This is a genomic window from Actinomadura sp. NPDC049382, from assembly GCF_040677125.1.
Taxonomy (GTDB): domain Bacteria; phylum Actinomycetota; class Actinomycetes; order Streptosporangiales; family Streptosporangiaceae; genus Spirillospora; species Spirillospora geliboluensis.
This window is the reverse complement of record NZ_JBFARO010000021.1, coordinates 1-56,415: the sequence shown is the minus strand read 5'-3', so window position 1 is coordinate 56,415 and position 56,415 is coordinate 1. Positions and strand designations below refer to the sequence as shown.

Annotated in this window: 52 protein-coding genes and 1 tRNA gene (1 of these 53 only partly in view); 19 read left to right on the top strand and 34 right to left on the bottom strand. The window is 73.3% G+C overall.

The window, feature by feature from the left end; all coding sequences use genetic code 11:
• Both pruA and AB0K34_RS15865 read right to left on the bottom strand, forming a co-directional pair.
• Window positions 1–1,247 carry the 5' portion of an L-glutamate gamma-semialdehyde dehydrogenase gene (gene pruA / locus AB0K34_RS15870; protein WP_364549171.1) on the bottom strand. 385 nt of this gene lie to the left of the window's left edge, so the window shows 1,247 of its 1,632 coding nt (coding positions 1–1,247); the start codon lies at window positions 1,245–1,247; its stop codon lies beyond the left edge, outside the window.
• A gap of 12 nt (window positions 1,248–1,259) precedes the next feature.
• On the bottom strand, window positions 1,260–2,168 hold the full coding sequence (locus AB0K34_RS15865) for a proline dehydrogenase family protein (RefSeq protein WP_364549168.1): 909 nt from the start codon (window positions 2,166–2,168) through the stop codon (window positions 1,260–1,262).
• A 116-nt stretch (window positions 2,169–2,284) separates the two neighbouring features.
• Between AB0K34_RS15865 and AB0K34_RS15860 the strand changes: the two genes are divergently transcribed.
• Entirely contained in the window at window positions 2,285–3,385 is a 1,101-nt protein-coding gene (locus AB0K34_RS15860; protein ID WP_364549166.1) for a helix-turn-helix domain-containing protein, read from the top strand.
• Here the strand turns inward: AB0K34_RS15860 and AB0K34_RS15855 are convergent.
• The 6 genes from AB0K34_RS15855 to AB0K34_RS15830 all read right to left on the bottom strand — a co-directional run bounded on the left by AB0K34_RS15855 (window position 3,382) and on the right by AB0K34_RS15830 (window position 7,908).
• The gene (locus AB0K34_RS15855) at window positions 3,382–4,956 is read right to left on the bottom strand and encodes an acyl-CoA synthetase (RefSeq protein WP_364549163.1); all 1,575 of its coding nucleotides are present in this window, start codon (window positions 4,954–4,956) and stop codon (window positions 3,382–3,384) included. The genes AB0K34_RS15860 and AB0K34_RS15855 overlap by 4 nt on opposite strands.
• A 102-nt stretch (window positions 4,957–5,058) precedes the next feature.
• Window positions 5,059–5,382 carry a cupin domain-containing protein gene (locus tag AB0K34_RS15850; protein WP_138642221.1) on the bottom strand — a complete coding sequence of 108 codons (324 nt, stop codon included), beginning with the start codon at window positions 5,380–5,382 and terminating at the stop codon, window positions 5,059–5,061.
• Between the two features lie 345 nt (window positions 5,383–5,727).
• Window positions 5,728–5,801, bottom strand: a tRNA-Met gene (locus AB0K34_RS15845).
• Between the two features lie 50 nt (window positions 5,802–5,851).
• Window positions 5,852–6,898 carry a PDZ domain-containing protein gene (locus AB0K34_RS15840; RefSeq protein ID WP_138635803.1) on the bottom strand — a complete coding sequence of 349 codons (1,047 nt, stop codon included), beginning with the start codon at window positions 6,896–6,898 and terminating at the stop codon, window positions 5,852–5,854.
• A 27-nt stretch (window positions 6,899–6,925) separates the two neighbouring features.
• Window positions 6,926–7,369, bottom strand: a complete 444-nt coding sequence (locus AB0K34_RS15835) for a molybdenum cofactor biosynthesis protein MoaE (RefSeq protein ID WP_205719169.1) — start codon at window positions 7,367–7,369, stop codon at window positions 6,926–6,928.
• A 29-nt stretch (window positions 7,370–7,398) separates the two neighbouring features.
• Entirely contained in the window at window positions 7,399–7,908 is a 510-nt protein-coding gene (locus tag AB0K34_RS15830) for a PPA1309 family protein (RefSeq protein WP_240807402.1), read from the bottom strand.
• Window positions 7,909–8,108: 200 nt separating this feature from the next.
• On the opposite strand from AB0K34_RS15830, the gene AB0K34_RS15825 reads away from it, so the two are divergent.
• On the top strand, window positions 8,109–10,982 hold the full coding sequence (locus tag AB0K34_RS15825; RefSeq protein ID WP_364549159.1) for a UPF0182 family protein: 2,874 nt from the start codon (window positions 8,109–8,111) through the stop codon (window positions 10,980–10,982).
• Between the two features lie 28 nt (window positions 10,983–11,010).
• Here the strand turns inward: AB0K34_RS15825 and AB0K34_RS15820 are convergent, their stop codons facing one another.
• Window positions 11,011–12,093, bottom strand: coding sequence for an NAD-dependent epimerase/dehydratase family protein (locus AB0K34_RS15820; protein ID WP_301176276.1), 1,083 nt, complete (start codon window positions 12,091–12,093; stop codon window positions 11,011–11,013).
• A gap of 89 nt (window positions 12,094–12,182) precedes the next feature.
• Here AB0K34_RS15820 and AB0K34_RS15815 point away from each other — a divergent pair, with 89 nt between their 5' ends.
• The 6 genes from AB0K34_RS15815 to AB0K34_RS15790 all read left to right on the top strand — a co-directional run bounded on the left by AB0K34_RS15815 (window position 12,183) and on the right by AB0K34_RS15790 (window position 16,875).
• On the top strand, window positions 12,183–13,613 hold the full coding sequence (locus AB0K34_RS15815; RefSeq protein ID WP_364549156.1) for a zinc-dependent metalloprotease: 1,431 nt from the start codon (window positions 12,183–12,185) through the stop codon (window positions 13,611–13,613).
• Window positions 13,610–13,786: a hypothetical protein gene (locus tag AB0K34_RS15810; protein ID WP_171068930.1), complete on the top strand. Its 177-nt coding sequence runs from the start codon at window positions 13,610–13,612 to the stop codon at window positions 13,784–13,786. The genes AB0K34_RS15815 and AB0K34_RS15810 overlap by 4 nt, the downstream gene beginning before the upstream one ends.
• 155 nt (window positions 13,787–13,941) lie before the next feature.
• Window positions 13,942–14,652 (top strand): hypothetical protein, encoded by a 711-nt coding sequence (locus tag AB0K34_RS15805; RefSeq protein WP_364549153.1) that lies wholly within the window; start codon window positions 13,942–13,944, stop codon window positions 14,650–14,652.
• The gene (locus tag AB0K34_RS15800; protein ID WP_364549150.1) at window positions 14,649–15,644 is read left to right on the top strand and encodes a radical SAM/SPASM domain-containing protein; all 996 of its coding nucleotides are present in this window, start codon (window positions 14,649–14,651) and stop codon (window positions 15,642–15,644) included. Before AB0K34_RS15805 ends, AB0K34_RS15800 begins: the two co-directional genes overlap by 4 nt.
• Complete coding sequence (locus AB0K34_RS15795) at window positions 15,641–16,300, top strand: HD domain-containing protein (RefSeq protein WP_138635795.1); 660 nt, start codon at window positions 15,641–15,643, stop codon at window positions 16,298–16,300. The genes AB0K34_RS15800 and AB0K34_RS15795 overlap by 4 nt, the downstream gene beginning before the upstream one ends.
• Window positions 16,297–16,875: an NUDIX domain-containing protein gene (locus AB0K34_RS15790; RefSeq protein ID WP_364549146.1), complete on the top strand. Its 579-nt coding sequence runs from the start codon at window positions 16,297–16,299 to the stop codon at window positions 16,873–16,875. The genes AB0K34_RS15795 and AB0K34_RS15790 overlap by 4 nt, the downstream gene beginning before the upstream one ends.
• A gap of 5 nt (window positions 16,876–16,880) precedes the next feature.
• Here the strand turns inward: AB0K34_RS15790 and AB0K34_RS15785 are convergent, their stop codons facing one another.
• From AB0K34_RS15785 to AB0K34_RS15775, 3 genes are all read right to left on the bottom strand, one after another.
• Window positions 16,881–17,531, bottom strand: a complete 651-nt coding sequence (locus AB0K34_RS15785; protein ID WP_364549144.1) for a hypothetical protein — start codon at window positions 17,529–17,531, stop codon at window positions 16,881–16,883.
• Window positions 17,528–18,073 (bottom strand): M48 family metallopeptidase, encoded by a 546-nt coding sequence (locus tag AB0K34_RS15780; RefSeq protein ID WP_171068929.1) that lies wholly within the window; start codon window positions 18,071–18,073, stop codon window positions 17,528–17,530. The genes AB0K34_RS15785 and AB0K34_RS15780 overlap by 4 nt, the downstream gene beginning before the upstream one ends.
• A 172-nt stretch (window positions 18,074–18,245) precedes the next feature.
• Entirely contained in the window at window positions 18,246–19,046 is an 801-nt protein-coding gene (locus tag AB0K34_RS15775) for an enoyl-CoA hydratase-related protein (protein WP_364549142.1), read from the bottom strand.
• Between the two features lie 165 nt (window positions 19,047–19,211).
• Between AB0K34_RS15775 and AB0K34_RS15770 the strand changes: the two genes are divergently transcribed.
• Window positions 19,212–20,543 (top strand): AarF/ABC1/UbiB kinase family protein, encoded by a 1,332-nt coding sequence (locus tag AB0K34_RS15770; RefSeq protein WP_364549140.1) that lies wholly within the window; start codon window positions 19,212–19,214, stop codon window positions 20,541–20,543.
• Between the two features lie 251 nt (window positions 20,544–20,794).
• Here AB0K34_RS15770 and AB0K34_RS15765 read toward each other — a convergent pair whose 3' ends face one another.
• The 4 genes from AB0K34_RS15765 to AB0K34_RS15750 form a co-directional block, all read right to left on the bottom strand.
• Window positions 20,795–20,995, bottom strand: a complete 201-nt coding sequence (locus tag AB0K34_RS15765; RefSeq protein ID WP_138635791.1) for a hypothetical protein — start codon at window positions 20,993–20,995, stop codon at window positions 20,795–20,797.
• 91 nt (window positions 20,996–21,086) lie between these two features.
• The gene (locus AB0K34_RS15760; protein WP_117400278.1) at window positions 21,087–21,365 is read right to left on the bottom strand and encodes a WhiB family transcriptional regulator; all 279 of its coding nucleotides are present in this window, start codon (window positions 21,363–21,365) and stop codon (window positions 21,087–21,089) included.
• 118 nt (window positions 21,366–21,483) lie between these two features.
• On the bottom strand, window positions 21,484–21,804 hold the full coding sequence (locus AB0K34_RS15755; RefSeq protein ID WP_364549137.1) for a hypothetical protein: 321 nt from the start codon (window positions 21,802–21,804) through the stop codon (window positions 21,484–21,486).
• A gap of 288 nt (window positions 21,805–22,092) precedes the next feature.
• On the bottom strand, window positions 22,093–23,256 hold the full coding sequence (locus AB0K34_RS15750; RefSeq protein WP_138635789.1) for an epoxide hydrolase family protein: 1,164 nt from the start codon (window positions 23,254–23,256) through the stop codon (window positions 22,093–22,095).
• A gap of 121 nt (window positions 23,257–23,377) precedes the next feature.
• Here AB0K34_RS15750 and AB0K34_RS15745 point away from each other — a divergent pair, with 121 nt between their 5' ends.
• Window positions 23,378–25,573, top strand: coding sequence for a histidine kinase (locus AB0K34_RS15745; RefSeq protein WP_364549134.1), 2,196 nt, complete (start codon window positions 23,378–23,380; stop codon window positions 25,571–25,573).
• Here the strand turns inward: AB0K34_RS15745 and AB0K34_RS15740 are convergent.
• From AB0K34_RS15740 to AB0K34_RS15730, 3 genes are all read right to left on the bottom strand, one after another.
• On the bottom strand, window positions 25,499–26,104 hold the full coding sequence (locus AB0K34_RS15740; protein WP_138635787.1) for a response regulator transcription factor: 606 nt from the start codon (window positions 26,102–26,104) through the stop codon (window positions 25,499–25,501). The two genes, AB0K34_RS15745 and AB0K34_RS15740, sit on opposite strands and share 75 nt — an antisense overlap.
• A gap of 20 nt (window positions 26,105–26,124) precedes the next feature.
• Entirely contained in the window at window positions 26,125–27,000 is an 876-nt protein-coding gene (gene tesB / locus AB0K34_RS15735; protein WP_364549131.1) for an acyl-CoA thioesterase II, read from the bottom strand.
• A 197-nt stretch (window positions 27,001–27,197) separates the two neighbouring features.
• Window positions 27,198–29,264, bottom strand: coding sequence for an ATP-dependent DNA helicase UvrD2 (locus tag AB0K34_RS15730; RefSeq protein ID WP_364549128.1), 2,067 nt, complete (start codon window positions 29,262–29,264; stop codon window positions 27,198–27,200).
• A 133-nt stretch (window positions 29,265–29,397) separates the two neighbouring features.
• On the opposite strand from AB0K34_RS15730, the gene AB0K34_RS15725 reads away from it, so the two are divergent.
• Window positions 29,398–29,667, top strand: a complete 270-nt coding sequence (locus tag AB0K34_RS15725; RefSeq protein WP_138635784.1) for a mycoredoxin — start codon at window positions 29,398–29,400, stop codon at window positions 29,665–29,667.
• Between the two features lie 66 nt (window positions 29,668–29,733).
• On the opposite strand, the gene nudC is transcribed toward AB0K34_RS15725, so the two are convergent.
• Together nudC and AB0K34_RS15715 are read right to left on the bottom strand one after the other, a co-directional pair.
• A complete protein-coding gene (gene nudC / locus AB0K34_RS15720; protein WP_364549124.1) occupies window positions 29,734–30,645 on the bottom strand; it encodes an NAD(+) diphosphatase in 912 nt (303 codons plus the stop codon).
• Between the two features lie 22 nt (window positions 30,646–30,667).
• On the bottom strand, window positions 30,668–32,053 hold the full coding sequence (locus tag AB0K34_RS15715) for a dipeptidase (RefSeq protein ID WP_364549121.1): 1,386 nt from the start codon (window positions 32,051–32,053) through the stop codon (window positions 30,668–30,670).
• Window positions 32,054–32,204: 151 nt separating this feature from the next.
• On the opposite strand from AB0K34_RS15715, the gene AB0K34_RS15710 reads away from it, so the two are divergent.
• Window positions 32,205–32,480 (top strand): DUF4031 domain-containing protein, encoded by a 276-nt coding sequence (locus AB0K34_RS15710; RefSeq protein ID WP_171068928.1) that lies wholly within the window; start codon window positions 32,205–32,207, stop codon window positions 32,478–32,480.
• Between the two features lie 15 nt (window positions 32,481–32,495).
• Here the strand turns inward: AB0K34_RS15710 and AB0K34_RS15705 are convergent, their stop codons facing one another.
• Window positions 32,496–33,104, bottom strand: coding sequence for an HD domain-containing protein (locus AB0K34_RS15705; RefSeq protein WP_364549118.1), 609 nt, complete (start codon window positions 33,102–33,104; stop codon window positions 32,496–32,498).
• A gap of 181 nt (window positions 33,105–33,285) precedes the next feature.
• Here AB0K34_RS15705 and AB0K34_RS15700 point away from each other — a divergent pair, with 181 nt between their 5' ends.
• From AB0K34_RS15700 to AB0K34_RS15680, 5 genes are all read left to right on the top strand, one after another.
• Entirely contained in the window at window positions 33,286–34,455 is a 1,170-nt protein-coding gene (locus AB0K34_RS15700; protein ID WP_364549115.1) for a siderophore biosynthesis protein, read from the top strand.
• The gene (locus AB0K34_RS15695; RefSeq protein WP_364549112.1) at window positions 34,452–36,077 is read left to right on the top strand and encodes an IucA/IucC family protein; all 1,626 of its coding nucleotides are present in this window, start codon (window positions 34,452–34,454) and stop codon (window positions 36,075–36,077) included. Before AB0K34_RS15700 ends, AB0K34_RS15695 begins: the two co-directional genes overlap by 4 nt.
• Window positions 36,068–37,687, top strand: coding sequence for an IucA/IucC family protein (locus AB0K34_RS15690; protein WP_364549109.1), 1,620 nt, complete (start codon window positions 36,068–36,070; stop codon window positions 37,685–37,687). The genes AB0K34_RS15695 and AB0K34_RS15690 overlap by 10 nt, the downstream gene beginning before the upstream one ends.
• Window positions 37,684–38,769 carry an alanine racemase gene (locus AB0K34_RS15685; RefSeq protein WP_364549107.1) on the top strand — a complete coding sequence of 362 codons (1,086 nt, stop codon included), beginning with the start codon at window positions 37,684–37,686 and terminating at the stop codon, window positions 38,767–38,769. Before AB0K34_RS15690 ends, AB0K34_RS15685 begins: the two co-directional genes overlap by 4 nt.
• An 85-nt stretch (window positions 38,770–38,854) precedes the next feature.
• Window positions 38,855–39,202, top strand: a complete 348-nt coding sequence (locus AB0K34_RS15680; protein ID WP_364549104.1) for a VOC family protein — start codon at window positions 38,855–38,857, stop codon at window positions 39,200–39,202.
• Between the two features lie 6 nt (window positions 39,203–39,208).
• Here AB0K34_RS15680 and AB0K34_RS15675 read toward each other — a convergent pair whose 3' ends face one another.
• Window positions 39,209–39,847 carry a maleylpyruvate isomerase N-terminal domain-containing protein gene (locus AB0K34_RS15675; RefSeq protein WP_364549101.1) on the bottom strand — a complete coding sequence of 213 codons (639 nt, stop codon included), beginning with the start codon at window positions 39,845–39,847 and terminating at the stop codon, window positions 39,209–39,211.
• An 89-nt stretch (window positions 39,848–39,936) separates the two neighbouring features.
• Here AB0K34_RS15675 and AB0K34_RS15670 point away from each other — a divergent pair, with 89 nt between their 5' ends.
• Window positions 39,937–41,538 carry an AMP-binding protein gene (locus AB0K34_RS15670; RefSeq protein ID WP_364549098.1) on the top strand — a complete coding sequence of 534 codons (1,602 nt, stop codon included), beginning with the start codon at window positions 39,937–39,939 and terminating at the stop codon, window positions 41,536–41,538.
• A 53-nt stretch (window positions 41,539–41,591) separates the two neighbouring features.
• Here the strand turns inward: AB0K34_RS15670 and AB0K34_RS15665 are convergent, their stop codons facing one another.
• The 10 genes from AB0K34_RS15665 to AB0K34_RS15620 form a co-directional block, all read right to left on the bottom strand.
• Window positions 41,592–41,897 carry a hypothetical protein gene (locus AB0K34_RS15665; RefSeq protein ID WP_089326206.1) on the bottom strand — a complete coding sequence of 102 codons (306 nt, stop codon included), beginning with the start codon at window positions 41,895–41,897 and terminating at the stop codon, window positions 41,592–41,594.
• A gap of 53 nt (window positions 41,898–41,950) precedes the next feature.
• Window positions 41,951–42,730 carry a methyltransferase domain-containing protein gene (locus AB0K34_RS15660; RefSeq protein WP_364549095.1) on the bottom strand — a complete coding sequence of 260 codons (780 nt, stop codon included), beginning with the start codon at window positions 42,728–42,730 and terminating at the stop codon, window positions 41,951–41,953.
• Window positions 42,731–42,846: 116 nt separating this feature from the next.
• Entirely contained in the window at window positions 42,847–46,236 is a 3,390-nt protein-coding gene (locus AB0K34_RS15655) for an ATP-dependent DNA helicase (RefSeq protein ID WP_364549092.1), read from the bottom strand.
• 30 nt (window positions 46,237–46,266) lie between these two features.
• Entirely contained in the window at window positions 46,267–49,380 is a 3,114-nt protein-coding gene (locus AB0K34_RS15650; protein WP_301175928.1) for an ATP-dependent DNA helicase, read from the bottom strand.
• Between the two features lie 144 nt (window positions 49,381–49,524).
• A complete protein-coding gene (locus AB0K34_RS15645) occupies window positions 49,525–49,833 on the bottom strand; it encodes an MGMT family protein (RefSeq protein WP_138641583.1) in 309 nt (102 codons plus the stop codon).
• Window positions 49,817–51,049 carry a S8 family serine peptidase gene (locus AB0K34_RS15640; RefSeq protein WP_364549088.1) on the bottom strand — a complete coding sequence of 411 codons (1,233 nt, stop codon included), beginning with the start codon at window positions 51,047–51,049 and terminating at the stop codon, window positions 49,817–49,819. The genes AB0K34_RS15645 and AB0K34_RS15640 overlap by 17 nt, the downstream gene beginning before the upstream one ends.
• Window positions 51,043–51,792, bottom strand: coding sequence for a hypothetical protein (locus AB0K34_RS15635; protein WP_364549085.1), 750 nt, complete (start codon window positions 51,790–51,792; stop codon window positions 51,043–51,045). The genes AB0K34_RS15640 and AB0K34_RS15635 overlap by 7 nt, the downstream gene beginning before the upstream one ends.
• Window positions 51,793–51,817: 25 nt before the next feature.
• A complete protein-coding gene (locus tag AB0K34_RS15630; protein WP_364549083.1) occupies window positions 51,818–53,206 on the bottom strand; it encodes a S8 family serine peptidase in 1,389 nt (462 codons plus the stop codon).
• Window positions 53,200–53,910 carry a hypothetical protein gene (locus tag AB0K34_RS15625; protein ID WP_138639153.1) on the bottom strand — a complete coding sequence of 237 codons (711 nt, stop codon included), beginning with the start codon at window positions 53,908–53,910 and terminating at the stop codon, window positions 53,200–53,202. Before AB0K34_RS15625 ends, AB0K34_RS15630 begins: the two co-directional genes overlap by 7 nt.
• Before the next feature lie 271 nt (window positions 53,911–54,181).
• Window positions 54,182–54,382 (bottom strand): CsbD family protein, encoded by a 201-nt coding sequence (locus tag AB0K34_RS15620; protein WP_138639152.1) that lies wholly within the window; start codon window positions 54,380–54,382, stop codon window positions 54,182–54,184.
• 201 nt (window positions 54,383–54,583) lie between these two features.
• Here AB0K34_RS15620 and moeZ point away from each other — a divergent pair, with 201 nt between their 5' ends.
• A complete protein-coding gene (moeZ, locus tag AB0K34_RS15615) occupies window positions 54,584–55,765 on the top strand; it encodes an adenylyltransferase/sulfurtransferase MoeZ (RefSeq protein ID WP_138639151.1) in 1,182 nt (393 codons plus the stop codon).
• Window positions 55,766–55,838: 73 nt separating this feature from the next.
• On the opposite strand, the gene AB0K34_RS15610 is transcribed toward moeZ, so the two are convergent.
• The coding region (locus AB0K34_RS15610; RefSeq protein ID WP_364549079.1) for an ankyrin repeat domain-containing protein at window positions 55,839–56,415 on the bottom strand (577 nt) is incomplete at its 5' end.

Below are 56,415 nucleotides of genomic sequence, written 5' to 3'. Positions count from 1 at the left end.
GAAACGAGCACGGTGGGCCGCACGAAGTACCCGACGCTGTCGTCGTAGGTTCCACCGGCGACGACCTCGACCCCGGGGTCGGCGTGGGCCCGGTCGATGGCCGCCTTGCTCTTGGCGAACGCCCGCTCGTCGATCACGGCGCTCATGAAGTTGGACAGGTCGGCGACGTCACCCATGGCGAGCCCGTCGACCTCGGCGGCCAGCTCCTCCTTGAACCCGCCGTCCCAGATCGACCGCGGGATGTAGGCCCGCGACGCGGCGGAGCACTTCTGCCCCTGGTACTCGAAGGCCCCCCGCACGAGCGCGGTCTTGAGCACCGCCGGGTCGGCGGACGGGTGGGCGACGACGAAGTCCTTGCCGCCCGTCTCCCCCACGATCCGCGGGTAGCTCCGGAACTTCTCGATGTTGTTCCCGACGGTCTTCCACAGGTGCCGGAACGTCGCGGTGGACCCGGTGAAGTGGATCCCGGCCAGCTCGGGGTGCTGGAGCGCGACGTCCGACACCGCGAGCCCGTCGCCGGTCACGAGGTTGATGACGCCGTCCGGCAGCCCGGCCTCCTCCAGCAGCCGCATGAGCAGCACGGCCGAGTAGGTCTGCGTCGGCGACGGCTTCCACACGACCACGTTGCCCATGAGCGCGGGCGCGGTCGGCAGGTTCGCGGCGATCGCGGTGAAGTTGAACGGGGTGATCGCGTAGACGAACCCCTCCAGCGGCCGGTGGTCGGACCGGTTCCACACCCCGGCGCCGCTGATCGGCTGCTCGGCGAGGATCCGCCGCGCGAAGTGCACGTTGAACCGCCAGAAGTCGACCAGCTCGCACGGGCTGTCGATCTCCGCCTGCTGGACGGTCTTGGACTGGCCGAGCATCGTCGCGGCCAGCAGCGTCTCCCGCCACGGCCCGGCGAGCAGGTCCGCGGCGCGCAGGAAGATCGCGGCGCGGTCGTCGAACGCCATGTCCCGCCAGGCCGGTGCGGCCTTCAGCGCGGCGTCGATCGCGTCCCGCGCGTCCTCCCGCGTCGCGGTGCCGAACGTCCCGAGCACGGACGCGTGCCGGTGCGGCTGCACGACGGCGACCTTGGCGCCGGCTCCGAGCCGCCGCTCGCCGCCGATCGTCATGGGCAGGTCGATCGGCGCCTCGGCGGTCAGCTCGGCGAGGCGCGCCTCCAGCCGGGCCCGTTCGGCGCTGCCCGGCGCATACCCGCGCACCGGCTCGTTGACCGGCATCGGAACGTTGGTCACGGCGTCCATCAGGGGCCCTCCTTAGCGAGAGACGAACGAACGGAGAAAGAAGACGAGGTTGGCGGGCCTTTCGGCGAGCCGCCGCATGAAGTACCCGTACCAGTCGGCGCCGTAGGGGACGTAGACGCGCATCCGGTAGTCCTCGGCGAGCCGCCGCTGCTCACCGGCACGGATCCCGTAGAGCATCTGGAACTCGTAGGAATCGGGCGACCGCCGCGCCCCGAGCGCCTGCGCGATCTCGATCATCCGGGGGTCATGGCTGGCGATCATCGGGTAGCCGTCGCCCTCCATCAGCAGACGCAGCCCCCGCGCGTAAGCGCGGTCGACCTCGTGCCGCCCCTGGAAGGCCACCGAAGCGGGCTCGGCATAGGCGCCCTTCACCCACCGGACCCGCGAGCCCTCCCCGACCAGATCCCGCAGATCGCCCTCACTGCGCCGCAGCATCGCCTGGACGGCGACACCGACCCACGGGAAGTCGCTCCGCAGCTTGCCGAGCACCTCCAGCGTGGAGTCGACGGTCGTGTGGTCCTCCATGTCGAGGGTGACGGTCATGCCGATCCGCCCGGCGGCGGCGCAGATCTCCCGCGCGTTGTCGAGCGCCAGCTCCCCCGGCAGCGCCTGCCCGAGCGCGGACAGCTTCACCGAGGCGTCGGCGCCGGCCGCGAGCCCGCCCTCCTCGAAGACCGAGAACATCCGCAGATACGCGTCCCGCGCGGCCTCGGCCTGCGCGCGCTCCCGGGTGTCCTCCCCGAGGTGGTCGAGGGTCACCGAAAGCCCGGCGTCCGTCAGCTCCCGCACCGCCCGCACCGCGTCACCGAGCTCGTCCCCGGCGACGAACCGGTCGACGACGCCCCTGGTCAGAGGCATGGACGTGACAAGACCGCGCATCCGCCCGCTGCGCGCGGCGGCGAGGAGAACAGAAGCGAGCATGGGAGCCTCCAACGTCGAGGAACACCTCGAACCGTAGAAGCGCGCCCGCCGTCCCCCTACAGCCAAACGCCACTTTCAGGCGAGCTAGACTTCATACAAATGTACAAAGGAGTGGGATGCCCCTAGACCTCCAGGAGATCGCGGAACAGGCGGCCGACCTCCTGCAGGCCCCCGCCACACTGGAGGACCGCGACTTCCACCTCGTCGCCTACGCCGCCCACGGCGACACCATCGACCCCGTCCGGCTGGACTCGATCCTGCGCCGCCGCTCGTCCGAGGACGTCCGGGCCCGCTTCGAGCGGCACGGCATTGCCCGCGCGACGGGCCCGGTCCGCATCCCGGCGGACGCGTCCCTCGGCCAGCTCGCCCGGCTCTGCCTGCCCGTCCGCTGGCACAACGTGACCTACGGCTACCTGTGGCTCCTGGACGACCAGGAGCGCATCACGAGCGCCCAGGCCGCCAAGGCCATGCCGCTCTGCGAGCGCGCCGCCCTCCTCATGGCCCGCCAGGCCCGCGAGCGCGACGACCTGGGCTGGAAGGTCGCCGACCTGCTCTCCACCCACCCGGACGCCCGCACCCAGGCGGCGGACGACCTGACCGAGGCCGCCTCCCCCGAACCGCCCTTCGCCGTGGCGGTGCTGCGCACCCCGAGCCCGGAACCCCTCAACCCGTGGCAGCTCCCCCACTCCGTCCTGACGACGGTGTGGCAGCGCGACCACGTCCTGGTCATCCCGGCGTCGACCCCGACGCCCTCAACGGTCGACCGGGCCCGCCGCCTCCTGGAGGAACGCAACGCCCCCGTCCAAGCAGGCGTCTACGCCCCCTGCGCCACCCTGGAGGACGTCCACGAGGGCTGGCTCCGAGCCCGTGTGGCGGCCCGCACCGCCGCCCCCGGCGAAACCCGCGACTGGACGAACCTGGGCGTCCTGCGCCTCCTCCGCACAGCAGGCGACGAGGCCCTGACCCAGGCAACCCAGACCCCGGGCACCAACCGCCTGCTCGACAACCACGAACTGGCCGAAACGGCCCGCACCTACCTGGACCTGGCGGGCAACGTCCAGCAAACAGCGAAGGCGCTGAACATCCACCGCCAAACCCTCTACCACCGCCTGCGCCGCATAGAGGAGCTGACGGCCCTGACCCTCACCAACGGCCAGGACCGCCTGACCCTCCACCTGGCCCTAACGCTCTCCCCTCACCTGGCTCCCCCCACCTAGGACTGAGCCAGCTCGGCATGCTGAGCGCGCAGCTCCCGCTTGAGGATCTTGCCGCTGGGGTTCTTGGGCAGGGCGTCGGCGAGCACGACGTACTTGGGCCGCTTGTAGGGGGCGAGCCGCTCCCGAGCATGAGCGACGACGTCCTCGACACTGAGCTCCGACCCCGCCTTGGGCACGACGACGGCGGTGACGGCCTCGATCCAGTGCGGATGGCTGATGCCGAAGACGGCGACCTCCGCCACGCCGTCCAGCTCGTAGATCGCCTCCTCGACCTCGCGGCTGGCGACGTTCTCCCCTCCCGTCTTGATCATGTCCTTCTTGCGATCGACGACGGACAGGTAGCCGTCCTCCGTCATGACCCCGAGGTCGCCCGAGTGGAACCACCCGCCGCGGAACGCCTCCGCCGTCTTCTCCTCGTCCCGGTAGTACCCGAGGGCCGCGTGCGGGCTCCGGTGGACGATCTCGCCGATCTCCCCCGCCGCCACGGGGTTCCCGTCGTCGTCGACGACGACGGTCTCGACGTTGATGCCCGCACGCCCCGCGCTGCCGGCCCGCTCAAGCTGCTCCTCGGGCCGCAGGATGGTCGCGAGCGGCGCCATCTCGGTCTGCCCGTAGAAGTTCCACAGCCGCACCCCCGGCAGCCGCCGCAGCAGCTCCCGCAGCACCTCGACCGGCATCGGGGACGCCCCGTAGTAGCCCTTCCGCAGGCTCGACAGGTCGCGCCGCTCGAAGTCGGGATGCCGCAGCAGCGAGATCCACACCGTAGGCGGGCAGAACAGCTTGGTGACCTTCTCCCGCTCGATCGTCTCCAGCAGCGCACCGGGCTCCGGCGACGGCAGGATGATGCTGGTCGCCCCCAAGTAGACGTCGACCGAGAAGAAGCAGTCGAGCTGCGCGCAGTGGTACATCGGCAGCGTGTGCACCTCGACGTCGTCCGGGCTCATCTCGCCGTCGATGACGCAGCTGACGTACTGGGAGATCAGGGAGCGGCTGGAGAGCATCACACCCTTGGGCCGCGACTCGGTCCCCGACGTGTACATGAGCCGCAGCGGATCATCGTCCGCGACGAGCACGTCCGGCGCCACTTCGGGCCCGGCCGACCACCAGGCGTCGACGTCCTCCCAGCCGTCGCCCGCCGGAGCCCCGGAGAGCCCGATCCATCCCCGCACACCGCCCTCGACTCCGGCGGTCGCGAGCGCCTTCTCCGCCGTCGGGGCGAGCGCGTCCTCCGCGATGATCCCGGACGCCCCCGAGTGCCCGACGATGTAGGCGACCTCGTCGGCGTTGAGCATGAAGTTGACGGGCACGAGCACCACACCGAGCTTGGCCGTGGCGAACGCGATCACGGCGTACTGCCAGCAGTTGTGGCTGAGCAGCGCGATCCGGTCCCCCTTGGCGAGCCCCCGCGCCGCCAGCGCGTGCGCCGCCCGGTTGACCGCGACGTCGAACTCCGCGTAGGTGACCCGGAGCTCCCCGCTGACCACGGCGAGCTTCCCCGGATACCGCCGTGCCGTCCGATGCAGCAGATCCCCCACCGAGTGCTGCCGAGCACGAGCCACCGAGTCGGACATAGACCGCCCCTCCCGCAAAGTCCCAAGTGAGCCGCGATGAAACCACACCCGAACCCCACCCGCCACCCCCAAAAGGGGGTATAGGAGACACCCGAAAGCCGGTCACCCCTCCGGATAGAACAGGAAGAGCGTGCAGCCCTCCACCGACTGCGGCACATGGCTCGACCCGGCAGGGGCGTGGATGAAGGAGCCGGCGGGATAGTCGCGCTCCCCGTCGTTGAAGACGCCGGAGACAACGAAGACCTCCTCCGGACCGGGCGCGTGCACGTCCACGCCCTCCCACCGGCTGCCCGGATCCATCTCCAGCACCGCCGCCTTCGCCGCGCCTCCGGACCACAGCGGCCGAACCCGGATCCCGGGGAAGATCTCGCGAACGGGGGCGTCCTGCACCGCCGACCACACATATCCAGGCTGTTCGGTAGTCATGGCACCACCCTGGCCGCCCGCCACCGCCCTCGCCGAGTGTCAGAAAAGACGTCTTGCGGTACTTTCCTGCCATGCACCGCGTCGTGGCGCTGGTCCGCCCGCACCAGTCGACGTTCGAACTCGGCTTCCAAAGAGCCCTGGCAACAACCCCAGGCACCTACAGAAAAACCTTCGCCCAAACCCCAAACCCCCAGCCAAAAAAGGGGGTCTAGGGGCGAAGCCCCAGGGGCGGGCGGGTGGGGGATGGCGGAGGCACGGGGGGCTCCGGGGGGTCGCCCCCCGGGAATGGCGAAGGGTCCCCTCGGGGAAGCCGCAAAGCGGCGACCAAGGAGACCCCAGGACCAGTAGCGGGGGCAGGATTTGAACCTGCGACCTCTGGGTTATGAGCCCAGCGAGCTACCGAACTGCTCCACCCCGCGGTGATGTCTTAAGTCTATGGCATGGGTGGGAGTGGTTGGGTCGGTGGCGGTCATTTGCAGGCGGGGATGTGGCCGTTGCCGGTGTTGAGGGCGTTGATGGCCTGGATGGTGCCGTTGAGGGTGTCGGCGCGGACGAGGCGGAGGCCGTCGGGGCGGGCGGCGACGGCGTCGGTGCAGTTGTCCTTGGGGGTGAGGAAGACGGTGGCGCCGGCCTTGCGGGCGGCGATCATCTTCTGCTGGATGCCGCCGATGGGGCCGACGTGGCCTTCGGGGGTGATGGTGCCGGTGCCGGCGATGAATTTGCCCTGGGTGAGGGGGCCGGGGGTGAGCTTGTCGTAGATGGCGAGGGAGAACATGAGGCCGGCGGAGGGGCCGCCGATGTCGCCGATGCTGATGTCGATCTTGAAGGGGAACTTGTACTGGTCGGACAGGACGATGCCGACGACGGCGCGTTTGCCGGAGGGGTCGGCGACGGTCGTGACCTTGGCCTTCTGCTCGGTGCCGCCGCGCCGGTAGTCCAGGGTGACGGTGTCGCCGATCTTGCGTTTGGCCATGGCGCCGGTGACCTGGGAGACGCTGGTGACCTTGGCGCCGTCGAGCGCGGTGATCTCGTCGCCGGGCCGCAGGATCCCGTCGGCGGGGCGGCCTTTCTGGACGCCGTCGACGACGACGCGGGTGGTGAGGGGGATGCCGAGCTGGTGGAGGGCGGCGGCTTCGGCGTTCTGCTGGGAGTCCTGCATCGCCCGGGTGTTCTCTTGGTCGACCTGCTTCGGCGACTCGTTCTTGGGGAAGATCGTCTCTTCGGGGACGATGGCGGTGTCGCCGTCGAGCCAGCCGCGCAGGGCGGTGAAGAGGTCGATGCGGCCGCCGGGCCCGCCGCGGTAGGTGACGGTGGTGAAGTTGAGGTGCCCCTGGTCGGGGTAGGTCTTGCGGCCTTCGATGCGGATGAGGGGCTGGCCTTTGTCGTTCGTGCCGAGGGTGTTGCTCGTGGGGCCCGGCATCAGCGCGACGTAGGGGACGCGCATGAAGGAGCCGATGACGGCGAGCAGGAGGACGAGCACGCTCGCGGCGGAGAGCGTGGCGGCACGACGAGACATGCCGGAAACTCTATGCGGTCAGGGGGCTCAGCAGGCCCCGACCCACTCGTCGCCGCCGTCGGCGAAGGTCTGGTGCTTCCAGATGGGGACGCCGGCCTTGAGGTCGTCGATGAGCCGGCGGCAGGCGTCGAACGCTTCGGCGCGGTGGGCGCTGGAGGCGGCGACGATGACGGCGATGTCGCCGATGCGGAGGTCGCCGACGCGGTGGACGGCGGCGAGGGCGAGGACGGGGTGGTCGGCGGCGACCTTCTCCATGACGGCGCGCAGTTCCCGTTCGACGGTGGGGTGGGCGCTGTAGGACAGGCCGCTGACGGCGCGCGCGTGGTCGTGGTCGCGGACGGTGCCGGTGAACAGGGCGATGCCGCCGGCGCTCGGGGCGCCGACGGCGCGGTAGACCTCGTCGACGGACAGGGGCGTCTCGCGGACGCCGGCCAGCCGGATGACGTCGCCGGCTTCAACGCTGTGGGTCACGTTCCGCAGGCTACCTCCCGGCGGCCGTCCTATTCCGGGCGGGACGCGCCGGGGTCGTCGGGGTCGAAGGTGGCGGCGAGCACGTCGGGGAGGCCGGGCACGAGGTCGGGCCCGCGCAGGACGGCGTCCTCGCTGTCGTGGCTGCGCATGCGGACGGCGGCGTGGCGGGCGCCGTCGCGCAGGACGCCGACGACCATGCGGACCTCTTCGCGGGCGGGGTGGTTCCCGACGAACGCGGCGGCCTCGGCGGCGTCGTCGGGGATGTCGTCCTCGACGCCGGGGGGCAGGACGACCCGTTCGATGACGAGGACGCAGCCGTCGACGGTGTCGGGCCAGACGATGCCCGCGAGGGCGTCTTCGACGCTGCTTTCCTCGGGGAGCCCTTCCTGTTCGATGGGGACGAGCGCGTCGGCGTCGGCGGGCAGCTGGTCGGCGAGGCCGGGCTCGGCGCGGCGGAGTTCGGCGCTGCGGACGAGCGCGTACAGGCTGGGGGCGCTGTCCCAGCCCTTCTCCGCCGAGTGACGTTCAAGATCGAGCACGGCTGTTTCCAAATGACTCACGGGGCCATCTTTCCCCTTCCTGCGACGGTGAGTGCCGGAACCCTCGCGCCAGTCGGTAAGTTGCATCTACAGCACCGGCGGGCGGCCGGTGAGCGAGTTTCTCGATCGGAGGGGCCGACTTGACCTTCCGGACTCCCGCTTTCGGGCGCCGGCTCGGTACCGGACGGACGCGGATCGTCTTGCCCGCTCTGGTGGCGCTGGCCGTGCTGCTGGTCGCGTTCTTGATCTTCACGGCCGTGTACACGGACCTGCTGTGGTATCGCTCGATCGGTTTCTCCGAGGTGTACACCACGCAGCTGCAGGCGAAGATCGTCCTGTTCTTCGGCGCGGGGCTGCTGATGTCGCTGGTGGTGGGCGCCAATGTGATGGTCGCGTACCGGCTGCGTCCGGCGTACCGGCCGCTGTCGGTGGAGCAGCAGGGCTTGGAGCGGTACCGCTCGGTGATCGATCCGCGGCGCCGGATGATCGCGGTGTCGCTGCTGGGGCTGCTGGGCGTGCTGACGGGTTCGTCGGTGGCGGGCCAGTGGCCGGTGTGGCTGGCGTTCCTGAACCGCACGCCGTTCGGCGTGGAGGACCCGCAGTTCCACAAGGACGTGTCGTTCTACGTCTTCACGTACCCGTTCATGCGGCTCGTGCTGGGTGTGGTCTTCGCGACGGTGATCCTGTCGATCCTGGCCGCGGTGATGGTGCACTACCTGTACGGGGGGCTGCGGCTGCAGGGGCCGGGCGACAAGGCGAGCCCGCCGGCGCGCGCGCACCTGTCGGTGCTGTTCGGGCTGTTCATCCTGCTGAAGGCGGTGGCGTACTGGTTCGACCGGTACGGCCTGATGCATTCCGAACGCGGGGTGGCGACGGGCGCGTCCTACACCGATGTCAACGCGCTGCTGCCGGCGAAGACGATCCTCGCCGTGATCGCGCTGTTGTGCGCGGCGATGTTCTTCAGCAACCTGCTGCGGCGCGGCATGATGCTGCCGGGCGTCGGCTTCACGCTGCTGGTGCTGTCGGCGATCCTGCTGGGCGGGGTGTACCCGCTGCTGATCCAGCAGTTCCAGGTGAAGCCGGACGAGCTGGCCAAGGAGCGCGAGTACATCGCGCGCAACATCAAGTTCACCCGGGCCGCCTACGGCGTGGACGGCGCGAAGGTCGTCCCGTACGGCACGCAGCCCGTGACGGACAAGAAGCAGCTCCAGGAGGACGCCGACAAGCTCGGCGGCGTGCGCGTCCTCGACCCGAACGTGGTGGGCGAGACGTTCCAGCAGCTGCAGCGGATCCGCCCGTTCTACCAGTTCCCGGACACGCTGGACGTGGACCGCTACCAGGTGGACGGCAAGCTCGTCGACACGGTCGTCGCGCTCCGCGAGCTGTCGGGCGCGCCGGCCGGGCAGCGCAGCTGGGTGAAGGACCACATGGTCTACACGCACGGCTACGGCTTCGTGTCGGCGTACGGCGACCGGTTCGACTCCCGCGAGCCGGCCTTCATCACCCGCGACATGCCGGCGTCCCCGGACCAGCGGATCCAGGTGGCGAAGCCGGAGATCTACTTCGGGGAGCGCTCGCCGAAGTACTCGGTGGTCGGCGGGCAGGGCCAGCAGGAGCTGAACTACCCCGACAACAGCGAGTCGGGGCAGCAGAGCAGCACCTACGCCGGGCAGGGCGGGGTCCGCATCGACTCGTTCCTGAACAAGCTGCTGTACTCGGCGAAGTTCCAGGACAAGAACCTGCTGCTGTCGGGCGCGATCAACAAGGACGCCAAGATCCTCTACGACCGGACGCCGCGCCAGATGGTGCAGAAGGCGGCGCCGTGGCTGACGCTGGACGGCGACCCGTACCCGGCGGTGGTGAACGGCCGCATCCTGTGGATCGTGGACGGCTACACGACGTCCAGCAGCTACCCGTACTCGGAGGAGATGAGCCTCGGGGAGGCGACCCGCGACACCATCACCGACACGCGGTCGGCGGTGGCGCGGCAGGCGAACGACCACATCAACTACATGCGGAACTCGGTGAAGGCCACGGTGGACGCCTACGACGGCACCGTGCACCTCTACCAGTGGGACGAGAACGACCCGGTGACGAAGACGTGGATGAAGGTGTTCGACAACACCGTCCAGCCGCGCTCGTCGATCCCACCGGAGCTGGAGGCCCACTTCCGCTACCCGCAGGACCTGTTCAAGGTGCAGCGCAAGGTCCTGACCAAGTACCACGTGACGGACCCGTCGGCGTTCTACAACGGCGAGGGCTTCTGGGAGGTCCCGCAGGACCCGACGGTGAAGGGCAAGCGGCAGCCGCCGTACTACCAGAGCCTGCGGATGCCCGGCCAGGACACCGAGTCGTTCTCGCTGACGACGGTCTTCAACCCGCGCAACAACCCGCAGCTGGCGGCGTTCATGGCGGTCGGGTCGACGCCGGGGCGCGACTACGGGCAGATCCAGATCCTGCAGATGCCGCGGAACGCGCAGCCGCCGGGTCCGGGCCAGGTGCAGAACTCGTTCGAGACCGACTCGAAGGTGAAGAGCGACCTGTTCGCGCTGCGGCAGGGCGGCACGAAGACCGTGGCCGGCAACCTGCTGACGATCCCGTTCGGCGGTGACCTGCTGTACGTGGAGCCGATGTACACGAAGGCGGCGGGCGGCGCGGAGCAGCAGCCGTACCCGATCATGGGCAAGATCCTGGTCCGGTACGGGGAGAGCATCGCGGCGGCGGACACGCTGCAGGACGCGCTGAAGCAGGTCCTCGGCGGGGCGGGCGCGCCCGCGCAGCCCGGGGCGCCGCCGCAGTCGCCGGGCGCGCCGGGCGGGCAGCAGCTGAGCGCGGCGGCGCAGAAGGCGATCGGCGACCTGAACAAGGCCGTGACCGACTACGAGAACGCCCAGAAGAAGGGCGACTACCCGGGCATGGGCGAGGCCTGGAAGCGGATCAAGGACGCGCAGGCCGCGCTGGCGGCGGCGGGCAAGTCCGCGCCGAAAACGTCGCCGAGCCCGGCACCGTCCCCGTCCGGGTCGCCGCCGGGGTCGCCGTCGCCGTCACCGAGCGCCACCCCTCCGGCGAGCTGAGGGGGTCGCCGCTGACCCCGGCCGGGGGTCAGCGGCGGCGCTTGCGGGCGCGGCGGATCGCGGCGGCGGCGCCGATCGCGGCGACGGTGGCGCCCGCGGCGGTCGCCATCGTGGCCTCCTTGCCGCCGACGCGGCGGCCGACGACGGCGTGCCGTCCGGCGGTCTCCTCCATCACGGCGCGCAGGGCGGCGGCGTTGTCGTGCAGCGGCTTCCACCCGGCGGCCCGCAGCCGGGCGCAGTCGACGACCCACGGGTAGGCGACGTAGTGCAGGTCGGTGGCGGGCGCCGGGGTCATGCCGAGCCGGTGCAGCCGCTGCGCCATGCCGAAGGTGAGGGCGGCGGGCAGCTCGAAGGTGCGCTTGCCGGTGATCTCGGCCACCTCGTCGGGGCCGAGCCAGCCCTCGCTGCCGACGGCGACGGGCCCGCGCACGTCGTCGATGACGACGGTCTCCAGCGCGGACGCGAGGTCCTCGATGTGGCAGAACTGCCAGCCGGGGGTGCTGCCCTTGACCGACAGCAGCCGGGGCGCCTCGAAGTGGCGGGTGATCACGGTGTCGACGCCGGGGCCGGCGAGCGCGGCGGGGCGGACGACGGTGACGTCCAGGCCGGGATGGGTGACGGGCGCGGTCGCGGCCAGCTCCTCGATCTCCAGGAAGTCCCCGGCGATGCTGGTGCTGGCCTCGGCGAGCAGCGGCGCGTCCTCGGCCAGCGGCACCTCGTTGCCGGGCTCGGCCCCGTAGACCATCGCGGACGTGACGAGGACCACCCGGCGGACGCGGGCCGCCGCGGCGGCGGTGACGACCGTCTGGGCGCCGCGGACGTTGTGGGTGCGGCGCTCGCGCGGGTCGGCGTCCGGGGACCGCTCGATGTCCAGGTTGACGAGCACGTCGACGTCGGAGAGCCGCCCGGACAGCAGCGGGTCGCGGATGTCGGTGACGCGCCAGGTGACGCCGGGCACGTCGCCGCGCTGCCCGTCGACGGCGACGACCTTGCGGATCTCTTCCCGTTCGGCGAGCCGGGCGGCCAGCAGCCGTCCCGCCCCGGAGGCGGCGCCGGTGACGGCGACGACCGGGCCCTTGCTACGCCGAGGGCGAACCTTGCCCGTTGCCACGGGGCTGCCCCCTTCCTTGAGTACGCGACCTTGCCGGGACCGGCTAACGTTGCGGATATGAGCCCATCATGCATCCCAGGGGCGAACCGATGAGTGACACTCCCTTCGGCTTCAACCGTCCCGGCAACGGCGACGACGACGACCGGCCCCAGGATCCATTCAAGGGCATGGGCGGCGACATGGCGCAGTTCGCCGACATGCTGCACCGGTTCGCCGACATGATCGGCGCACAGGGTGCGGGCGGTGGGGGCGGCGGCCCGCTGAACTGGGACCTGGCCAAGAACATAGCGCGCCACACGGTGGTGGAGCAGGGCGACCCGTCGGTGGTGGACGCCGAGCGCCGCCAGGTCGTGGAGGCGCTGCGCCTGGCCGACCTGTGGCTGGACGAGCGGACGACGCTGCCGGCCGGCATCCGGACGCCGCAGGCGTGGAGCCGGTCCGAATGGATCGAGCAGACGATCCCCGTGTGGGCGAAGGTCTGCGACCCGATCGCGACCCGCATGGTCGACTCCATGGGCGGGGCGCTCGGCGGCGGCGAGATCCCCGCCGACGTGCAGGCGATGGCCGGCCCGCTGATCGGCATGGTCAAGCAGATGGCGGGCGCGATGGTCGGCGGCCAGGCCGGGCAGGCGCTCGGCGCGCTGGCCCGCGAGGTCACCGGCTCGGCCGACGTGGGCCTGCCGCTCGCGCCGGACGGCGTCGGCGCGCTGCTGCCCGCCGGGGTCGAGGCGTTCGGGCAGGGCCTGGAGGTCTCCGACGACGAGGTCCGGCTCTACCTGGCGTTGCGCGAGGCCGCCCACCAGCGGCTGTTCACGCACGTCCCGTGGCTGCGCTCGCACCTGCTGGGCGCGGTCGAGGAGTACGCGCGCGGCATCACCGTCGACCTGTCCGGGATCGAGCAGGCCGTGCAGGGCCTCGACCTGAGCAACCCGGAGGCGCTCCAGGAGGCGCTGGGCGGCGAGATCCAGCTCCAGCCGGAGGAGACGCCCCGTCAGAAGGCGGCGCTGGCCCGGCTGGAGACGGCGCTCGCGCTGGTCGAGGGCTGGGTCGAGACGGTCGTGAACGAGACCGCGGAGGGGCGGCTGCCCGGCTCGGTGAAGCTGGCCGAGGCGGTGCGGCGGCGCCGCGCGACCGGCGGCCCGGCGGAGCGCACGTTCGCGACGCTGGTCGGCCTGGAGCTGCGGCCCCGCCGGCTGCGGGAGGCCGCCGCGCTGTGGCGGTCGCTGACGGAGGCGCGCGGCACGCAGGGCCGGGACGCCGTCTGGGACCACCCCGACCTGCTCCCGACGGCCGACGACCTCGACGATCCGGACGGCTTCGTGCACGGCCGCGAGGAGATCGAGGGCCTGTCCGACCTCGACTGGTCCGACCTGACGAAGGCGCCCGAGGAGGGCGGCGAGCCCGGCGAGAAGGGCCCCGACGAGAAGGGCTCGGACGAGAAGGGCTCGGACGAGAAGGGCCCGGACGAGGGTGACCCAGGCGGCGGAGCCCGCCCGGACGACGGCGGGCCGCGCGCATGAGCCGCGCACGCCCGTCCCGGGTGCCCGGCTGCCGGTACGAGCCCGGATCGTCCACGAACGCGGTCCGCCGCCGGGTGGCGCGCGCCAGCCTGTGCTGGCAGCGCCCGATCGACCAGGAGCGGCGCCGCCGCCGGCCCGACAACTCCCGCTATCCGCGGGTGGGCCGGGCCTGACGGCGCCCGGAGACGCAACGCGGCCGCCCGGGCAGCCGGGCGGCCGCGCCTTTCCGCCGGCCGCTCCACCGAAAGCGCACCGCAGGTCACGGAAAATGACTCATTGAGCGGATAAGCGCGCCCACGTACGCTGATCCCGTCATATCCGGCGGCACATGCGCATCGAGGGCAGGCTTCGGTTGGACAGGTTCCGTTCCTTCGTCAGGTTCGCCTTCGGTGTCGCCCTGGTCGGCGTGCTGATCAACCTGGCCTCCAGCTATATCGACGACCGCTATCCGGCGGCTCGGGAACTGCTGCTCGGCGTCGCGCTGGGCGCCCTGGTCCTGTGGTTACTGGTACTGCTCACCCAGTACGTCTTCTCCTATCTGGTGGGCGGCCGGTACGCCGTCGAGGCGCTGATCCTGAACTCCCGGAACGAACTGCTGCTGTACCGGCATCCGCACCACAAGGTGATGCTGCCGCCGGGCGGCCGCGTCAAGCGCTCGGAATTCCCGAACTTCGCGTTGCAACTGCGCCTGGAAGAGCGGCTCGGGCTCAATCCGCGCGATTACCGGTTCGACGAGAGCTTCCATCACGGCATCGACGGGAACACCGGGCACCTCGGCGAGATCCAGCGCTTCGCGGCGCCCTTTCTGGTGCAGCGCGAGATCCATCGGCAGCGCGGGTTCGTGCAGTTCCACTACGACCTGATTTACGTCCTGCGGCTGCTGGACGACCAGACGGCGTTCGACGCGCCGAAGTACAGCCCCGTGCACTTCGTGGACCTCGCGGCGCTGCGGGAGATGGTGGCGCAGCAGCGGTCGTTCCCGGACGTCCTGGACGCCTACCGGCGGGTCCTCGCGACGCTGGACGGCGCGCGCCCGTGATCAGGATCAGGTTCCCGCGCGGCGTCACCCCGCCGGCCTGGTTGGCGGACGGCGGCGAGGACGTCCAGGTCACCGATGATCCGGCCGTCATCGCGCTGGAGGAGGAGAAGAACACCGAGCGGCAGCGGGCGGCGGTGGACCGGGTCCTGCGCCCGCGGTTCGAGCGGGCCTGGTCGGCCGGCGACCCCCTGTTCCACCTGGTCTCGGTGGAGACGCGCGCGGGCTGCAACCACAACTGCTCGTTCTGCCCGGTCTCGCGGTCGGTGGACCCGCGTCCGCCGGGGGAACTGGACCTGGCGGTGGTCGAGCTGATCGCCCGCCAGCTGGGCGAGCTGGGCTACGACCGGCGGATCGCGCTGTTCGGCAACAACGAGCCGCTGCTGGACGCCCGGCTCCCGGAGATCGTGGGCGTCTTCCGCCGCGCCTGCCCGGCGGCGGAGCTGCGCGTCCTCACCAACGGGATCCTGGCCCGGACGGCGCTGGTGGCGGAGCTGTTCGAGGCCGGGCTGTCGACGCTGACGATCAACAACTACACCGACGGCCGCCGCGTCATCGCGCCCGTCCGCGAGTTGGTGGCCGAAGCCGGCCGCCTGCGGCATCATGACATACGGATCAGCGTGCGGCGCCGGACCGAGGTCCTCACGACGCGGGCGGGCCTGGCACCGAACAAGCCCCGGCCGGCCGCGGGGCCTCACGGCTTCTGCGCGCTTCCGTTCACCGACCTGCACATCTCGTACACCGGTGAGGTGAACCTGTGCTGCTTTGACGCCCACGGCAAGGTCCGCATGGGAGACGTGGCCGAGACGCCACTGGTGGAGATCTGGCGGTCGGCGCTCTTCGCGCACCACCGCTCCGCCCTGCTGCGCTCCGCCCGCGCCGAGCTGGACCTGTGCCGGCACTGCGACTTCGACGGTTTCCGAGACCCCGCCCCCACCGCGTCCCGGCCGCTGACCCGCGACGACATCCTGCTATCCGGGAGCATCGACCCATGAACAAGACCGACGTCATCGACCGCACGGCCGAGTACGCCAGGGAGACGCTGGAGGCCGACTCCTCGGGGCACGACTGGTGGCATGTGGCGAGGGTCCGCAGGCTGGCCCTGGAGCTGGCCCGCGAGGAGCAGGCCGACCTGCACGTCGTCGAGCTGGCCGCGCTGCTCCACGACATCTCCGACTACAAGCTCAACGGCGGCGACCTGACCAAGGGGCCGCGCCGGGCGTTCGAATGGCTGGTCGGGCTGGGCGAGCCGGAGGGCGTCGCGCGGGACGTGGCGGACATCATCGCCGCGATGTCCTTCAAGGGCGCGGGGACGGCGTCGGAGATGGCGACCATCGAGGGCAAGGTCGTGCAGGACGCCGACCGGCTCGACGCGATCGGCGCCATCGGCGTGGCGCGCGCGTTCGCCTACGGCGGCTACAAGGGCGAGCCCATGCACGTGCCGGGCCTGTCCCCGCACCTGCACACGTCGCTGGACGACTACCTGAACCGCCAAGGCAGCACGATCAACCACTTCTACGAGAAGCTCCTGCTGCTGAAGGACAGGATGAACACCGCCGGCGGGCGCAGGCTGGCCGAGCGGCGGCACCGCGTCCTGGAGCGGTTCCTCGACGACTTCCTCACCGAGTGGGACGCCGAGGACATCGGATGAGCCGGGGGCCCGCCGACTCGCCGGCCGGCGCGGCCCGGCACGCCGACGCGATCTCGCTGCTGCGGCGGTGGCAGGCGCCCGACCCGCGGCAGGGCCGTCTCCGCGAGGCGTTCCTGGAGCACCTGCTCGCCCATCCCGACGGCACCGACCGCGGCTGCGACGCCGGTCACATCACGGTCGGCGTCGCCGTCCTCGACCGGGCGCGCGCGCACGTGCTGCTCACCCACCACCGCAAGATGGGCCGGTGGGCGCAGCTCGGCGGCCATTGCGAGCCCGGCGACCCGACCCTGGCGGCCGCCGCGCGGCGGGAGGCCGTCGAGGAGTCCGGCATCCCGGATCTGGAGGTGGCGGGCACTCCCCTGCGCCTCGATCGCTACCACGCTCGGTGCGGCGGCCGTGACCTGCCGCATCTGGACGTCCAGTTCACGGCCACGGCTCCGCCCGGGGCCGTGCCGGAGCCGGTGCCCGGCGGTGACGAGGCGCGGTGGTTCCCGGTGGGGGCGCTGCCGGCGTCGGCGGACGAGGGCACGCGCGCCCTGGTGCGGCACGCGCTCGCCGTCGGGACGCCGGGCTGAGGGGTTCAGCGGCTGAGCGGGTGGCCTTCCAGGAGGGCGCGGGTGTTCTCCCAGCCCTCCAGGCCCGGGTCGAGGAACCGCAGGTCGGCGGGGGTGCGGAGGCGGTGCCAGCCGGGGCCCTGCGGCACCAGGCCGGGGCGTGGCGCGGCGGCGCGCAACCGGGACAGGGCGTCCGGGGTGTCGAGGTCGACGTCGTGCAGGGCGGCGGCGAGCCAGCCCGGGAGAGGGAGGCGCGCGGCGAGCGCGACCAGGCCCTGACCGGCGCCTTCGGCCTGGCAGGCGGCGGCCGGGGCGCTGCCGAGGGCGCGGAACAGCTTGCCGAGCAGCAGCGGCGGCAGGTCGGGGGCGTCCGGGGCGACCAGTGCCGCGGACCCGGCGCCCAGCGCGTGCAGGGCCGCGAACGCGCCGGCGAGCGTGCCCTCCCGGACGATCGGCGTGCCCGGCCAGGTGACCGCCTCGGCGTCCGGCTGGTGGGGCGGGTCGAGGACGAGCGCGGGCGTCACCAGTTCGAGCCCGGCGACGACCTCGTAGGCGTCCTCCAGCAGGGCGAGGCGGAACTCGTCGGGATCGACGCCGGCGGGCGGCGCGCCCCCGTTCCGGGCGGGGAACGAGAGCACCGCGGCGAACCGGGCGGACGCGGCGGGACCGTCGGTCACCCGGCGGCCTCGCGCGGGAACTCGTCGCCGGTGTGCAGCCCGTCGCCGTGGTGGATGCCGCCGACCTCGTCGTCGGGCGCGTCGGCCTCCAGCGGCAGGTGCGCGGCGGCGGCGACGCCCTCCAGGTAGCCGCGGGCCCGGTCGGCCTTCGGGTAGTTGGCGACCAGGTCCCAGAAGTCGGCGCCGTGCCCGGGGACGAGCAGGTGCGCCAGCTCGTGGACGAGGACGTAGTCGACCACCCAGCCGGGCATGCCGCGCAGCCGGGTCGACAGCCGGATCGTGCCGTCGTCGGGGGTGCAGGACCCCCAGCGGGCGCGCTGGTTGGCGACCCAGCGGACGCTGGTGGGGTCGGCGCGGCCGTCCAGGTAGCGGCGGGACAGGTCGCGGGCGCGCGACTGGAGGTCGGCGTCGGTGGGCCGCCGGCGGCGCTCCCGCTCCGCGAGCCGCTCCAAGATGGTCGCGATCCACTGTTCCTCTTCGGCCTTGCTCAGCCTCGACGGAACCATCACCACCACCTTGTCGCCATCACGGTAGGCGGACACGGTTCGCCTGCGTCTGGCGCTGCGGCGGACCTCAACGTTTGGGGGCACGCCTGAACCGTACTCGAAGATTTGCCCGCGCCAAAGGGGGTGTTTGACGTTGCCGCAGGTCAACGCCTATCTTTTGACCATCCCTCGGGGCTTTGCACAAATCCTCGGGGAGGTGTCGCCGGCTTTACTCGCCGGTGAATTCCGGGCTGCGCTTCTCCCGCTGGGCGGCCAGTCCCTCGCGCATGTCGCGGGACGACATCGTGACCGGCTGCGCGAGCGACTCCCAGCGCAGTGCCGCCTCCATGTCGGCGTGCCCGCCGCCGGCGAGGGCGACCTTGGTGAGCCGGGTCGCGATCGGCGCCTGCGCGGCGATCCGGGCGGCGACCCCGAGCGCCTTCTCCAGCAGTTCCGCGCGGGGGAACGCCTGGTTGGCCAGCCCGTTGGCGGCGGCTTCGGCGCCGGTGAGGACGCGTCCGGCCAGCAGCATCTCGCGGGCCAGCGGCAGCCCCGCCACCTCGGGGAACAGCCACGTCGCGGCCATGCCGGGGTGCAGCCCGAGGGCGGTGAACGGGGCGAGGAGCTTGGCGTCCTCGGCCGCGTAGCGCAGGTCGCAGGCGAGGGCGAGGCACAGCCCGGCGCCGACGGCGTGCCCGTTGACCGCGGCGATCGTCGGCACCTCCAGGCCGCGGATCGCCAGCCAGGTCCGGTAGAACTCCAGCATCCGGTCGCGCAGCGGCGGGACGGCGACGGAGTTGGTGTCCGCGAGCCAGGACAGGTTCCCGCCGGAGCTGAAGGCGCTGCCCGCGCCGGTGACGACGACGCAGCGCAGCCCGGCGTCGCCGCGCAACCGCTCGATGGCGTCCTTCCACGCGGCGGTCATCTCGTCCGACATCGCGTTGCGGCGGTCGGCGTCGTTCAGGGTGAGGACGGCGACCCCGTCGGGGCGGCGTTCGACCAGCAGCGGGTCGGCGGAGTCTCCGGGCATGCCCGGCACGGTACCGAATCTCGCTCGGCGGCACCGCCCCGGGGCCGTGAGAAAGCGCACACTTACCGCGTACGAGCAGGTCAGCGAGGTGCACCGAAGAGGGCACCGGCTTTACTCTGCGGTGGTTGTGGCGTGAACGACATCCGATCACCGACAATGTACGGCGTGAGCGATCTTCCCCGCCGCGCGGTGACGCGGTCAGCAAAGCTGGCGTCCCTCCCCATCGGCTTCGCGGGTCGCACCGCGCTCGGCGTCGGGAAGCGGACCTTCGGCAAGCCGGCCGAGGCCGTCGCGTTGGAGATCCAGACCCGCACCGCCGAGCAGCTGTTCAAGGTCCTCGGCGAGCTCAAGGGCGGGGCGATGAAGCTCGGCCAGATGCTGTCGATCTTCGAGGCGGCGCTGCCGCCGGAGATCGCCGGGCCGTACCGGGCCACGCTGACCAAGCTGCAGGAGGCCGCTCCCCCGCTGCCGGTGTCGACCGTCCACAAGGTGCTGGAGGAGTTCCTCGGCCCGGACTGGCGCGACTACTTCGAGTCGTTCGACGACCAGCCGGCCGCCGCCGCGTCCATCGGGCAGGTGCACCGCGCCGTCTGGCACGACGGCCGCGCCGTCGCGGTGAAGGTGCAGTACCCGGGCGCCGGGAAGGCGCTGATCAGCGACTTCAACCAGCTCGCCCGCCTCGGCCGGCTGTTCGGCGTGCTGATGCCGGGGCTGGACGTGAAGTCGATGCTCGCCGAGCTCAAGGAGCGGGTGGTCGAGGAGCTCGACTACACGATCGAGGCCGAGTCGCAGTCGCAGTTCCGCGCGGCCTACCTCGACGACCCCGACTTCTACATCCCGGAGGTCATCGCCCAGTCCGGGAACATCCTGATCACCGAGTGGATGGAGGGCACCCTCCTCTCGAAGATCATCAGCGATGGGGACCAGGAGACCCGCAACCACGCGGCCCTGCTGTACTGCCGGTTCCTGCTGTCGGGGCCGAAGCGCTCCGGGATGCTGCACGGCGACCCGCACCCCGGCAACTTCCGGCTGCTGGCCGACGGGCGGCTCGGCGTCCTGGACTTCGGCGCCGTCGACCGCATCCCCGGCGGCTTCCAGCGCCGGCTCGGCCTGCTGCTGCGGATCGGCACGATGGCCGACATCGACGAGGTCGAGGACGCGCTGCGCCGCGAGGACTTCATCCGCGAGGGCGTCGAGATCGACGCCGAGTCGCTGCAGGCGTTCCTCGCCCCGATCACCGAGCCGTTCGTCACCGAGACGTTCAAGTTCAACCGGGAGTGGCTGCGCGACATGGCGGCCCAGGTCACCGACCTGCGCCCGTCCAACGTCGTCCGGCAGCTGAACCTGCCGCCGGAGTACGTGATCATCCACCGGGTGCTGTCGGCCGGCACCGGCGTGCTGTGCCAGCTCGAATGCGAGATCCCGGCCCGCGCCGAGTCGCTGAAGTGGGTACCGGGCTTCGCCGACGACGAGGACGGCGAACTGGTCTCCGGCTGACCGGCTCCGGCCGCGCCGAGCGGACATGGCGGGCCGAGCGGACAGGGCGGAGCCCCGCGCACTGATGGGGTGCGCGGGGCTCCGCTCTTTCGCGCGTCCGGTGGAGTGGGGCCATCGGACGCGCTCCACGTGCCCGCCGGGAGGCGCTCCCGTCCGCCAAACCATCCAAGAAGGACGGATGGGGCCTCGACCGGGCGGGCACTCGTTCGTCTGGGGCAGAGGCCGGCCCCCGGTGAGCGGCCTCTGCGCGGTCAGTCCCTGTAGTGGGACCGCGGGGCGTGCGTGTACGACTCGCCCCGGGCGGTCGGGGCGAGCAGGACGCGCCGGACGCGGGACGCCCTGGTCCGGGCGTCCCGGCGCGCCCGCCGCAGCGCGCGCACACGGGCGGCCATCTCGTCCGGCACGGTCGCCGGTATTCGTTCTCTCGACAGGTCCTGGCTGAGCAACGTCATCTCGTTCTCCCCGGCCGCCCGGAGGCGCGGTCCCCGCGTGGGGGCCACGCCTCCGGGGTCGATTCGGCTGAGCGTCGCGGGCATCACTGCCTCACACCGTCACTTCGTCCGGCCGCGGGTGCTTGCGCGGGCGGCCGCGCGGCCGCTTGCGCGGCACGATCACACCGCGGACGAAGAGCTCGCCGCCCCAGACGCCCCACGGCTCCTTGCGCTCGAGAGCGCCGGCGAGGCACTCCTTGCGGAGCGGGCACTCCAGGCACAGGGCCTTGGCGAGCTCGACGTCGGCGGGAGCCTCGGCGAAGAACAGCTCCGGGTCGGTCCGGCACGGAAGCGTGAGGTCCTCCTCGCTGATCGCGAGGGCCCCCTGCATCACAGTCACCCTTGTTCCTCTCGTTGGATCTCAACGGGTGTTCGGTGGGTCTGGACAAAGAGAAAGGCCGCGGATCCGGTGTCTGGATCCGCGGCCTGGGGGCTTGCCGGTTGTCTTGCTAGACCGGTCGCCTCCAGGGGTACGGACCCGACACGCCACCCTTGACGGTGGCGCCCGTGTGGGCCGTGGCCGGAGCCGGGACGTCCAAGTCCTCGATAAGGCGTTCGAAGACACTCCGCCCCTGGTCGTCCTGGATCAGCTGCTCGAATCGCAGATCGCGCGGGTTCGCCCGCTGCTCGTCACGCAGCCACACGCGCGCATAGGCGCCGGGCATGGCGAGGCGGGACGAGGAGGTGCCGCGCAGCGAGACACAGGGCATCGAGGCACCGAGGCGTGCGCCGTTCCAGGACGACGTGAATTCGCTCAACGTGTTGCTCACCGGACTGCACACCACCTCTCTGGCTCCTCGGACCGGACCCGGCGGGATCAAGATCCACACCGGACGGCCGGCTGATTGCTCGCGACGAGCGTACGGGGATCTCGCCGAATCAAGCAAGATATTTTTGACCTGCGGTTTTGTGGGTGAGTTCACCCTTTTCCCGGGAAACCCGCGCCGTCTCACCGGCGTCGAACCTCACGGGATTCCCGTGAAGAACGATCTTCCCAGGATACGGCCGGGCCCGCCCGGCCGCCACCTCCGGACGCGGGTGGCGGCGGGGCCGGGGGATCAGCCCGCCGACCGGTCGCGCAGCTCGCGGAAGAACTCGCGGACGTCCTGCAGCAGCAGGTCGGGGGCGTCGTGGGCGGCCCAGTGACCGCCGCGGTCGTACTCGCGCCAGTGGACGATGTTCCGGTGGTCGCGCTCGGCGAAGCGGCGCAGCGGCCGGAAGTCGTAGGCGAACGACGCCAGCCCGATCGGGAACGTGGTCGGCTCGGACGCCTGCGGCTCGTGGTGGTTCTCGTAGTAGAAGCGGGCCGTGGACGCCGACGTGTTCGTCAGCCAGTAGATCGTGGCGATGGTCAGGATCGTGTCGGGGTCGGGCAGGCCGGCCAGGAGCTGGCCGACCCAGGCCAGCTGCCCGGCCGGCGAGTCCGACAGCGCGTGCGCGAGGGTCTGCGGCTGGGCCTGCTGGGCGCGGTCGTGGATGGAGTGCGCGACGAACCCCTGCAGGAACCGCAGGTACTCCTCCTCCGCCGGGGTGATGCCGGCGAGCTCGGCCGGGTCGCCCGTCGGGAAGGAGAAGATCTGGTTGACGTGGACGCCGATCACCCGGTCCGGGTGGCGGCGTCCGAGCCAGGGGCTGACGATCGCGCCGGCGTCGTTGCCGTGCGCGCCGAAGCGGTCGTAGCCGAGGCGCGCCATCAGCTCGGCCCAGGCGTCGGCGGTGCGGGCCGAGCCCCAGCCCTTGGTGCGGGTGGGCGCCGAGAACCCGAAGCCGGGCAGGGACGGGACGACGACGTGGAACGCGTCCGCCGGGTCGCCGCCGTGCGCCGCCGGGTCGGTGAGCGGGCCGATCAGGTCCAGGTACTCGGTGAACGTGTTCGGCCAGCCGTGGGTGAGGATCAGCGGGGTGGCGTCCGGCTCCGGCGACCGGACGTGCAGGAAGTGGATCAGCTGGCCGTCGATCTCGGTGGTGAACTGCGGGAACTCGTTCATCCGCGCCTCCTGGGCGCGCCAGTCGAACCCGATCCAGCGGGTCACCAGGTCGCGGACGAAGGAGACGGGCACGCCGTACTCCCAGCCCGGCTGGACCGGGCCCTTCTGGACGCCGTCGGTCACCTCGGACTCGGGCAGCTCGTCGGCGAAGCGCGTGCGGGCCAGGCGGTCGCGCAGGTCGTCCAGGTCGGCCTGCGGCACGTCGATGCGGAACGGTGTGATCTCGAAGCTCATCGGAGCCCTCCTCATTCGGTACTCCGAGTCTGTTGCGCGGCGCCGCGCGGGAGTAGTGCCCGGTGCACGGCCTGAACTGCGGTTCGCAGGCCGCTGACGTGCAGATTGCATAATTGCCGCCATGCGCGACAGCCGCCTGCCCCTCTTCGCCGGGATCGTCCTGTTCTGGACGTACCGGATCCTGGTGCTGTGGGCGGACCCCGGCCCCGGCGGCCCGCCCGGGGCGGCGGCGCTGCTCGCCGGGACGGGCGCGGCAGTCGGCCTCGGCGTCCTGCAGGCGCGGGCGCTGGCCTGGCGCGGCTCGCTCGGCAACCTCGCGGCGCAGGCGGTGCTTGCGTATGCGCCGCTGCTCGTCCTCGGCGGCGCCTGGCGGCCCGCGGCGCCGCTGCTCATGGCGTCGGTGCTGCTGCTCGCCGCACCGGCCCGCGCGCGCCTGCCGGCCGCCGCGTCCATCGTGGCCGCCGAGTTCGTGATCAGGGCGGTGTGGCTGCCCGACGCCGGCACGGGGTACGCCATCTGGGCCGCCGTGGTGACGCTCACCGGCGGGCTCCAGTTCCTCGCCCTGGCGCGGCTCGGACATCTGGTCCGCGCGCTGGAGGCCACCCGCACCGAGTTGGCCGCCCGGCGCGCCGCCGGGGAGCGGCTGCGGATCGCGCGCGGCCTGCGCGCCGAGCTGGGGCGGCGGCTGTCGGCCGCCGCGACGTCCGCCGACCCGGCCGAGATCACGGCGGCGGCGCGGGCGGCGCTGGCCCGCGCCCGGTCGGTCGCCGACGACTACCGGGACCGGTCGCTGGCGGCCGAGATCGAGGCGGCGCGCACGGTGCTCGCGGCGTCCGGCGTGCCGGTGCGCGTCGAGGCGGACGCCGCCGTGCCGCCCGCGCCGCGGGCCGAGGCGGCGCTGGCCGGGGTGCTGCGCCGCACCGTGGTGGCGGCGCTGCGGGACGGCCGCCCCGACGGCTGCGTGATCGAGTGCCGGACGGGCCCCGGCGGGCCCGAGCGGCTGCGGGTGGCCTTCTCCGGTCCCGTGCCGCCGTTCGCGGAGCCGCTGGCGGCCTCGTCCGCCGAGATCGCCGGGCTCGGCGGGCGGCTCGCCGCCGGACCCGCCGTGGAGGCGGAGATCCCGCGGGCGCGGGCCTGGACGGGCGGCCCGGTCGGCGCGGCCCCGTGGCTGGCCTTCGCCGTCCTCCTGGTCGTGGAGCTGGACCATCTCGGCACGGTCGCGGCCAGCGTGCTGATGGCGCGGGAGGCGGGCGTCGCGGTGGACCCGGCGCGGCTGGCGGTGGCGGCGGTCGCGCTCCCGCTGGTCGCGGCGTTGCAGCTCTACCATGTGCTGCCGCGCGGCGAGGCCCGGCCGCGGCGCTGGGCCCTCCCGGCCCAGATCGCGCTGATCCTGGCGGCGTTCGCCGTGGCGGGGCCGCTCGTCCCGGCGGCCTACGGCGGGCTGCCCGCGACGTACGGCGGGCTGGTCGCGGGCGTGGTGCTGCTGAACGTCCGGCCGCCCTGGACGTGGGCGGCGGCCGCCGCGCTGCTGCTGATGCCGTTCCCGCTGCTGTACGGCGCGCGCCCGCCGGCGGTGGTGCTGCTCAGCGTGCTCGCCTCGGCGGCCTTCATGATCTCCGTCCACGCGCTGGGCCGGCTGCCCGTCACGGCGGCCCGGCTGGACCGGGCGCGCCGCGAGCTGGTCCGCACGTCCGTGCTCCGCGAGCGGCTGCGGATCGCGCGGGACGTCCACGACCTGCTCGGCTCGCAGCTGTCGGCGATCATCATCCGGGGCGGGATCGCGGCGGGCCCGGCGGACGGCGCGCGGCTGGCGGAGCTGGCGGGCGCGGCGCTGGCGACGGTCCGCTCGATCGGCGCGGAGCCCGCACCGCTGCGGCTCGCCGCCGAGGTCGAGAGCGCGCGGGACCTGCTGGGCGCGGCCGGGGCGCGGGTCCGCGTCACGGTGGCGGAGCCGCCGGCGGCGGTCGCCGCCCTGTTCGCCGTCGTGCTGCGGGAGTCGGTGACCAACGTGGTCCGGCACGCGCGGGCGCGGCGCTGCGAGATCTCGATCACGCCCGTCCGGCTCCGCGTCTCCAACGACGGGGCGCCGCGTGCCGGCGTCCGCCGGACGCGGCGGGGCGAGGCGGGCGGGGCCGGTCTCGCCAACCTGCGCTCCCGCGCGGTGGAGGCCGGGGGCGCGCTGGCCGTCGAGCACGCGGACGGCCGGTTCACCCTCACCGTCGAGGTGCCGGACGCCGGCCCGTCAGATCCAGCCCGCCTCGGTGGCGATGCGGATGGCGTCGACCCGGTTGCGGGCGCCCAGCTTGGTCACCGCTGACGCGAGGTAGTTGCGGACGGTCCCGTAGGACAGCCCGATCCTGGCCGCGATCTGCGGCGGCTCGGCGCCGGACGCGGTCAGCCGCAGCACCTCGCGCTCGCGGTCGGTGAGCGGGCAGTCCGGGGCGTCGAGCGCGGCGAAGGCGAGCTGCGGGTCGACGACGCGGCCGCCGGCGGCGACGGTGCGGACGGCGGCCACCAGCTCGCCGGGCGCGCTGTCCTTGACCATGAACCCGGCGACCCCGGCCGCCATCGCGCGCCGCAGCGTCCCGGGCCGGCCGACCCCGGTCAGGATCAGCACGCGGCAGCCCGGCAGGTGCCGGGCCAGTTCCGCCGCCGCGCTGACGCCGTCCAGGCCGGGCAGCTCGATGTCGAGCACGGCGACGTCCGGCCCGGTGCGCAGGGCGGCGGCGACGATCGCGTCCCCGGCCGCCACCTGCGCGACGACCTCGACGTCGTCCTCCCGGTCGAGGAGGTCGGCCAGCGCCTCCCGGAGGATCCGCACGTCCTCCGCCAGCAGCACCTTGATCAACGGCGTGCCCCCCGCCGTGATCAGCGCTTGCGCTCGCCGTCGGAGACGCGCACGAGGCCCTCCTGCATGACGGACACGACCAGCTCGCCCTGCCGGGTGAACACCTGGCCGCGGGCGAGGCCCCGGGCGCCGCCGGCGAACGGCGTGTCCTGGTAGTACAGCAGCCAGTCGTCGGCGCGGAACGGCCGGTGGAACCACATCGCGTGGTCGAGGCTGGCGCCCATCGTCCGCTTGTCGCCCCAGGCCAGGCCGTGGTTGAGCAGGACGGTGTCGAGCAGCGTCATGTCCGAGGCGTAGGTCATCAGGCAGACGTGCAGCAGCGGGTCGTCCGGCAGGTCGCCGTCCACCTTCAGCCACACCTTCGACTCGGGGGTGGCGAGCGCCGGGTCCTTGGCCGCCTCCCAGGTCAGCGGCGTCGCGTGCCGGATGTCGAACGGGCGCCGGGTGACGAACTCGCGCGCGCCGACCTCGCCGAACACCGGCGTCAGCCGGGTCAGGCCGTCCGGCAGCGTCTCGGGGACGGGCGCGTCCGGCATGGGGGCCTGGTGGAACGGCCCCTCCTCGGCGATCTGGAACGACGCCGACAGCGTGAAGATCGCCTTGCCGTGCTGGACGGCCATGACCCGGCGCGTCGTGAACGACCGGCCGTCGCGCACCCGGTCGACGGTGTAGACGATCGGGACGAGCGGGTCGCCGGGCCGGATGAAGTAGGCGTGCAGCGAGTGCACGGGCCGGTTCGCGGGGACGGTGCGCCCGGCGGCGACGAGCGCCTGCCCGGCCACCTGGCCGCCGAAGACGCGCTGCCGCCGCTCCTCGGGGCTGCGGCCGCGGAAGATGTCGTTCTCGATCTGTTCGAGGTCGAGCAGGTCCAGCAGGGCCTTGAGCGATTCCTTCACGGCGGCCAGTCTTCCGTATCGGCCCCAGTGACCGGGATCTCACCCCCGCGGCACCGGCTCGTCCGCTAAGCCCCCGTGACCGGAATCTCACCCCGCGGACCCGCACTCCCCGGCCCGGGGAACACCGGCGGCACGCATCATCGCTAGCGTGTCCGGTTCGGTGGCCGTGCAGGCCGGGCGGCTCGCGAGGCGGCGGGTCAGTGGCCGCAGAGGGTGAGGACGGCGTCGCCGTAGCGGTCGAGCTTCACCTTGCCGACGCCCGGGATGCGGGCGAGGTCCTCCAGGGAGTCGGGGGCGTGCTCGGCGATCGCCTGCAGGGTGGCGTCGGTGAACACGACGTAGGCGGGGATCTTCTGCTCGGCGGCGACCTCGGCGCGCCAGTCCTTCAGGGCGAGGAGGAGTTCCTCGTTCAGCTCGGACGGGCAGTCCTCGCAGCGGCCGAGCTTGCGTTCGACGGCGGCGGTCAGCGGGCGGCCGCAGACGCGGCACGGCTGCGGGCCCTTGGCCGGGCGGCGCTTGGAGCGGTCGGCGCGGGGCGGGGTGTGCGTGGTGGTCTTGCCGGTCAGGCCGTCCAGGAAGCGGGACGGGCGGCGCGTCTGCGACCCGCCGGGCGAGCGCGACAGCGCCCACGAGAGCGCCAGGTGGACGCGGGCCCGCGTCACCCCGACGTAGAGGAGGCGGCGCTCCTCCTCGATCTGGGCGGGCGTCTTGGCGTAGATGATGGGCAGCGTGCCCTCGGCCAGCCCGACGAGGAACACCGCGTCCCACTCCAGGCCCTTGGCGGCGTGCAGCGACGCGAGCGTGACGCCCTCCAGCGGCGGCGCGTGCTGCGCGGCGGCGCGCTCCTCCAGTTCGGCGACGAAGTCGGCGAGGCCGGCCTTCGGGTTGTCGGCGGCCATGTCCTCGGCGAGCTGGGCGAGCGCGGCGAGCGACTCCCAGCGCGCGCGGGCCGCGCCCGCGCCCTCGGGCGGCTGGTCGGTGAACCCCGCCCCCGACAGGACGTGCCGGACGGTCTGGATCAGCCCCGTCCCGTCGGTCTCGGGGTCGGCGCCCGCCCGCGCCGCGCCGCGCAGCCGGACCACCGCCTCGCGCACCTCGGGCCGCTCGAAGAACCGCTCCGCGCCCCGCAGCACGTACGGGACGCCCGCCGCCGCGAGCGCCGACTCGTAGGTCTCGGACTGCGCGTTGACGCGGAACAGGATCGCGATCTCCCGCGCGGGGACGCCCTCGTCGATCAGCTTGCGGGCCTGCCGGGCGGCGTCGTCGGCCTCGGCGACCTCGTCGTCGTACTCGTTGAACACCGGCTCGGGGCCGTCCGCGCGCTGGGCCAGCAGCTCCAGCTTGTGGCGGGCGCCGCGCGCCTGCCCGATCACGCCGTTGGCCAGCCGGACCACCTGCGGCGTCGACCGGTAGTCGCGGACGAGCTTCACGACCTTCGCGCCCGGGTGCTCGCGGGTGAAGTCGAGCAGGTGGGACGGGGACGCGCCGGTGAAGGAGTAGATCGTCTGGTTGGGGTCGCCGACGACGCACAGGTCGTCGCGGTCGCCGAGCCAGGTGTCGAGCAGCATCTTCTGCAGCGGGTTGACGTCCTGGAACTCGTCGACCACGAAGTACCGGTACTGCTCGCGGACCTGGTTCGCGACCTCCCGGTGCTCGGTGAGGACGGCGGCGGTCAGCTCCAGCATCCCCTCGAAGTCGAGCAGGTTGCGCTCCCGCCTGAGCTGCTCGTACATCGCGTAGACGCGGGCCACGTCGACGACGTCGGCGGGCGGCTTGCGGTCGGCCTTGGCGACGGCGGCGGGGTAGTCCTCGGGGCGGTGCTGGGTGACCTTCGCCCACTCGATCTCGCTCGCGAGGTCGCGCAGCTCGGTGCGCGCGAACGACAGCCGGCACGCGCGCGCGGCGTCGGCGACCAGCCCGATCTTCGAGTCGACGATCTTGGGCGCCTCGCCGCCGATGACCCGCGGCCAGAAGTAGCTCAGCTGCCGCAGCGCCGCCGCGTGGAACGTGCGGGCCTGCACGCCGGGCGCGCCGAGCTGCCGGAGCCGGCTGCGCAGCTCCCCCGCCGCGCGCGTGGTGAACGTCACGGCGAGCACCCGCTGCGGCGTGACGACACCGGTCAGCGTCGCGTAGGCGATCCGGTGGGTGATGGCCCTGGTCTTGCCCGTCCCGGCGCCCGCGAGCACGCACACCGGCCCCTTCACCGCCTCGGCGACCGCCCGCTGTTCGGGGTCGAGTCCCTCCAGCACCGACTCAGCCAACATGCCCCCATACTCGCAGCCCGTCCCACGTGCATCAGCCGATACGCCGCCTGTGGACGACCAGGAATGCCCGGGGGCTGTCTACTGTTCTGGCGTAGGCACCGACTGTCCGAACGAACGAGGAGACCACGAAGCGATGGCGACGCCGACGACCGGCCAGCTCACCATGTACACGACGTCCTGGTGCGGGTTCTGCCGCCGGCTGAAGAGCCAGCTCGCGCGGGACGGCATCGAGATGGTCGAGGTCGACATCGAGCGCGACCCCGAGGCCGCCGACTTCGTCATGAGCGTCAACGGCGGAAACCAGACCGTCCCCACGGTCCTGTTCCCGGACGGCACGGCCGCGACGAACCCCAGCGCCAAGGAGGTCAAGCGCCGCCTGGCGGAGATCGCGAAGACCGCGTAGCCCGGTCGCGCGGAAGGCCCGCCGGCCACCGGCCGGCGGGCCTCGCCATGTCAGAAACCGGGCAGGTCAGAAGGCGGGCATCTTGGGGAGTTCGCCGCCGTACCAGCGCATGATGAGCTGCGCGGCGATGGACAGCGGGCCCGGCGCGACGATCTCGCCCGCCTCGATGGCGGCGCGCAGCTCGTCGCGGGTGTACCAGGCGGCGTCCTGGATCTCCTCCGGGTCGGGGTTCAGCGGGACGGCGCCGTCCGTGTGCGCGGTGAAGCCCAGCATGAGGCTCTGCGGCAGCGGCCACGGCTGGCTGCCGAGGTAGTGGACGTCCTGGACGGCGAGCCCGACCTCCTCCTTCACCTCCCGCGCGACGGCCTGCTCCAGCGACTCGCCCGGCTCGACGAACCCGGCGAGGATGGAGCGGCGGTCGGCGGGCCACTGCGGGCCGCGGGCCAGCAGGATGCGGTCGTCCTCGTCGGTCACCAGCATGATCACGGCCGGGTCGACGCGCGGGAAGTGCTGCGAGCCGTCCTCCGGGCAGACGCGCACGTGGCCGGCGGACGCCACCCGGGTCCGGGCGCCGCAGCGCGGGCAGAACCCGTGGGTGCCGTGCCAGTGCTCCAGCGCGACGGCGTGGGTGAGCAGGCCGGAGTCGCGGTCGCCGAGGAGCGCGCCGACGCGGCGCAGCCCGGCCGGTTCGGCCCCCTCGATGGCGGGCAGCGGCCCGGACACGCCGAAGTACACGGTGCCGTCGTCGTCGGCGCCGAGGAGCCAGCGCTCACCGTCCGGCGCCTGCGCGGGCGGGACGAGCACGAGCGCCGGGCTGGGCTCGTAGACCACGAGGGACTGCCCGTTCTGGATGACGAGGACGCGCGTCTCCGGATCGTTCCAAGCGGCGTCCAGCCAGGCGTCGTCGCGGCGGTTCAGCGCGGCCCGGTCGAGGGTTCCGCGCGCGAGCGCGAGCCACTCCAGTGGGGCTTCGGTCACAACTGCTCCTCTCCCGGGTATGTCAGCGCAGCGCGGTGGCGAGTTCTTCCCACAGGTGCGCGGCGGCCTCGGCGCCCTTGAGCAGCAGCGGGATCTCGACCTTCTCGTTGGGGGCGTGGATGCGGTCGCCGTTCAGCCCGACCGCGACGAAGACGAGCGGCGCGTCCAGGATGTCGGCGAGGTCGGCCTCGGGGCCGCTGCCGCCCTCGCGGGTGAACAGCACCTCGGTGCCGAACGCCCGCTCCATCGCGCGCCGGGCGGCGGCCACGACGGGCGAGTCGATCGGCGAGAAGCACGGGCGGACGCCGCCGGCCGGGCAGCGCACCTCGGCGTCCACGCCGGGCGGGGCGTGCTCGGCGACCCACGCCTTGAACGCCTCCTGGACCTTGCGGGGGTCCTGGCCGGCGACGAGCCGGAAGGAGATCTTGGCGTGCGCGTCGCGCGGGACGATCGTCTTGCCGCCCGGCCCGGTGTGCCCGCCCCACATGCCGTTGATCTCGGCGGTGGGGCGCGCCCAGATGCGCTCCAGGGTCGTGTAGCCCTTCTCGCCCTGCGCGGCGCGGCTCTCGCCCGCGGTGCGCAGCCACTCGTCCTCGTCGAACGGCAGGCGCGCGAACGACGCGCGCTCCTCGTCCGTCAGCGGGACGACGTCGTCGTAGAAGCCGGGGAGGGTGACGCGGCCGTCGGCGTCGTGCAGGGCGGCGAGCAGCGCCGCCATCGCGTGCAGCGGGTTCGGGACGGCGCCGCCGAACGAGCCGGAGTGCAGGTCGGTGGACGGGCCGCGCAGCGTGACCTCGACCTCGGTGAGCCCGCGCATCCCGGTGCACATGGACGGGACGTCCGCCGCCCACATCGTGGTGTCGCTGATGACGACGGCGTCGCAGGCGAGCCGGTCGCGGTGGGCGCGGAGCAGGTCGGCGAAGTGCACCGAGCCCGCCTCCTCCTCGCCCTCGACCAGCAGCTTGACGGTCACGGGCGGGGCCTGCCGGCCGGACGCGGCGAGCAGCGCGCGCAGGCCGAGCGTGTGGAAGAAGACCTGGCCCTTGTCGTCGGAGGCGCCGCGCCCGATGAGCTGATCGCCCTTCTCGACGGGCGCGAACGGGTCGGTCTCCCATTCGGTGAGCGGCTCGACCGGCTGGACGTCGTGGTGGCCGTAGACGACGACGGCGGGGGCGCCGGGGTCGTCGGCGGGCCATTCGGCGAAGACGGCCGGGTGGCCGCCGGTCTCCCACATCTCGACGGTCGGGAAGCCCTGCCCGCGCAGGTAGGAGACGAGCCAGGCGGCCGAGTCGCGGACGTCGGCGGCGTGCGCCGGGTTCCCGGAGATGGACGGGATCGCCAGCCACTCCTTCAGATCGGCGACGAATCTGTCCCGTTCCGCCTGGATGTACCCGACCACGTCGTTCACCGCATGCCCCTTCGCATGTGCGTTCTGTCGTACCGTTGCAACGGCGTTCCACCGGCCGGCACCGGCGCGTCCGGCCTTCTCCGGCCGGCACCCTCCGGCCGGCACCGCCGCGAGCTTACATCGACGTCAACGGAGTGTTAGGGGAAGCAGCTTGATCCTCATCGATCCGCCGCTGTGGCCCGCGCGCGGCCGTGTCTGGTCGCACATGGTGAGCGATGTCTCGTACGAGGAGCTGCACGCGTTCGCGGCGGACCTGGGGATGCCGCCCAGGGCCTTCGAGCGCGACCACTACGACGTCCCGTCCGAGCTGTACGAGGCCGCTGTGCTGCAGGGGGCGGAGGCGGTCGGCTGCCAGGAGTTGCTGTTGCGGCTCACCAAGGCGGGCCTGCGCCGCCGCAAGAGCTACCGCCCCCGCGTCACTCACTGAGCGCTGAGGCGGGCGCTAGGCGTTGAGCAGCATCAGTTCCGTGCGGATGTTGCTGCGCGCGCGTTCCTCGAACCGTTCGCGTGCGGGCGGTGTGTGGAAGAGCTTGGGGAGTGCCAGTAGGCCGTTGAGGACTTCTGCGCGTCCGGCTGCGAAGAACTCGTCGGGGACGAACGCGTACTCCTCCCTGACGGCGGCGGTGTAGGCGGCGTACTGGTCGGGGTCCGCGCCGAGGACGGCGAGGTCCGCGTCGCACAGGACCTGGCCGTTGCGGTCGTCCTCGCCGGGGGCGTGCGTGGTCGTGAGCTCGACCAGCCGGGCCACCTCCTGGACGCCGGCGGCCGCGAGGTCGGTGTCGGCGAGCATGCGGACGGCGAGGCGGGCGCTGCGCTCCTCGTTGTCGGCGCGCTCGGGGTCGTAGACGGCGTCGTGGAACCAGGCGGCGAGGCGGACGAGGTCGGGATCGGCGGCGTGCCCGGCCAGCTCGTCCACCAGGTCGAGGACGGCGGTCAGGTGCGCCCGGGTGTGGTAGCGGCGGTGCGGCTCGCCGTAGCGCTCGTCCAACTCCGTCCCGATATGTCGGGTGTGCGGCCCTGCCAGCGCGACCCACCGGTCGACAAGATCCATGGCCCCATCCTGGCGGACGCCCCGCCGGGCGGACCACCGGCCCGTCCGTGCGAGGGCACGCGCCGGGGACCGGGACACGCGGTGCGATCGTTCTTGCGCGCGCGGTGCCGCCCCGCCACTATGATCACTGCGAGTTAGGCAAGGCTTACCTCACCCACGAACCGAACTGGAAAGGCCGATCGTGGCCGCCTCGCTCTACCTGGTCGCCGGGAAGGCGACCGACTCGGTGACGCACGGGTTCGTGCCCGCCGCCGCGCGCCTCGGGCTGGACGCGGTGCTGCTCACCGACCGTCCGGAAGCCTACCGGTCCGGCGCGCACGCGTTCGGCGGGCCGGTCGTCGAGTGCGACGTCTCCGACTTCCGCGACATCGTCCACCGCATCGGCGGTGCGGACGCGGGCGGTGAGCCCGCCGCCGTCTTCTCCAACAGCGACTTCTTGCAGGCGCCCGCCGCGCTGGCGGCGGCGTACTTCGGTCTTCCAGCCAAGGACTGGCGGGCGGCTACCCGCGCCAAGAACAAGGCCCTCATGCGCCGCCACCTCGCGGGCATCGACCCGGTGTTCTCCGCTGACGCGCGCGAGGTGCCGCCGGACGCGCCTTACCCGCTCGTCCTGAAGCCCCGCGAGGGCGTCGCCAGCGAGGACGTGTTCCTGGTCGAGGACGCGGCGGAACTGGCCGCACGCGCGGACGAGATCACCGCCCGGCGCGACGACCCGCTCGTGGCCGAGGAGTACCTGCCGGGGCACCTCCACACGCTGGAGACGCTCGGCGATGGGCGGGAACTGCGCGTCCTGGGCTCGTTCCGTACGACGGTCTCGCCGCCGCCGTTCTTCGTTGAGGAGCGCCTTGAGTGGGCGGCACCGCCTCCGGAGACGCCCCAGGTGCTGCGCCAGTTGGAGGCGCTGGGGGTCGGGTTCGGCGCGTGCCATACCGAGTTCGTCGTCCATGAGGGCCGCGCCCGCATCATCGAGGTCAACTACCGGCTCATCGGCGACCACTGCGATTTCCTCTTGGCCGACCTGCTGGGCGTGCCGCTCTTCGAGCAGATCCTCCAGGTCCACTTGGGCGGGCCTGTGCCGGGTGTGCACGTCCCACGTCCGCGTCACGCCGTGGCGGAGCCGGTCATCGCCGACCGCTCCGGCGTCCTCACCGCGGCCCCCGGCCCGGTGCGGGTGGACGATGATGAGGTGCGACTCTCCTACCGCCCCCAGCGCGCGGTGGGCGACTCGGTCGCGGTGACCCGCACCAACCGCGACTACCTGGGCACCGTGCGTGCGATCGGCCCCGGCCCTGACGAGGTCGAGGCCGCGCTCGCGCGCTTCCGCGCGGACCACCGCTGGACGATCACGTGACCGACCGCGCCGAGGCGGCCCCGCCGCCGGACCGCGGCGAGGGCCCGCTGGCGGCCCGCGTGCTGGACGCGCTGCTCCGCGAGGACTACGGCGGCATGCGGCGCTTCATCAGGGGCGAGAGATTAGAACTGCCCGGCCGTTCAGTGCGGCTCCTGCGCGCGCGCCCGGTCTTCCTTTCCGAACTCGTCGTGGCCTCTGGGCAGGACCTGAAGTTGAGCGACGTCTTCCAGGCCGTCCGCTCGGTGGCCGACCCGCGCGACGACACGGCGGCCTTCGAGCGCGAATGCCGGGCCGCGCTCGCGGCCGGGAAACTGCACGACGACGCGCGTCCCGCCGTGCACCGGCGGCTGGCGCGCATCCCGGAGGCGCTGCGGACGGGCCCCGGGACGTTCTACGAGACGCTGGCGGCCTACAACGACCACCCGGTGCATCCGGCGGGGCGGAGCCGCGCGGGGCTGTCCATGGCCGATCTGAGCCGCTACGCGCCCGAGTTCGCGCCGTCGTTCCCCCTGCGGTGGGCGCCCGTGCGGAACTCGGTGCTCGCCGGGCCGCTGCCGGAGTGGTGGCCCGCGCCGTCCGACGTGGGCCTGGGCTCAGGCGGGGCGGCGGGGGCGCTGTTCCCCGTCCATCCGCTGGCGGTGCGGCAGGTGCGCGCGGAGGCCGGCACGGCATCGGCGCCCGAGCCGTTCCTGCGGGTCGGCCCGACACTGTCTATGCGGACCGTGGCCGTGCTCAGCGGCACCGCGCCGCTCGTCCACGTGAAGGTGCCGCTGCCGACCAGCACGCTCGGCCTGCGCAACCGGCGCACCATCATGCCCGGCACGCTTCATGACGGAGCGCTTGTCGAACGCATCCTGCGCCGGGTGCTCCAGCGCGAATCGGCGCTCCCGGTGCTTCTCGCCGATGAGCAGACCTACGGCCACGCCAACGACCCGCTCCTGGCCTACCTCGTGCGGCGTTTTCCGCCGGAAACGGCGCGCGCGCACATCGTCCCGGTGGCGGCCTTGCTCGCCGAGGCCCCGGACGGCGGCTACGTCATCGAACGCTGGGACGTCGAAGAACTCCTCGGCACGTACCTGTCCGCGCTGTTCGAGTGGAACGTCACGCTGTTCCGCTACGGGATCGCGCTGGAGGCGCATCAGCAGAACGTCGCGCTCGTCCTGGACGACGCTTCTCCGCTGCGTCTCCTCATCAAAGACAACGACGGTGCGCTGATCGACCCGTCGCGGCTCGGGGCGCGCCTCGCCCCATCCCCCGGCACGGACCCGCGCGACCTCATCGACCGCCGGATGACGACCACCGACCCCGACGCCCTCGCCCGCGTGTTCGTCACCATCACGCTGCACCTGTGCGCCGCCGCGGTCGCCGTCGGCCTGGCCGAGCGGGGGCTGCTCCCCTGGCGCACGGGGCTCGCGATGGTCCGCGAGCGGCTCGACGCCGCGCTCGGCCCGGCGGACGCGTTCCTGCGCTCCCGCACGCTCGACGCCGGCTCCCTGCCGGGCAAGGCCATGCTCACCGCCGGGACGCTCGTCGACAAGGCCAGGACCGGCGCGGCCGACATCAACAAGCACTACGGCCCGCCGGGGCCCAACTACCTACTACTGGACGCGACGTGCCGCTGACTGGGCTCACAGAACTGACCGGACCGGCCGTCACGGCCGGCGACGCCACCGCGACCGCGCTGCTCAACTGCCTGATCCGGGAGGTCTGCGCGCCCGAGCAGCAGCTGTGGCCGGACGGCGACCATCTCCTCGCCCGCCTGCCCCGCGCAGGCGTCGTCCTGCGCGCGCGCCTGACCCGGCCTCCGGCAGGCCCCACCTACCGCCTGGCGCCGCCCTACGAGGAGCAGCGGGAGGACGAGTGGATCCTCACGTCCTGGGACAGGCTGGCCAACCTCGTCGCGGGCGAACTGGAACTGGCGACCGGCCGTCCCAACCCCGAGTTCCTCACCCAGGTGGACGACAGCCACACGGCGCTGGCCGCGATCCTCGCCGCCAGGAGCGAGGCGTCCGGCGACCGGTACATCGCCTCAGAACAGGCTCTCGTCGCGGGGCACCGATTCCACCCGTCTCCTAAGGCCCGACAAGGGGCGCCTGGTGACTGGCTCCAGTACGCGCCGGAGACCCGGGCCCGCTTCCGTCCGCACTGGCTGGCCGTCCCGGACGACCTCGTCGCCGAGGAAGGAGACCCGGACGCGTTCGCGGCCCTGGTGTCCTACGGGCCTCCTGCTCCCCCAGGCCGGACACTGCTTCCCGTCCACCCGTGGCAGTTCTCCCTCCTCGCGGACAACCCCGTCCTACAGAAGGCTCTGGCGCAGGACCTCTTGGTCGACCTCGGCCCGTCCGACACCGAGGCGATCCCCACCTCGTCCGTCCGCACGGCCTACCTGCCGGACGCCGACGTCTTCTGCAAGTTCAGCCTGGACGTCCGCATCACCAACTGCGTGCGCAAGAACGCCTGGTACGAGCTGAGCGGCGCCATCGCCCTCAACGAACTGCTGCCGCCCATCTTCGACAAGCTCGGCTCGACGCTGCTCGCAGAGCCCGCCTACCGCAGCGTCACACTCCCCGACCGCCGCCTGTACGAGGGCCTGGGGGTGATCCTGCGCCAGGGCGTCAGATCCCTGCCCGGCACACCGCTGCTGGCGGGCGCCTTGACCGACCCCTACAGCACGCTCCTCGCGGACCTGCCCGCTCTAGAGACCGCAGAGCAAGCCCGCGCATGGTGGGACGCCTACGTGGCGCAAGTGGCACCGCCCGTCCTCCGCGCTTACCTGGACCACGGCATCGTCCTGGAACCGCACCTTCAGAACGTGCTCGTCTGCGTCGACCCGACGGGCATGCCCGTCCACGCCGCGTTCCGCGACCTGGAGGGCACCAAGCTGACCGCAGGCCGCTGGGACCTCTCCCACCTGCCGCCCCGCGTGGCCGAAAGCCTCACCTACGCGCCCGACCGCGGCTGGAACCGCGTCGTCTACTGCCTCCTCATCAACCACCTCACCGAAGTCGCCGCCGCGGTCGCCGACCTGCACCCGCACCTGGAGCGAACGCTCTGGCAGGACGCGCGAAAGCACTTCGCCGTCCACGACCACCACCCGCAAGTCAGAGCGCTCCTCGCCGGAGTCCCCGTGCCGGCGAAGGCGAACCTCCGCACCCGCTGGTCCCGCGTGGCCGACCGGGGCGCCACCTACGTCCCGACCCCCAACCCACTGGCAGCCCCCAGACCGCTATGAACGAAGTCGCCGAACTCGCGCTCAGCCTCGACAGCTACCCGGCCTATGTCTACGACTTGCCGGGTCTACGGGAACACGTCGAAGCCATCCGAGAAGCCCTTGGCTCCACGGAGTTGTTCTACGCCGCCAAGGCCAACCCTGATGCCGAGATACTCCGCACCCTGGCGCCCCATGTGGACGGCATCGAGGTGGCTTCAGGCGGCGAACTGGCCCATGTCCGGGCGACCCTGCCTGGCGTGCCGCTCGCCTTCGGAGGCCCAGGCAAGACAGTCGAAGAACTACGCCTGGCCTTGACCGTCGACCGCGTCCATGTGGAAAGCCCGAACGAACTGAGGAACCTGGCCGTGCTGGGGCCCGCCGACATCCTGCTCCGCGCGAACCTCCCCCTCCGCACCCCGAACGCTGCGCTCACCATGAGCGGCCCCTTCGGCATGGACGAGGACGCCCTCAACGAATGCGCCCGGCTCCTGGCCGACAACCCCCACCTCACCTTGCGCGGCGTCCACGCCCATTTGGCCTCCGGCCTGGACGCCCCCACCATGCTCGACCTCGCCCACCAGATAGCCGAATGGGCGCTCCCCTGGCTGAAGACGCAAGGCGTGGACGACCCCGAACTGAACGTCGGGGGTGGCATGGCGGTGGACTACACGTCCCCCGGAGCCCTCTTCGACTGGCGCACCTACGCGACAGGGCTGGCTTCCATTCCGGCCAAGGTCCGCATAGAGCCCGGCCGCGCCATCACCGCCTACCACGGCTGGTACGTCACCGACGTGCTGGACGTGAAGACGACCAGAGGCGAGACCTACGTGATCCTCCGGGGCGGCACGCACCACCTCAGAACCCCGGTGACGAAGGGCCATGACCAGCCCTTCCAGGTCCTGACCGCCACGGGCCCGGAGTCCCCCGCGACGCTCGTCGGCCAGTTGTGCACCCCGAAGGACGTCTTCGCCCGCGACGTCCCCGTCCCGCCCCTGTCCCCCGGCGACGTGGTCGCCTTCGGCATGGCCGGGGCCTACGCCTGGAACATCTCCCACCACGACTTCCTGATGCACCCCAAGCCGGGCTTCCACTACCTGCGCTGAGCTCCCATTCGTCCAAGACCCGGCAGGCGGCGGTGGGCGACGATGGGGCTTCCACATCGCCATCACGCTCTGCTTGGAGATATCGATGACCATTCGCCGTGTCGTGCCCAACATCGAGTCCGGGGCCGTGGAGGAGAGCCGGGAGTTCTACGAGCGCCTGGGGTTCGAGGAGGTCATGAACCAGGGGTGGATCGTGACGCTCGCCTCCCCGTCCGTGCCGACGGCGCAGGTCAGCTTCATGACCGGCGACAAGACCGGGCCCGTCGTCCCGGACGTCAGCGTCGAGGTGGAGGACGTCGACGCGGTCTACGAGGCCGTGCGCAAGAGCGGCGCGGAGATCGTGCATCCGCTGCAGGACGAGGAGTGGGGCGTGCGCCGGTTCTTCGTCCGCGATCCCAACGGGCGGGTCGTGAACGTGCTGAACCACCGCTGAGGGGCGTCAGGCGCGCGGCGCGCCGTACCAGCGCCATGAGGTGAGGCGCGGGCGGCCCGGGAGCTCCCCGCGTCCCGTCGCCCACAGCAGCGTCGGCCACGGGTCGGTGTCGCGCGGCGCGTCGGGGAACAGGCGGCCGAGCGCACGCGAGCACAGGTCGGCGGGCGGCTCCCACGGGAGGCCGAGCCCTTCGGCGAGGTCATGGGTGTGGACGAGCGTCTCCACGATCCCCATGGCGGCGAAGCCCTCGGCGTCCGACGCGCCGTAGACGTGGTGGGCGCGGACGTCCGGGGAGGCGGTGCGCACCATGGCGACCAGCAGGCCGCCGCAGGCGTCGAGCACCCGCAGCAGCCCGTCCGGCCCGGCCTCGCGGTCCGCGTGGACCGCGTTCGCCGGGCCGCCCGGGCGGCGGCTCTCCCACACGAACGGCACGTCGCCGTCCGCCGGGGCCGCCTGCGGGGCGAGCTGGGCGGCGTAGGCGAACAGGTCGTCGCTCAGATGCTCGACGGTCTCCCAGCAGGTCCATTCCAGCGACCCCGCCATCGCGTCCCAGGCGTCCGGCGGCGCCTTCCGCAGGACGGAGACCGCGAGCCGGACGGCCAGCTCCACGTCGTCGGCGGTCACGGCATCGTCGGAGATCGTCATGCCCCGACGGTAACCCACGCCGCACAGCGCTCAATATCTCCGCAAAGGGCGGGTATGGGCGTGGCGGAGGACGAGGGGAAGGAAAGACGTTGCCACTGCTCGACCAGCTGCGGTCAGGGGTGCGGGCGGTCCGCGCCGTGCGGGACACGGGGGTCGTGCGGCCGATCCGGCCGGACCGGGCCGCTCGGCTGCTGTTCCCGTACGTCCGGTTCGGGCCCGTGCCGGCGACGATCGGCGCGATGGCGGCACTGCGGTTCCCCGGCCGGACCGCGCTGATCGACGAGCGCGGCGCGCTCACCTACGCCGAGCTGGAGCGGCACGCGGCGGCGCTGGCCACCGCCCTCGGCGGCCGCATCGGGGACGGGCGGGCCGGCGTCCTGTGCCGCAACCACCGCGGGTTCGTGCAGACGCTCCTCGCGGTCTCGCGGCTGGGCAACGACATCGTGCTGCTCAACACCGACTTCTCCGGCGCGCAGCTCGGGGAGGTCGCGGAGCGCGAGGGGATCGAGCTGCTCGTCCACGACGCGGAGTTCGCCGACGCCGTCGAGGAGTCCGGGTTCGCCGGGCGGCGGCTGCTCGCCTGGACCGGCGGCGACGCGGCCCCGGAGACGGAGACGGAGACGCTCGACGCGCTCATCGGCGGCACAGAGCCCGAACCGCTGCTCCCCGACCGCACCGGCGGCGTGATCGTGATGACGTCGGGGACCACCGGCACGCCGAAGGGCGCCCGGCACGACATGTCCCTCGGGGCGCTGCTGCCGGCCGCGCTGACCCACGCCATGCGCGTCCCCGTCCGGGCGGGGGCGCCGATCGTCATCGCGCCGCCGCTGTTCCACATCCTCGGCTTCGCCTACACGGCGGTCGGCCTCGGCATGGGCATGCCGCTCGTCCTGTCGCGCCGGTTCGACGCGCGCGCGACGCTGCGGGCCATCGCCGACCACGAGGCGGAGGCGCTGGTCGCGGTGCCGCTGATGCTCCAGCGCATCCTGGACGTGCCCGACCGGCCGGAGACGCCCACCCTCCGCGCGGTCGTGTCGGGCGGCTCGATGCTCCACCCGCACCTGTCGGAGGCGTTCATGGACGCGTTCGGCGACGTCCTCGTCAACGTCTACGGCGCGACGGAGACGGGCTGGGCCACCATCGCCACACCGGCCGACCTGCGCGCCGCGCCGGGCACCGCCGGGCGGCCGTCGCTCCGGCTGACCGTCCGGATCCTCGACCAGGACGGCCGGGAGGTCCCGCGCGGCGAGACCGGAGAGGTCTACACCGGCGGCGGCCTGCGGTTCGCCGGCTACACCGGCGGCGGGGGCAAGCCGACGCTGGACGGCCTGACGAGCACCGGCGACCTCGGCCACCTCGACGCGGCCGGGCGGCTGTTCATCGACGGCCGCGCCGACGACATGATCGTGTCCGGTGGGGAGAACGTGTTCCCCGGCGAGGTCGAGGACCTGCTCGGCGGCCGTCCGGACGTCGCGGACGTCGCCGTCACCGGCGTGGACGACGAGGCGTTCGGCCAGCGCCTCGCCGCGTACGTGGTGCGGGCCCCCGGCTCGGAGGTCACCGAGGACGAGCTCAAGGAGCACGTGCGCACGCACCTGGCCAGGTACAAGGTGCCGCGCGACATCCGGTTCGTCCGGGAGCTGCCCCGGACCAGCACGGGGAAGGTCAGGCCGGCGGCGCTGCACGGTTGAGGGCGGCGCCCGGGCCCAAGGCCGCACGGTCCCGGACGCGCCCGGTCACCGGGTCATGCGGCGCCGCGGTTCTTGGCCGCCATGCAGATGCGGGCGAGGTCGTTGAGGGCGTCGGCGCGGCGCTCGTCCAGCGACCGGCGGTCGCCCGGACCCGCCTCGGCGAGGGTGTCGATGACCAGCGAGAACACCGGCCATTCGGCGGGGCCGATGGCGCCCTGGAAGTCGACGCCGTCCGCCAGGTCGTCGAGGTCGAGGTTGCGGGCGAAGGTGGCGAGGGCCGCCTCGGCCGCGACGACGCCGATGCGCATCGCCAGCGCGGCGGGCTCGCGGTCGAGGGACCGCACGGTGGTGGAACCCATGCCCGACAACCTAGAACATATGAGCGAGCGGCGTCGAACATTCGCTCGAATCGTTACCCGGCGATCGCCTGCTGGAAGAGATACGCGTGCGTGAAGTGGAGGACGCCGTCCACCATGCTCGGACGCATGCCGGTCGCGGGGCCGCCCGCCAGCTCCTCCTCCAGCTCCCGCCTGATCTGGGCGGCGGCCTCGGCGGGGGTCTGGCTGAACTCCAGCCACGGGTCGAGGGGCCGCACGTAGTCGAACCGGTCGGTGCGCTTCACCTCGGCGCCCGCCGCCGCGACCAGCTCGGCGATCCGCGCCTCGGTGAGCGCGGTGCCGTGCGAGGGGTCGCGGAGCCGCTCGATGCGGTCGGGGTCGCCCGCGACGCCCTCCGGCCGGACCAGATCGGCGATGATCAGCGCGGCGCCGGGCCGGCTGACCCGGGCCATCTCCGCCACGACGGCCCCGGGGTCGGCGACCTGGTGCAGCGAGAAACGGGTCATGACCAGCGTGAACGACCGGTCGAGGTACGGCAGCGCGGTCGCGTCGCCGTGCGTGAACGTCAGGTTCGTGAGGCCGGCGTGGTCGGCGCCGCGCTTGCCCTCCGCGAGCATCGCGGGCGTGAGGTCGAGGGCCGTGACGTGCCGGACCCGGTGGGCGATCGCGCGGGACACGATGCCGGTGCCGGCCGCGACCTCCAGCACGACGTCCTCGAGGTCGAGTTCCGGCTCCATGAAGCGGACGAGCCGGTCCAGGTGACGGGTGAAGGCGACGTTCAGCCTCGGGTCGGCGAACCCGGCCGCCTGCTTGGAGAACTCCCGTACGACTTTCTCGTCGTGGGTAACCGTCACGTCGCCTCCCTCGGATGGTTGCCCGGATCATCCCCGAAAGCACGCACGGTGACCAGAGGGGAGTGAGACTCATCACGCCGCGCGGGCGGAGAATCACACCGCGCGCGGGCCGCGGGTCACGCGGCGGGGACGCCGTCGAGCAGCGCGGCGAGCCCGGCGGCGTCCAGCAGGTCGGCCGGGCGGACGGTGACGTTGGCGGCGACGTAGTGGAACGCCGCGCTGACCGCGGAGACGTCCACCCCGGTCAGCGTCGCCCACGCCAGCCGGTACGCGGCGAGCTGCACCGCCGCGAACCGCGCCTCCTCCCCGGACGGCGGCGAGCCGGTCTTCCAGTCGACGACCTCGTAGCCGCCGCCCGGCGACCGGAACACCGCGTCCATCCGGCCCCGGACGAGCCGGTCGCCGATGATCGTCTCGAACGGCACCTCGATGTCGAGCGGTTCGCGGGACGCCCACTCCGACTGCTCGAACCGCTCCCGCAGCCGCGCGAGCTGCGAGTCGTCGGCGGCGCCCTCGTCGGCGGCGCCGGGCAGCTCGTCGGGGTCGAGGAGGCGCTGCTGCCCCCAGCGGCCCTCCAGCCAGGCGTGGAACGCGGTGCCGCGCCGCGCGTAGGGGGCGGGCGGGCGCGGCATGGGGCGGCGGATCTGCCGGGCGAGCGCCACCGGGTCGCGCGCCAGCGACACCAGCGACGACACCGACAGGTGCGCGGGCAGCTCGACGAGCAGGCCGTCGCCGGAGCGGCCCCGGTCGCGTTCGGCGAGCAGCAGCTCGACGTCGCGCGCCCACGCGGTCATCCGGGCGCGGTCGGCGTCCGACAGCCCGGCGTCGCCCGCCCAGTGCCGCGTCCGCCCCGCCATCTCGGCCTCGACCATGCGGGCGCCCTCGACGACCGCCTCGTACCGCTCGCGGGCGGTGAGGTCGGACTGGCCGCGCTCACCGGGCGCGACGGGCCACTGCGCCTCCTCCGGGTCGGCGAGCAGCGGGTTGGCGGCGCCCTCCTCCGGCGGGTCGGTCCACACGGCGACGGACCCGGCGCCGGCGACGCAGACGGCGCGCACCTCCTCCAGGAACGGCGACGGGCCGAGCGGGCGCCCCGACGCCCCCCACCAGTAGCCGGTGGTGATGAGCAGGCTGGACGCGCGGGTGACCGCGACGTAGGCGAGCCGCCGCTCCTCGCGCAGGTCGCGTTCGGCGCACGCCTGGTCGAACGCGGCGAGGTCGTCCTTCTCCAGGCCGGTCAGCGCGGGCAGGTCGGCGCGGTCGCCGCGCAGCATGAACGGCAGGACGCGCGGGTTCGCCGTCCAGCGGGTGGCGTTCTGCGGCGGCGACGGGAAGATCGACCCCTTGGCGGGGCCACCGTTCTTCTGCGCCGTGTACGACAGGCCCGGCACCACGACGACGGGCCACTCCAGGCCCTTGGACGCGTGGACGGTGAGCAGCTTGACGCTGTCGGTCTCCCCCACGCGCCCGGCCTCCAGCCCGAACTCCTCGGTCTCGGCGGCCTTGAGGTAGGCGAGGAACGCGCCGAGCGTCGGGTCCTCGGCGTCGCCGGCGAAGGTGGCGGCGGCGTCGATGAAGGCGTCGAGGTCGGCGCGGGCGGTGACGGGGTCGAGCCCGGACCGCGCGGCGACCTCGATGTCGAGGCCGAGGGCCCGCTCGACCTCGGTGACGAGGTCGGGCAGCGGCAGCCCGACCTGGCTCCGCAGGCCGCGCAGCTCGTCGCGCAGGCGCCGCAGCCGGCCGTACCCCTCCGGCGAGTACGCCTCCGCCGGGCCGAGGTCGTCGAGCGCGTCGACGAGGCTGCCGGTCTCCTGGTTCAGCTCCCCGACGAGCTGGCGGAGCGGGTCGTCGGCGGCGTCCTGCCCGGCGTCGGCACCGTCCTGCCCGGCCGCCTCCGGCGCGTCTGCGGCCGGGGGCGGTTCGGGGCGCTCGGGCGGGGTGACGTCGCGGGCCGCCTCCTGGGCGAGGGCGCGGGCGCGGCGGCCCAGCGCGACGAGGTCGCGGGGGCCGAGCCGCCAGCGCGGCCCGGTGAGCAGCCGGGCGAGGGACGCGCCGGCGGTCGGGTCGTGCATGACCCGCAGCGTCGCGACGACGTCCTGCACCTCGGGGACGGTGAGCAGCCCGCCGAGCCCGACGACCTCGACGGGGATGCCGCGCGCCTCCAGCGCCCGCCGGATCAGCGGGAACTGCGACCGCTTGCGCGCCAGCACGGCGACGTCGGAGTAGCGCAGCGGCTCGGCCTGCGGGCCGCCGTCGGGCGCGGTCTCGGGGTCGGCGGCCATCAGGCCCGCGATGCGCGCGGCGATGCGGTCGGCCTCGTCCTCGACCGTGGGGAACAGCGCGCACTCGACGCGGCCGCGCCCCTCGCGGCCCGCGCCCGGGACGAGGCGCGGCACGGCCTTCGTCTCGGCGCGCAGCTCCTCCTGCACCTTGGCCGCCGCCTCCAGGATCTGCTCGCCGTTGCGGAACGACCGGCTGAGCTGGACGACCGGCGCCGGCACCGGCCGCCGCCCGTCCGCGCCGGGCTGGGCGGGGAAGTCGTAGGCGAACCGCAGCAGGTTCCCGGCGCTCGCGCCCCGCCACCCGTAGATCGACTGGCACGGGTCGCCGACCGCCGTCACCGGGTGGCCGCCCGCGAACAGCGACCGCAGCAGGACGAGCTGCGCCTGGCTGGTGTCCTGGTACTCGTCCAGCAGGACGACGGAGAACCGGGACCGCTCGGTCATCCCGACCTCGGGATGCTTGTGGGCGATCCGGGCGGCGAGCGCCATCTGGTCGCCGTGGTCGATGACCTCCCGGTCGGCCTTGGCCCGCGCGTAGGCGTCGATGAGCGGCATGAGCTGCTCGCGGACGGCGTGCTTGGCGAGGATGTCGCGCTGCGCCTTCAGCGGCTTCTTCACCACGGCGAGCCGCTCGTCGAGCCAGGCGCCGACCTTGCGGACGTCCTCGGCGGTGCGCAGGTGCTCCGCCAGGTCGCCGGCCAGCTCCATGACGGCCTTGGTGACGGTGTCGGGCTGCCAGTCGATGCGGTCCATGGGGCCGTTGTAGGCGTCGACCACCCGCGAGCAGATCTGCCAGGCGACGGCCGGCGAGATCAGCCGCATGGTGGGTTCGAGGGCCTCGCGCAGGGCGTGGTCGCCGAACAGCCGCGCGGCGTACGAGTGGTACGTCGAGACCATCGGCTCGCCGTCGAACAGGGCCTCGCCGCCGAGCCGTTCGAGCTCGTCGGCGGGCAGCACCTCGCGGAGCTTGTCGAGCCGCTTGCGCACGCGCACGCCGAGCTCGGCGGCGGCCTTGCGGGTGAAGGTCAGCCCGAGGACGCGCTCCGGCCGGACGAAGCCGTTCGCGACCAGCCACACCACCCGCGCGGCCATCGTCTCGCTCTTCCCGGACCCGGCGCCCGCGATCACCGCCATCGGCGCCAGCGGCGCCTCGATCACCCGGGCCTGCTCCTCCGTCGGCTCCGGGATCTCCAGCAGCCGGGCCAGTTCTCCCGGCGTGATCACCTCGCTCCCCCCGAGCTCACTGTGGACCGTTCAGTCCGCGACCTGCCCGCCCTCGTCATGGACGGGGCAGCAGGAGCGTACGGGACAGGTGCGACACTTGTCGTTCGCCCGCGCCTGGAACACCTCGCTCGCCATCCCGGTCGCGACGACCTCGATGAGCTTCTTCGGCCACTCGGGGTCGGCGTCCTCGGCGGGCGGCGGCTGCTCCTGCTCGCGCGCCTTCGCGGTGAACGCGGCCTTGCCGACCTGGACGAGCTTGGCGCCGCCCGGCTCGATCAGCCCGTGCCGCTCGAACGCGCCGAGCATCACCGCGTACTGGTAGACGCCGAGCTGCGGGTGCCGCGCCAGGTCGTCCTTGGGGACGGCGGTGGAGGAGGTCTTGATGTCGATGATGACGGCGCGGCCCTGCTCGTCGCGTTCGGCGCGGTCGATGCGGCCCTTGATGACGACGCGGCCGAGGTCGACCTTGAACGACTCCTCCAGCGCGACGACCTCGTTGGGGTTGTCGCGGTGCCAGGCGAGGAACTTGTCGACCATGGTCGCGGCCTGCTCGCGCTGCTTCTCCGAGTACCAGGAGCTGCGGAACTCCAGGTCGTTCCAGATCTCGTCGAGCCGCTCGGCGACGTGGACCTCGTCGACGCCGTCGTCGGCGCCCGCCATCTCCGCGACGGCGTGGACGACCTTGCCCATCGTGCTGTACTCGTTGGGGCCGCCCTCCTGCGCGCCGACGGCGGAGGCGAGCAGCCAGCGCAGCCCGCAGGTGGTGAACGCCTCCACCTGGGACGGGGAGATGGTGATCTGCTCGTCCTCGCTGAACGCCGGCCCGGGGTCGGACAGCGCGGTGATGGCGTACCAGTTCTCCGGTTTGGCGCCGCGCACGCCCGCGCGCGCGAGGCGGGCCAGGTGCCCGGCTGCGGCGCGCCGCAGCGGTTCGGGACGGGACGGGTCGGCGACCACCGAGCGCAGGTCGGCGACCAGCGCGGACAGCGACAGCCACCGGGTCTTCTCGTCCAGTTGCGACTGCTCGATGGCGCCCGGGAGCAGCTCGTTGAGGAACCGCGACGGACGTTCTTCGGTGTCGTCGCCGCCGACGGCCGTCACCACCAGGCGCTTGCGCGCGCGCGTGACCGCGACGTAAAAGAGCCGACGTTCCTCGTCGAGCATCTTGGCCGCCATGGAGGCGCCTGCCGCGGCATCGCCTTCCAGCTCCGCCCCGGCGGCGTGCTCGATGAGCTCCTCGACGCCCAGCAGCGACCCGCGCAGGCGGACATCGGGCCAGACGCCCTCCTGGACGCCGGCCACGACCACCACGTCCCACTCCAGCCCCTTGGAGCGGTGCGCGGTGAGGATGCGGACGGCCTCGCCCTGGGGCGCCTGCTCGGCCAGGGTGTCGCCGGCGATCTCCTGGGACGCGATGTTGTCGACGAACAGCTCGGGCCCCGCCTGGGGAAGCCGGTCGACGAACCGCGCCGCGTGGTCGAACAGGGCCACGACCGCGTCCAGGTCGCGGTCGGCGGCGGCGCCGCGCGTGCCGCCCTTGACGCTCTGCTCCAGCAGGACGTCGGCCTGCCCGCTCTCCTGCCAGACGGCCCACAGCACGTCCTCGGCGGTGCCGCCGTCGTGGACGGAGCGCCGCGCCACCTCGATCAGGTGCGCGATCCGCTCGGCGGGCGCCCGCACCCTCTCGTGGACGAGGATCAGCTCGCGGGGGTCGTTGACGGCCGCGACGAGGAGCTCCCCCAGCGGGCGGTCACCGCCCGACAGCTCCTCCAGGTCGCGCAGCGCGCGCTTGAGCCGCCGCATGGCGAGCGCGTCGGCGCCCCCCAGCGGCCCCGTCAGCAGGTCTTCGGCGACCTCCTCGTCCAGGAAGCCCTTCTTCAGCGCCGCCCGCAGCAGCACCAGGAACGGACGGACGGCGGGCTCGGCGATCAGCGGCACCTCGTCGCCCGCGACGACCACCGGCACCCCGGCCTGGGCGAGCGCCCGCCGGAGCACCGGAACCTGCCGCACCGCGCTGCGCACCAGCACGGCCATCCGCGACCACGGCACGCCGTCGAGCAGGTGGGCGCGGCGCAGCTCGTCGGCCACCAGCGCCGACTCCTGGCTCTCGGAGTCGGCGATGACGGCGCGCACCTCGCCGTCGTCCAGCTCCTCCACCGGCCGCAGCGCGCGGTGCTCGGCGGCGCCGGCCGACCCGGCGGGCAGGCGGCGCGCGATGCGGCGCGACGCGGCGAGGATCTCCGGGCCCATGCGGCGGCACGTCCGCAGCGCCACCACGGGCGCGGGCTCGCCGTCCAGGGTCGGGAAGCGGGTGGGGAACTCCTGGATGCCCCGCACGTCGGCGCCCCGGAACCCGTAGATCGACTGGTCGGGGTCGCCCACCACGACGAGGTCGCGCCCCTCCCCGGCGAGGTAGTGCAGGAGCGCCTCCTGCGCGGGGTCGGTGTCCTGGTACTCGTCCACGAACACCACGTCGTAGGCGTCCCGCTCCCGGATCCGCACCTCCTCGTCGGCGAGCATGCCCGCGGCCATGTGGATGAGCTCGCCGTAGTCGTAGGTGGGGACGGGGTCGAGGAGGAACCGGTCGACGTACCGCTCCATGAACCCGCCGATGGCGGGCCAGTCGTCGCGCCCGCGCATGCGCCCCAGGGCGACCAGGTCTTCGGCGGCGTACTGGCGCTCAACGGCCCGCAAGGTGAAGTCACGCAGCTCTTCGGCGAACCCACGCGTCGCCAAGGCGGCCCTCAGGCGCTCCGGCCAGTCGCGCGCGCCGTCCGCCAGCTCGCCCTCCAGCAACCGGCGCACCTCCAAGAGCTGCTCCGGCCCGGACAGCAGCCGCGGGGCGGGCTCCTCGTTCAGCACGGCGTCGCGCCTGAGCAGCGCGTAGGCGTAGCTGTGGAAGGTGAGCGCGAGCGGGGTGCGGGTCGTCCGGTGCAGGCGCCCGGTGATGCGCTCCCGCAGCTCCCCCGCCGCCTTGCGGCTGAACGTCAGGACGAGCACGCGCTCCGGATCGACGCCCCGGTTCTCGATGCGGTCGACGACCGCCTCGACGATCGTCGTCGTCTTGCCGGTGCCCGGCCCCGCCAGCACCAGCAGCGGCCCGCCGGCGTGCTCGACGACCCGCCGCTGCTGCTCGTCGAGCACAGGCGGGACGGTCCGCGCGGGACCGGCGCGGCGCACGAGACGGTAGGAACCAGAGGGCACAACAGTTCATTGGAACAGATCACCGGGACGGTTCTGACCACAACGCACGCATGTCGCCAGGGAGAAAAACCACACCCGGCCGGCTCAGGACGGACCCGACCACCGCGCCCGCCTCATGTCGACCCGCACGCCGTCCGGGCGGAGCGGCGTCCCCTCCGCGCGGTAGTGCTCGTGGGCGCGGCGCTCGTGGCTCCGCGGCGGGCTGCCGTCGGCGCGGATCACCCGCCACCACGGGACGCCGCCCCCGTACAGCGACATGACCCGGCCGACCTGCCGCGGCCCGCCGCGCCCGACCAGCTCGGCGATGTCGCCGTAGGACAGGACGCGGCCCGGCGGGATGCTCTCGACCGCGTCCAGCACCGCCTCGGCGTACTCGTCAGGTTCGAACGGCATCCGGCGATTCTCCCGGATCGCGCGGCGCCCCGCGCGCGAACACCGCCGCGCCCGCCAAGCCGAACAGGGCCACTGCGCAAACCAGCACGTAGGCGAGGATGAGCCCGCCCGAGCGGTGCACCGCCCGGACCGGCCGGACGGGCCCGTCCGCGAACCGCCGGTCCGCCGGCAGCCCGGCGCCGCTCATCCGGGCGCCCGCGAGCCCGTCGGAGGCGGCGAGCGCGGCGGCGGCGTCCACCGTCCCGAAGCCGACGCCCCGGTCGTAGCCGCGCGCGGGCCGGTTCCGGGTGCTCGCCGCGATCGCCTGCGTGACCAGCGCCGGCGCGAGGCCGGGATGCCGCGACCTGATGAGCGCGGCGATGCCGGACACGAACGCGGTCGCGGGGCTCGTGCCGTCCCCGATCCAGTACCGCCCGTCCGGGCCCGCGCCGATGACCTGCACGCCGGGCGCGGACACGACCACGCCGGAGTTGCGGTTGGAGAACCCGGCGTGTCGGCCCCGCGCGTCCACGGCCGCGACGGAGATCACACCGGGGAACGACGCCGGATAGAAGTACTTGGAGGAGGCGCGCCCCTTCCCCTTCACGCCGCCGGGGCTGCCCTCGGCGTTGTTGTTCCCGGCGGCGGCGACCACCACGACGTTGCGGCGTATCGCGTAGGCGACGGCGTCGCGCTCGCGCGCCGTCGGGTACGAGCGGCCCAGCGACAGGTTGATCACGTCGGCGCCGTGGTCGACCGCGTACCGGATGCCGTCCGCGATCGTCCCGGCGAAGCGCTCGGCGCCGGTGAACTCGGCGAACCCCGGCTCGTCCCGCTCCAGGATGACCCGCACCGACAGCAGCCGCGCCTCGGGCGCGACGCCGATCATCCCCAGCGCGCCGCCGGGGCCGTGCCCGTGCCCGGCGATGATGGACGCCATGTTGGTGCCGTGCAGCCGCTTCGGCCGCGCCCCCGCCGGCCCGGCGCCGCGGGTGAGGTCGGGGCCCACGGTGACCGACCCCGCCAGGTCGGCCTGGTCGGCGTCCACCCCCGAGTCGAGGACGGCGACGGTCACGCCGCGCCCCTTCGCCATCGTCCACGCCCGCGGCACGTTCAGCGACTCCAGGACGGGCGTCGCGGCGTCCCGTACCTGATCGGCGCGGGCGGGAGGGGCGGGGAGGGTGAGGACGGCGAGGAGCGCGGTGGCGGCCGGCGCGGCGGCGAGGCGCCTCAGCATCGCCACTCCCGGTCGCCGCAGCGGACCTCCGCCGGCGTGGCCAGCGGCGCGAGCACGGCGCGCGCCAGTTGCGGCGCCAGCTCGGCGAAATCGGCGAGCGGGCGGCGCAGCGCGGGCCGGCCGTCGGCGTACCCGGCGGTCGCGGCGACCACGTACGGGCCGCGCTGCGCGGCGGCGGACGCCTGCCGGGCCGCGTCGCCGAACCGGGCGGCGACCGACCCCTCGAACGGCAGCGCCCGCAGGCCGGGGCGGGGCGCGCGGTCCGGGAACCACTCGACCGCCTCGCGCGCGGACCGCTCGTCCGGGAACACCGCCACCCCGACCGTCACCGCGAGCCCCTGCGTCTCGTCGAGGTAGGTGGCGCGGAGCACGGCGCGGCAGCCGCGGACTACGAGGGAGCGGGCGAGCGCGTCGTCGGCGGCCGGCGCGCAGCGGGTGTCGGCGCCGATCCCGACCCGGCGGGCCGTCGCCGGGGACGACTGGCCGAGCGTGTACGGGATCCCGGCGGGGAAGATCCGCCCGGCGGGCCACGCGCGGTACCGGCCGGCCACCTCGGCGGCCGCGGCGGCGGCGCGCTCGGCGGGCGTCGGGCCGCGGGTCAGCTCCGCCGACAGCCGCACCGCGGCGACGACGAGGACGGTCGCGCACGCGGACGCGGCGACCAGCGCCGCCGTCCGGCGCGACACCCGCCACCGTCCCGGTTCCGGCTCGGTGCCCGGGGCGGAGATCTCAGCGCGCGACACGCAGCGGAGCGTAGCCCAACGGGGATCAGTACGGGGGCGCCGGCGACGCGCCGCGCGGCGGGGTCCGCCCCGGCGCGCCGTACGGCGGGCCGGGAGGCGAGCCGGGCGGTGGCCCGGGAGGCGAGCCGGGAGGCGGCCCGTACGGCCGGCCCGGATGCCGCCCGGGCGGCGGCCCGGGAGGCGCGGACGGGCCGGGAGGCGGGCCGAGCGCGGGCTTGGGGTGGCGGCGCCGGAACGCCATCGCGAGCCCGCCCCCGCCGATGGCCCCGCCGACGCCGAGCACCAGGATCACGCCGATCACCCAGCGGACCCACGCGGGATGGTCGATGATCGGCACCGGTCCGGGGTCGCCCGCGCCGAACCGCTCGCCGGCGGACTTGCCCTTCGCGGGCCCCGGCCGCGCCGTCGCGAGCGAGTCGGCCGCCGACAGCGCGCGGGCCGCGTGCACCTCGCCGAACCCGATCTCCGGGTCGTAGCCGCCCTTCGGCCCGCCGCGGGCGCTCTGCACCAGCGCCTGCGACACCAGCGCGGGCGCCATGTCGGGGTGCTTGGCGCGGATCAGCGCGGCGATCCCCGACACGACCGCGCTGGCGTCACTGGTGCCGGAGCTGACGAAGTACCGGCCGCCGGGGCCCGCGACGGGCAGCCCGGCGCCCGGCGCGGACAGCACCACCGAGTAGTTCCGGTTGGAGAACGGCGCGCGGGTGTGGCCGGGCGTCGTCGCCGCGACCGCGATCACGCCGGGATAGGACGCCGGGTAGGAGTACGGCGCGAACCCGTCGTCGTCCAGCAGCCGCTGCTCGTCGCCGTCGTTGCCGACCGCCGACACCACTACGACGCCCTTGCCGATGGCGTAGCCGACCGCCTCGCGCTCCTCGGGCGTCTCGTCCTCGCGGCCGAGCGAGAGGTTGATGACGTCGGCGCCGTGGTCGGCGGCGTAGCGGATGCCGCGCGCCACCGACGTCTCCGCCTCCTCCGACGTCCGGTACCGGGCGTAGCTCGCGTCCTCCGGCTCGCCGATCGCGCGGACGGCGAGGACGCGGGACTGCGGGGCGATCCCGATGATCCCGGCGCGGCCGCCCGGGCCGTGCCCCTGCCCGGCGATCAGCGACGCCATCCCGGTGCCGTGCAGCCGCGCGGGCGTGCTGCCGCGGTCCACCTTGGCGAGCATGTTGGGGCCGGTGGTGACCTTGCCGCGCAGGTCCGCCTGGTTCGGGTCGACGCCGGAGTCGACGACGGCGACCGTCACCCCCGCGCCCTTGGTGACCTTCCAGGCGGCGTCCATGCCGAGCAGCTTCAGGATGGGCCGCTGCCGGTCGCGGACCTCGTCGGCGTGCGCCGGGACGGGCAGCAGCCAGCTCCCCGCAATCGCCCCCGCCGCCAGGACTGCGGCCGTCCGCGCGCGTGTCAGCATTCCCACTCCGGGTCGTCGCAGTCGGGCAGCGCCTTGGCGGCCAGCGCACGCGCGACCGCGTGGCCGAGCTGCGGGGCCACGGCGAACAGCTCGCCGGGCCGCGCCTTCTTGATCGCGGACGCGGGCCGGCCGTCGGACTGCCCGGACGCGGTCAGCACGACGTACGGGCCGCCGCGGTCGATCGTCCGGTCCTGCCGGGCCTCGTCGGTGAAGCGGGCGGACGCCGTCCCCGGGAACGCGGCGGCGTGCAGCGCGGGCGCCACCGAGCGGGAGCCGTCGCCCGGGCCCTGCGAGCCGGGCAGCTCCTTGAACGCCCGGTCGGCCTTCCACGGGTCGGGGAACGCGACCACCCCGACGGTGACGACGACGCCCTGCAGCTGGTCGGTGTAGGTGGCGCGCAGGACGGCCCGGCAGCCGTACTTGACGAGCGTGGCGGCGATCTCCTCGTCCACCGCCTGGGCGCAGCCGGTGTCGGGGACGATGCCGGTCCGGGACGCGTACTCGCTGTGGTCGCCGACGGGGCGGTAGGGGATCCGGTCGGGGAAGATCCGGCTCGCGGGCCACGCCTCCCAGCGCCGCGCGACCTCCTTGTTCGCGGCCGTCTGCAGCTCCGCGGTGGTGGGCTCGCGGTTGACGGTCGTCCAGGCGCCGACCATGGCGAACGCGGTGGTGAAGAAGTAGCAGCAGCCGACGACGAGGGCCACGACCATCCACTGGCGCCCGGTCAGGCCGAGGACCGTGGGCCGGCCGGGCCGCGGCGGAGGCTGCGGCGGACCCGCGTACGGAGGCCCTGGCGGACCGGCGTACGGGGGACGCGGTGGGGGCGGCTGCTGCTGGAAGGGAGGCGGGAATGCCACAACAGTCAAGATTAACTGTGTTTTACGACAATCCACCTGTCATTGCGCACGAGGCAGTGGAAAGCCCCTCCGCGGAGGGGCTTCCACTCGCGGGAGCGCCAGGCCCCGCCACCGGGCGCTAGGACCCGGAGCCGAACGTCCTGCGCGCCTCCTCGGCGGCGTCCTTGGCCTTCTCGCCGACCTGCTTGGTGCCGCCGGCCGCCTGGTCCTTGCGCCCCTCGGCCTCCATGGACCGGTCGCCGGACTGCCGCCCGACCTGCTCCTTGCCGTGTCCCATGGCCTGCTGCGTCTTGTTCTTGAGCTTGTCGAGGAAGCTCATGGTTCCTCCTCCCGTTATGTTGGGCGACCCATGCCCGCTCCAGGGCGGCCCATGCGCGTCCCTTGACGGTGTATGCGCGCGTGCGCGTTCGGGGGACGGCGCCTGCGGGGAATGCAAGGCGACGTGGCAAGGTTGTGCGGTGGGAGGACGGGGACGTCCCCGCCTCTCTAACAGCCGAGCGTCAGCACAGGAGCACCCACCGTGTCGTTGCCACCTCTGGTCGAGCCCGCAGCGGAGCTCACCCGCGACGAGGTCAACCGCTACTCGCGGCACCTGATCATCCCCGACGTGGGCATGTCCGGGCAGAAGCGCCTCAAGAACGCGAAGGTCCTGGTCGTGGGCGCCGGCGGGCTCGGCTCCCCCGCACTGCTCTACCTCGCCGCCGCGGGGGTGGGCACCCTCGGCGTCATCGACTTCGACGTCGTGGACGAGTCCAACCTGCAGCGGCAGATCATCCACCGGCAGTCGTCCCTCGGCAGGCCGAAGGTCGAGTCGGCGGCCGAGACCGTCCGTGAGATCAACCCGCTGATCGACGTGGTGGTGCACAACACCGCGCTCGACCGCGACAACATCATGGACATCTTCTCCCAGTACGACCTGATCCTCGACGGCACCGACAACTTCGCCACCCGCTACATGGTGAACGACGCGGCCGTCCTGCTCGGCAAGCCGTACGTGTGGGGGTCGATCTACCGGTTCGACGGCCAGGCGTCGGTGTTCTGGTCCGAGTACGGCCCCTGCTACCGCTGCCTCTACCCCGAGCCGCCGCCGCCCGGCATGGTGCCGTCCTGCGCGGAGGGCGGGGTGCTCGGCGTGCTGTGCTCGTCCATCGGCTCGATCCAGGTGAACGAGGCCATCAAGCTGCTCACCGGCATCGGCGAGCCGCTCGTCGGCCGCCTGATGATCTACGACGCGCTGGAGATGACGTACCGCTCGGTCAAGGTCCGCAAGGACCCCGAGTGCCCGCTCTGCGGCAAGAACCCGACGCAGACCGAGCTGCTGGAGGACTACGAGGCCTTCTGCGGCGCCGTCTCCGAGGAGGCCGCCGAGGCCGTCAAGGACTCCACGATCTCCGTGCACGACCTCAAGGCCATGCAGGACCGCGCCGAGGACATCTTCCTCGTGGACGTCCGCGAGCCCAACGAGTACGAGATCGTCTCGATCCCGGGCGCGACGCTGATCCCGAAGGGCGAGTTCCTGAACGGCTCCGCCCTGGAGCGCCTGCCGCAGGACAAGAAGATCGTCCTGCACTGCAAGTCGGGCGTCCGCTCCGCCGAGGCCCTCGCGGTCGTGAAGAGCGCCGGCTTCGCCGACGCCGTCCACGTCGGCGGCGGCGTCCTGGCCTGGGTCAACCAGATCGACCCGAGCCAGCCGTCCTACTGACGCGCGCCGAAGACCCCCGCACCCGTCAGGGTCCGGGGGTCTTCGCGTGCTCGGCGCCTTCCGGGCGCGCGGGCTAGGCGTCGCGGAGCAGTTTCGCGATCTCGCCGTGGCCCTTGCGCTCGGCGTGCCGCAGCGGGGTCACGCCCTGGCGGTCGGCCAGCTCCGGGTCGGCCCCGGCCTCCAGCAGAAGGCCGACGACCTCCTGGTGGGACGGTCCGCCGTCCCCGAGGATGACCGCCTCCAGAAGCGCGGTCCAGCCGAGGTCGTTCACATGGTCGACGTCGATGGACGTGGTGCGCAGCACCTCCCGCACGTAGGCGGCGTGCCCGCGTTCGGCGGCCGGGATCAGGGACGTCCCGCCGAAGCGGTTCACCACCGTGTAGTCGGGCCGCGCCGGGACCAGCACCCGCGCCATCTGCACGCTGCCGGTGACGCCGGTCACCAGCCAGGGGCTGTCCTTGGTGTCGTCCTGCGCGTCGGGGTCCGCGCCCGCCTCGACCAGCGCCTTGGCGGCCTCGACATGGTCGCCGAGCGCGGCGGCGAGCAGCGGTGTGCGGCCCCGCCCGTCCCGTACGGCGGGGTCGGCCCCGGCGGCGAGGGCGGCCCGGACCGCCGCCGCGTCGCCCCGCTCGGCGGCCCGCAGCAGGTCC

Excerpts from the sequence above, each read along its gene's own strand:
- AB0K34_RS15815 (WP_364549156.1), top strand. The coding sequence starts at position 12,183 with ATGAGTGACACTCCCTTCGGCTTCAACCGTCCCGGCAACGGCGACGAC.
- AB0K34_RS15730 (WP_364549128.1), bottom strand. The coding sequence starts at position 29,264 with ATGTTGGCTGAGTCGGTGCTGGAGGGACTCGACCCCGAACAGCGGGCG.
- AB0K34_RS15850 (WP_138642221.1), bottom strand. The coding sequence starts at position 5,382 with ATGACTACCGAACAGCCTGGATATGTGTGGTCGGCGGTGCAGGACGCC.
- AB0K34_RS15630 (WP_364549083.1), bottom strand. The coding sequence starts at position 53,206 with ATGCTGACACGCGCGCGGACGGCCGCAGTCCTGGCGGCGGGGGCGATT.
- AB0K34_RS15725 (WP_138635784.1), top strand. The coding sequence starts at position 29,398 with ATGGCGACGCCGACGACCGGCCAGCTCACCATGTACACGACGTCCTGG.
- AB0K34_RS15645 (WP_138641583.1), bottom strand. The coding sequence starts at position 49,833 with ATGCCGTTCGAACCTGACGAGTACGCCGAGGCGGTGCTGGACGCGGTC.
- AB0K34_RS15840 (WP_138635803.1), bottom strand. The coding sequence starts at position 6,898 with ATGTCTCGTCGTGCCGCCACGCTCTCCGCCGCGAGCGTGCTCGTCCTC.
- AB0K34_RS15685 (WP_364549107.1), top strand. The coding sequence starts at position 37,684 with ATGAACGAAGTCGCCGAACTCGCGCTCAGCCTCGACAGCTACCCGGCC.
- AB0K34_RS15865 (WP_364549168.1), bottom strand. The coding sequence starts at position 2,168 with ATGCTCGCTTCTGTTCTCCTCGCCGCCGCGCGCAGCGGGCGGATGCGC.
- AB0K34_RS15775 (WP_364549142.1), bottom strand. The coding sequence starts at position 19,046 with ATGCCCGGAGACTCCGCCGACCCGCTGCTGGTCGAACGCCGCCCCGAC.
- AB0K34_RS15795 (WP_138635795.1), top strand. The coding sequence starts at position 15,641 with ATGAACAAGACCGACGTCATCGACCGCACGGCCGAGTACGCCAGGGAG.
- AB0K34_RS15680 (WP_364549104.1), top strand. The coding sequence starts at position 38,855 with ATGACCATTCGCCGTGTCGTGCCCAACATCGAGTCCGGGGCCGTGGAG.
- AB0K34_RS15675 (WP_364549101.1), bottom strand. The coding sequence starts at position 39,847 with ATGACGATCTCCGACGATGCCGTGACCGCCGACGACGTGGAGCTGGCC.
- AB0K34_RS15765 (WP_138635791.1), bottom strand. The coding sequence starts at position 20,995 with ATGACGTTGCTCAGCCAGGACCTGTCGAGAGAACGAATACCGGCGACC.
- AB0K34_RS15750 (WP_138635789.1), bottom strand. The coding sequence starts at position 23,256 with ATGAGCTTCGAGATCACACCGTTCCGCATCGACGTGCCGCAGGCCGAC.
- AB0K34_RS15860 (WP_364549166.1), top strand. The coding sequence starts at position 2,285 with ATGCCCCTAGACCTCCAGGAGATCGCGGAACAGGCGGCCGACCTCCTG.
- AB0K34_RS15760 (WP_117400278.1), bottom strand. The coding sequence starts at position 21,365 with ATGCAGGGGGCCCTCGCGATCAGCGAGGAGGACCTCACGCTTCCGTGC.
- AB0K34_RS15640 (WP_364549088.1), bottom strand. The coding sequence starts at position 51,049 with ATGCTGAGGCGCCTCGCCGCCGCGCCGGCCGCCACCGCGCTCCTCGCC.
- AB0K34_RS15620 (WP_138639152.1), bottom strand. The coding sequence starts at position 54,382 with ATGAGCTTCCTCGACAAGCTCAAGAACAAGACGCAGCAGGCCATGGGA.
- AB0K34_RS15790 (WP_364549146.1), top strand. The coding sequence starts at position 16,297 with ATGAGCCGGGGGCCCGCCGACTCGCCGGCCGGCGCGGCCCGGCACGCC.
- AB0K34_RS15665 (WP_089326206.1), bottom strand. The coding sequence starts at position 41,897 with ATGGGTTCCACCACCGTGCGGTCCCTCGACCGCGAGCCCGCCGCGCTG.
- AB0K34_RS15705 (WP_364549118.1), bottom strand. The coding sequence starts at position 33,104 with ATGGATCTTGTCGACCGGTGGGTCGCGCTGGCAGGGCCGCACACCCGA.
- AB0K34_RS15855 (WP_364549163.1), bottom strand. The coding sequence starts at position 4,956 with ATGTCCGACTCGGTGGCTCGTGCTCGGCAGCACTCGGTGGGGGATCTG.
- AB0K34_RS15745 (WP_364549134.1), top strand. The coding sequence starts at position 23,378 with ATGCGCGACAGCCGCCTGCCCCTCTTCGCCGGGATCGTCCTGTTCTGG.
- AB0K34_RS15805 (WP_364549153.1), top strand. The coding sequence starts at position 13,942 with ATGCGCATCGAGGGCAGGCTTCGGTTGGACAGGTTCCGTTCCTTCGTC.
- AB0K34_RS15810 (WP_171068930.1), top strand. The coding sequence starts at position 13,610 with ATGAGCCGCGCACGCCCGTCCCGGGTGCCCGGCTGCCGGTACGAGCCC.